The organism is Enterobacter cancerogenus, assembly GCF_019047785.1.
Classification (GTDB): Bacteria; Pseudomonadota; Gammaproteobacteria; order Enterobacterales; family Enterobacteriaceae; genus Enterobacter; species Enterobacter cancerogenus.
Genome location: NZ_CP077290.1, coordinates 115,343 through 173,013, shown reverse-complemented (window position 1 = coordinate 173,013; position 57,671 = coordinate 115,343). Strand labels below are relative to the sequence as shown.

46 protein-coding genes and 3 pseudogenes (2 of these 49 running past the window's edge) are annotated in these 57,671 nt (G+C 54.3%); 13 read left to right on the top strand and 36 right to left on the bottom strand.

Going from position 1 to position 57,671, the window contains the following annotated elements; translation table 11 throughout:
* The 15 genes and pseudogenes from I6L58_RS00840 to I6L58_RS00770 form a co-directional block, all read right to left on the bottom strand.
* On the bottom strand, positions 1–2,228 hold the 5' portion of the coding sequence (locus tag I6L58_RS00840; protein ID WP_176399444.1) for an ImcF-related family protein. Its footprint begins 1,225 nt before the window's first position; the window shows 2,228 of its 3,453 coding nt (coding positions 1–2,228); it begins with the start codon at positions 2,226–2,228; its stop codon lies off the left edge, out of view.
* The gene (locus I6L58_RS00835) at positions 2,225–3,355 is read right to left on the bottom strand and encodes a hypothetical protein (RefSeq protein WP_140418821.1); all 1,131 of its coding nucleotides are present in this window, start codon (positions 3,353–3,355) and stop codon (positions 2,225–2,227) included. The genes I6L58_RS00840 and I6L58_RS00835 overlap by 4 nt, the downstream gene beginning before the upstream one ends.
* Before the next feature lie 862 nt (positions 3,356–4,217).
* Positions 4,218–4,859 carry a DUF6708 domain-containing protein gene (locus I6L58_RS00830; RefSeq protein ID WP_176399445.1) on the bottom strand — a complete coding sequence of 214 codons (642 nt, stop codon included), beginning with the start codon at positions 4,857–4,859 and terminating at the stop codon, positions 4,218–4,220.
* Complete coding sequence (locus I6L58_RS00825) at positions 4,838–5,107, bottom strand: hypothetical protein (RefSeq protein ID WP_088209193.1); 270 nt, start codon at positions 5,105–5,107, stop codon at positions 4,838–4,840. Before I6L58_RS00825 ends, I6L58_RS00830 begins: the two co-directional genes overlap by 22 nt.
* An 11-nt stretch (positions 5,108–5,118) precedes the next feature.
* Positions 5,119–8,208: a T6SS effector BTH_I2691 family protein gene (locus tag I6L58_RS00820; RefSeq protein WP_088209194.1), complete on the bottom strand. Its 3,090-nt coding sequence runs from the start codon at positions 8,206–8,208 to the stop codon at positions 5,119–5,121.
* Positions 8,198–9,133 carry a hypothetical protein gene (locus I6L58_RS00815; protein WP_088209195.1) on the bottom strand — a complete coding sequence of 312 codons (936 nt, stop codon included), beginning with the start codon at positions 9,131–9,133 and terminating at the stop codon, positions 8,198–8,200. Before I6L58_RS00815 ends, I6L58_RS00820 begins: the two co-directional genes overlap by 11 nt.
* Positions 9,133–11,475: a type VI secretion system Vgr family protein gene (locus I6L58_RS00810; protein ID WP_088209196.1), complete on the bottom strand. Its 2,343-nt coding sequence runs from the start codon at positions 11,473–11,475 to the stop codon at positions 9,133–9,135. The genes I6L58_RS00815 and I6L58_RS00810 overlap by 1 nt, the downstream gene beginning before the upstream one ends.
* Positions 11,472–14,114, bottom strand: coding sequence for a type VI secretion system ATPase TssH (tssH, locus tag I6L58_RS00805; RefSeq protein ID WP_217060246.1), 2,643 nt, complete (start codon positions 14,112–14,114; stop codon positions 11,472–11,474). Before tssH ends, I6L58_RS00810 begins: the two co-directional genes overlap by 4 nt.
* Positions 14,115–14,274: 160 nt before the next feature.
* A complete protein-coding gene (gene hcp / locus I6L58_RS00800) occupies positions 14,275–14,766 on the bottom strand; it encodes a type VI secretion system effector Hcp (RefSeq protein ID WP_006178104.1) in 492 nt (163 codons plus the stop codon).
* A gap of 1 nt (position 14,767) precedes the next feature.
* Positions 14,768–16,480, bottom strand: coding sequence for an OmpA family protein (locus tag I6L58_RS00795; protein WP_088209523.1), 1,713 nt, complete (start codon positions 16,478–16,480; stop codon positions 14,768–14,770).
* A complete protein-coding gene (tssL, locus tag I6L58_RS00790) occupies positions 16,477–17,142 on the bottom strand; it encodes a type VI secretion system protein TssL, short form (RefSeq protein ID WP_088209524.1) in 666 nt (221 codons plus the stop codon). The genes I6L58_RS00795 and tssL overlap by 4 nt, the downstream gene beginning before the upstream one ends.
* The gene (tssK, locus tag I6L58_RS00785) at positions 17,139–18,476 is read right to left on the bottom strand and encodes a type VI secretion system baseplate subunit TssK (protein WP_088209525.1); all 1,338 of its coding nucleotides are present in this window, start codon (positions 18,474–18,476) and stop codon (positions 17,139–17,141) included. Before tssK ends, tssL begins: the two co-directional genes overlap by 4 nt.
* Before the next feature lie 13 nt (positions 18,477–18,489).
* Positions 18,490–20,026: pseudogene (gene tssC, locus I6L58_RS00780) on the bottom strand (type VI secretion system contractile sheath large subunit).
* Positions 20,027–20,068: 42 nt separating this feature from the next.
* Entirely contained in the window at positions 20,069–20,560 is a 492-nt protein-coding gene (tssB, locus tag I6L58_RS00775; RefSeq protein WP_088208393.1) for a type VI secretion system contractile sheath small subunit, read from the bottom strand.
* Positions 20,561–21,328: 768 nt separating this feature from the next.
* Positions 21,329–22,945, bottom strand: coding sequence for a peptide ABC transporter substrate-binding protein (locus tag I6L58_RS00770; protein WP_088208392.1), 1,617 nt, complete (start codon positions 22,943–22,945; stop codon positions 21,329–21,331).
* 183 nt (positions 22,946–23,128) lie between these two features.
* Between I6L58_RS00770 and mpaA the strand changes: the two genes are divergently transcribed.
* Entirely contained in the window at positions 23,129–23,842 is a 714-nt protein-coding gene (gene mpaA, locus I6L58_RS00765; RefSeq protein WP_140418806.1) for a murein tripeptide amidase MpaA, read from the top strand.
* Here the strand turns inward: mpaA and ycjG are convergent.
* Positions 23,833–24,798 carry an L-Ala-D/L-Glu epimerase gene (ycjG, locus tag I6L58_RS00760; RefSeq protein ID WP_042319902.1) on the bottom strand — a complete coding sequence of 322 codons (966 nt, stop codon included), beginning with the start codon at positions 24,796–24,798 and terminating at the stop codon, positions 23,833–23,835. The two genes, mpaA and ycjG, sit on opposite strands and share 10 nt — an antisense overlap.
* A 106-nt stretch (positions 24,799–24,904) precedes the next feature.
* Between ycjG and tpx the strand changes: the two genes are divergently transcribed.
* Positions 24,905–25,411 carry a thiol peroxidase gene (tpx, locus tag I6L58_RS00755; protein ID WP_006175578.1) on the top strand — a complete coding sequence of 169 codons (507 nt, stop codon included), beginning with the start codon at positions 24,905–24,907 and terminating at the stop codon, positions 25,409–25,411.
* Between the two features lie 34 nt (positions 25,412–25,445).
* On the opposite strand, the gene tyrR is transcribed toward tpx, so the two are convergent.
* From tyrR to I6L58_RS00740, 3 genes are all read right to left on the bottom strand, one after another.
* A complete protein-coding gene (tyrR, locus tag I6L58_RS00750; RefSeq protein WP_006175580.1) occupies positions 25,446–26,987 on the bottom strand; it encodes a transcriptional regulator TyrR in 1,542 nt (513 codons plus the stop codon).
* A gap of 112 nt (positions 26,988–27,099) precedes the next feature.
* On the bottom strand, positions 27,100–28,152 hold the full coding sequence (locus I6L58_RS00745) for a YcjF family protein (protein ID WP_088208390.1): 1,053 nt from the start codon (positions 28,150–28,152) through the stop codon (positions 27,100–27,102).
* Entirely contained in the window at positions 28,149–29,546 is a 1,398-nt protein-coding gene (locus I6L58_RS00740) for a YcjX family GTP-binding protein (RefSeq protein ID WP_088208389.1), read from the bottom strand. The genes I6L58_RS00745 and I6L58_RS00740 overlap by 4 nt, the downstream gene beginning before the upstream one ends.
* 154 nt (positions 29,547–29,700) lie before the next feature.
* Here I6L58_RS00740 and I6L58_RS00735 point away from each other — a divergent pair, with 154 nt between their 5' ends.
* Positions 29,701–30,711 carry a LacI family DNA-binding transcriptional regulator gene (locus I6L58_RS00735; protein ID WP_088208388.1) on the top strand — a complete coding sequence of 337 codons (1,011 nt, stop codon included), beginning with the start codon at positions 29,701–29,703 and terminating at the stop codon, positions 30,709–30,711.
* Between the two features lie 33 nt (positions 30,712–30,744).
* Here the strand turns inward: I6L58_RS00735 and I6L58_RS00730 are convergent, their stop codons facing one another.
* The 15 genes and pseudogenes from I6L58_RS00730 to pspA all read right to left on the bottom strand — a co-directional run bounded on the left by I6L58_RS00730 (position 30,745) and on the right by pspA (position 45,181).
* Positions 30,745–31,659 carry an OmpG family monomeric porin gene (locus I6L58_RS00730; RefSeq protein WP_006175591.1) on the bottom strand — a complete coding sequence of 305 codons (915 nt, stop codon included), beginning with the start codon at positions 31,657–31,659 and terminating at the stop codon, positions 30,745–30,747.
* Positions 31,660–31,724: 65 nt separating this feature from the next.
* A complete protein-coding gene (locus tag I6L58_RS00725; RefSeq protein ID WP_088208387.1) occupies positions 31,725–32,807 on the bottom strand; it encodes an ABC transporter ATP-binding protein in 1,083 nt (360 codons plus the stop codon).
* A 2-nt stretch (positions 32,808–32,809) separates the two neighbouring features.
* Positions 32,810–33,484 carry a beta-phosphoglucomutase gene (gene pgmB / locus I6L58_RS00720; protein ID WP_006175594.1) on the bottom strand — a complete coding sequence of 225 codons (675 nt, stop codon included), beginning with the start codon at positions 33,482–33,484 and terminating at the stop codon, positions 32,810–32,812.
* Positions 33,477–35,756 (bottom strand): glycoside hydrolase family 65 protein, encoded by a 2,280-nt coding sequence (locus I6L58_RS00715; RefSeq protein WP_088208386.1) that lies wholly within the window; start codon positions 35,754–35,756, stop codon positions 33,477–33,479. The genes pgmB and I6L58_RS00715 overlap by 8 nt, the downstream gene beginning before the upstream one ends.
* Positions 35,750–36,808, bottom strand: a complete 1,059-nt coding sequence (locus tag I6L58_RS00710; protein ID WP_088208413.1) for a Gfo/Idh/MocA family protein — start codon at positions 36,806–36,808, stop codon at positions 35,750–35,752. Before I6L58_RS00710 ends, I6L58_RS00715 begins: the two co-directional genes overlap by 7 nt.
* Positions 36,809–36,819: 11 nt before the next feature.
* Positions 36,820–37,608, bottom strand: a complete 789-nt coding sequence (locus I6L58_RS00705) for a sugar phosphate isomerase/epimerase family protein (protein WP_088208385.1) — start codon at positions 37,606–37,608, stop codon at positions 36,820–36,822.
* Between the two features lie 17 nt (positions 37,609–37,625).
* The gene (locus I6L58_RS00700) at positions 37,626–38,678 is read right to left on the bottom strand and encodes a zinc-dependent alcohol dehydrogenase (protein ID WP_088208384.1); all 1,053 of its coding nucleotides are present in this window, start codon (positions 38,676–38,678) and stop codon (positions 37,626–37,628) included.
* 28 nt (positions 38,679–38,706) lie between these two features.
* Positions 38,707–39,549 carry a carbohydrate ABC transporter permease gene (locus tag I6L58_RS00695; protein WP_006175599.1) on the bottom strand — a complete coding sequence of 281 codons (843 nt, stop codon included), beginning with the start codon at positions 39,547–39,549 and terminating at the stop codon, positions 38,707–38,709.
* Positions 39,536–40,417 (bottom strand): annotated as a pseudogene (locus I6L58_RS00690) (carbohydrate ABC transporter permease). The gene I6L58_RS00695 and the pseudogene I6L58_RS00690 overlap by 14 nt, the downstream one beginning before the upstream one ends.
* A gap of 22 nt (positions 40,418–40,439) precedes the next feature.
* Entirely contained in the window at positions 40,440–41,732 is a 1,293-nt protein-coding gene (locus tag I6L58_RS00685; RefSeq protein WP_006175601.1) for an ABC transporter substrate-binding protein, read from the bottom strand.
* 14 nt (positions 41,733–41,746) lie between these two features.
* Entirely contained in the window at positions 41,747–43,444 is a 1,698-nt protein-coding gene (locus I6L58_RS00680) for a sugar phosphorylase (protein ID WP_088208383.1), read from the bottom strand.
* Between the two features lie 197 nt (positions 43,445–43,641).
* The gene (pspD, locus tag I6L58_RS00675) at positions 43,642–43,863 is read right to left on the bottom strand and encodes a phage shock protein PspD (protein WP_058608687.1); all 222 of its coding nucleotides are present in this window, start codon (positions 43,861–43,863) and stop codon (positions 43,642–43,644) included.
* 12 nt (positions 43,864–43,875) lie between these two features.
* Positions 43,876–44,235, bottom strand: coding sequence for an envelope stress response membrane protein PspC (gene pspC, locus I6L58_RS00670; RefSeq protein WP_088208382.1), 360 nt, complete (start codon positions 44,233–44,235; stop codon positions 43,876–43,878).
* On the bottom strand, positions 44,235–44,459 hold the full coding sequence (gene pspB / locus I6L58_RS00665; RefSeq protein WP_006175623.1) for an envelope stress response membrane protein PspB: 225 nt from the start codon (positions 44,457–44,459) through the stop codon (positions 44,235–44,237). Before pspB ends, pspC begins: the two co-directional genes overlap by 1 nt.
* A 53-nt stretch (positions 44,460–44,512) precedes the next feature.
* On the bottom strand, positions 44,513–45,181 hold the full coding sequence (gene pspA, locus I6L58_RS00660; protein ID WP_088208381.1) for a phage shock protein PspA: 669 nt from the start codon (positions 45,179–45,181) through the stop codon (positions 44,513–44,515).
* Positions 45,182–45,347: 166 nt separating this feature from the next.
* On the opposite strand from pspA, the gene pspF reads away from it, so the two are divergent.
* From pspF to I6L58_RS00625, 7 genes are all read left to right on the top strand, one after another.
* Positions 45,348–46,325, top strand: a complete 978-nt coding sequence (gene pspF, locus I6L58_RS00655) for a phage shock protein operon transcriptional activator (RefSeq protein ID WP_088208380.1) — start codon at positions 45,348–45,350, stop codon at positions 46,323–46,325.
* Between the two features lie 88 nt (positions 46,326–46,413).
* Positions 46,414–48,054 carry an ABC transporter substrate-binding protein SapA gene (gene sapA / locus I6L58_RS00650; RefSeq protein ID WP_006175628.1) on the top strand — a complete coding sequence of 547 codons (1,641 nt, stop codon included), beginning with the start codon at positions 46,414–46,416 and terminating at the stop codon, positions 48,052–48,054.
* Entirely contained in the window at positions 48,051–49,016 is a 966-nt protein-coding gene (gene sapB / locus I6L58_RS00645) for a putrescine export ABC transporter permease SapB (RefSeq protein WP_058608683.1), read from the top strand. Before sapA ends, sapB begins: the two co-directional genes overlap by 4 nt.
* Positions 49,003–49,893 (top strand): putrescine export ABC transporter permease SapC, encoded by an 891-nt coding sequence (sapC, locus tag I6L58_RS00640; protein ID WP_058608682.1) that lies wholly within the window; start codon positions 49,003–49,005, stop codon positions 49,891–49,893. The genes sapB and sapC overlap by 14 nt, the downstream gene beginning before the upstream one ends.
* Positions 49,893–50,885 carry a peptide ABC transporter ATP-binding protein SapD gene (sapD, locus tag I6L58_RS00635; RefSeq protein WP_088208379.1) on the top strand — a complete coding sequence of 331 codons (993 nt, stop codon included), beginning with the start codon at positions 49,893–49,895 and terminating at the stop codon, positions 50,883–50,885. The genes sapC and sapD overlap by 1 nt, the downstream gene beginning before the upstream one ends.
* A 1-nt stretch (position 50,886) precedes the next feature.
* Positions 50,887–51,693, top strand: a complete 807-nt coding sequence (gene sapF / locus I6L58_RS00630) for a peptide ABC transporter ATP-binding protein SapF (protein ID WP_088208378.1) — start codon at positions 50,887–50,889, stop codon at positions 51,691–51,693.
* A 179-nt stretch (positions 51,694–51,872) separates the two neighbouring features.
* Positions 51,873–52,787 (top strand): ATP-grasp fold amidoligase family protein, encoded by a 915-nt coding sequence (locus I6L58_RS00625; protein WP_088208377.1) that lies wholly within the window; start codon positions 51,873–51,875, stop codon positions 52,785–52,787.
* Positions 52,788–52,801: 14 nt separating this feature from the next.
* Here the strand turns inward: I6L58_RS00625 and I6L58_RS00620 are convergent, their stop codons facing one another.
* Entirely contained in the window at positions 52,802–53,866 is a 1,065-nt protein-coding gene (locus tag I6L58_RS00620; protein ID WP_088208376.1) for an ATP-binding protein, read from the bottom strand.
* Positions 53,863–54,567, bottom strand: coding sequence for a response regulator (locus I6L58_RS00615; RefSeq protein ID WP_006175643.1), 705 nt, complete (start codon positions 54,565–54,567; stop codon positions 53,863–53,865). Before I6L58_RS00615 ends, I6L58_RS00620 begins: the two co-directional genes overlap by 4 nt.
* A gap of 266 nt (positions 54,568–54,833) precedes the next feature.
* Here I6L58_RS00615 and crrC point away from each other — a divergent pair, with 266 nt between their 5' ends.
* From crrC to I6L58_RS00605, 3 genes and pseudogenes are all read left to right on the top strand, one after another.
* Complete coding sequence (gene crrC / locus I6L58_RS00610; RefSeq protein ID WP_088208375.1) at positions 54,834–55,226, top strand: colistin resistant protein CrrC; 393 nt, start codon at positions 54,834–54,836, stop codon at positions 55,224–55,226.
* 230 nt (positions 55,227–55,456) lie between these two features.
* Positions 55,457–55,576 (top strand): annotated as a pseudogene (locus tag I6L58_RS23085) (ABC transporter six-transmembrane domain-containing protein); the annotation flags it as partial.
* Positions 55,577–55,580: 4 nt separating this feature from the next.
* A protein-coding gene (locus I6L58_RS00605; protein WP_088208373.1) for a multidrug efflux RND transporter permease subunit crosses the window boundary here: on the top strand, positions 55,581–57,671 show its 5' portion. It continues 1,005 nt past the right edge of the window; 2,091 of the gene's 3,096 nt are visible here — the first part of the coding sequence; it begins with the start codon at positions 55,581–55,583; its stop codon lies off the right edge, out of view.

Here is a 57,671-nt window from a genome sequence, read left to right as displayed (position 1 = left end):
TCTTTCTGCTGCCCGGTCTGCCCCTGGTACGCCAGCGTGTTCATCAGGGCAATCAGCGGTGACTGGCGCACATCGCCTGTCAGGGTCAACTGGTCGGTGACGTCGGCGATATTGTGTGCGGGATTCAACCGGATACTGTTGAGGAAGTTCAGCCATGCGCCAGCGAAATCGGTGAAGTAGCGGTCCGTCAGGCGCTGTTTCAGCGCCTCCGGCGACACAACGCCTGAGACCGTTTTGCGGTTATCGCTTAGTACCCAGTCAATTTCATCGCGCCGTGAGGCCACCGCTTTATCAATTGCATCCTGAACGCCCCCTTCCCACGCCTGACGGGTGAACATCCCCGGCACTACCTCCTGCGAGCTGAACAAGCGGGCGGCATCGGTCTGCGGTGTCATATCCTCAAGAGTCATGTCAGCATAGTTGCGCCGCACCTGCGTGAGCATATTCTCGTACAGGGTGCTTTCGGCGTTCCGCTGGCCAATTTGCTCCAGCAATACCTGACGCACCTGGGTCACCAGTTGTGTGTCCGGCGTGATTTTCCAGGACGGCTGAGACGGCAGGTTCTGCACGTAAAATGTCCACAAATCCGGTGCAATACTCTGCCACAACGCCGGAGAAACCGCGGTACGGGCAGGCCGGGTGCCTGTCATCACCTGGGTGTAAAAGGCCGCATCCGCTTTATCCGGAAGCGCCATCATCAGGTACGCTTTCAATTGGTCGTAACCCGTTTTCGCAAGTGCAGCCCGCTGCGGGCTGCGTGGCGGCAGGTTTGCCAGCACGGTCAGTTTTTGGGTCAGTGCCTGTACTGCCGCATCGCGGATCAGTCGGTTGTTCGCCTGCGTGTACCAGGGCATCAGGGCGGCTGAGAGCGGCGCATTGTGGTCAAGACCGAAACGCTGGTACCAGGGAGCACCGTGTGCCTCCTGGTTCTGCATCCGTCCGATATCATTACGCAGTAACTGTAACGCCATCAGTTGTTCATCATTAATAGCCGGATGCTGTACCAGCTGTTGCACCCGCTCAGTAGCGCTCACAATATGCTGGCGATTGACTATAAACGAGAGCAGGCTGCAAGCCCCCCACAGGGCAATCAGCGCCAGCAGGCTGATGCCGAGGGTACGCTGCCAGGGCATCCCAACCGGCACACCGCGCGCACGAATACAGTCATCCGTCACGCCCTGCCACACCGCCGGAGCGGACCAGCGGTGGGGATGAAGCCCCTCGCCAGTCACGTTCTCCGCCGTCAGCGACGGGCTGAACATCAGGCCGCGCAGGGGAATACGCTTCAGGTGCTCCGTCAGCCATGGGGTCAGCAGCGTGCGCCAGTGGGCAATGCCGTTTTCCTCAAGAGCGCGTCCGAAACGCAGCAGAAAATCGTGGGCCGGGTTAGCGCATATCTGCGCCATCCCCTGCTCTCGCAGGGACGGCAGAATAGCGCGGAGATGCCGTTCAGCCACCTCCGGCGTGGCCCGTGCCGGGAACAACGCCCCCAGCGCCTGAGTGGCACGCGTCTCCTGCGGCCAGTCGCTGTCATGCACCTGCCAGAGGTAGACCGGCGGCTGGTAGTGCAGCGCCTCCCCGACCTGTTCCAGCGTGCGGAGATGGTTATCCAGCGTACCGGCTGTTGTCTGTGTATCATTCAGAGCCAGCACAATGCCGTCGAGCGGACGGCTGCGGCGCAGTTTACGCAGGGCGGCAAGGCGCTCTGCGTCCGGTGCAGATAACAGGCTGCCGCCGTAAATCAGCACCGTTTGCCTACCCTCCAGCCACTGTTTCTCTGTCAGACCGGGAGCAATGGCGGCAATGTGCGTAGGTTCGCCGCAAACCAGCAACAGACTGACTTTCCTGCGCCAGAAGAGGTTATAGCGGCGACGGAGGTGAGCCACCAGTCCGGAAAACGTACTGTCAAAAAGGGGGGCTTCCGGCGATGTTTTTTCCTCACGAGGAACATCATCTCCCTTCATTTCCGCACGCACCTGCCGGAAGCTCTGCCGCCCGGCAAAACGAGCGCCATAGAATGTCAGAACGGCAAATAACAGGCTACCTGCCACAGCAACACACAACCCCGCCAGCCAGCGGATTTGACTTACGCTACCTGGCGTCAATCCCGCTTTTTCCGGATACTGCCAGACTACAAAGCAGGCCAGACCCATCGTTACAGCCAACAACAGCATTATCAGCCAGAATCTCATCTCTGCCTTTTTCACCGGCAATGGAAAATATCTCAATTATGGTTCTCCTTCCCTGACAGATAAGGTGTTATCACCGTACTCCACATGACTGTGCCGTTCTGTTCACCGCTAATAATCAACTGGTTTTCCTGCATCTTCACAGCCGCCTGTGTTGCAACAGCAATCGCCAGCCAGGGAGCTGCACACCCTGCCTGTCCCAGTGCAGTATCAATGTCATACTGCGCCGTATTCATGTCCACGCCCTGAAGCGGCGAAAGTCCATTCAGAGCGGCTATCGCCTTTTGCCCACTCACGGACAACCCGGCTCGCCATAAATGATGCACGTCCTCCGGCTGCACTGGCCCCCAGTCCATCGCTTGCGTAATGTTTTCCGCCAGCGTGTCCGGTACGCTCTGTTCCGGGCGGTGCAACAATGCAAACGGCGTGAGGGTGTTCTGCGTCAGTCGATTGCCCAGCAACAGCGCAGTCACCGCTTCCGCCGAGCCATCCGGGTTCTCCGGGGCAATCTGCAACGCAACCACCAGCAGCAACGTGTTTTCGCGGATACGGTTATCCAGCCAGCGATCAATCGCCGTCAGACCGTGGCCTTCGATATATTCTAACTGCTGCCGGATGCCGTTCTTTTGCCAGACATCACGCCACAAGTCCCGCACCCGCTGACTGGATACAGAAGTATCGGCCTCGAACAGCACGGTCACTGACTGCTCATCGGGATACTGACCGAGTGAAACAGCCAGCGCTGGCAGTAAATCCGCAAAAATCTGCGACAAAAACACATCAGGAGAAATATCGGTAGGGATGATGCGGCTGTGACGCGTATTACCACCTCCTTGCCAGGATGTCTGCGCACGCAGGGCGCTCTCATGCTGAAAAAATGCCTCTGCAGAGGGGAAGCGGAACCGCTCCTCCGGGCTGCTCAATGCGGTAATATACGTCCCGTAGAGGATTTGTAGCGTTCTGCGCCCACGGCGAACGGCCTGTAGAATGGCGTCTTCGCGGTGTTTATCCCACGCATTTGTCTGAATTTGCCCAAGCAGATAAACCATCTCCCGGCACCATGCTACGGCCAGCCACAACAGTACCGGGATACCAACAGAAACCAGCCACAATTCGACTGATTTGACGGGTAACCCTGAGAACCACGCCCAGAGTGCCCCGGTCACCAATATTCCGGCCAGACCTTTCAGCCAGCGCGATCGAACTGGTGGTTTTGGCCGTAGTGCAGGTTCAGGAATTAAATTTAATTTAACAGGCATGAGTACACACGCTTATTCATTATGTTTGATGCCACAGGAAATTAATGGCACGCTTTATCATAACAACCTTTAGCTATCATAATGGGTCTTCAATTACGCCCCTGTGTTAAAGTCCAAAAACAATCACGACAGTTATTTTGTTATAATCGACATATAAATCATTACTTTTACCCTTTCTTATTTTAAAAAAGACGACATTCGTTCCCAACAAAATATTTATCTAAAAGCACCAAACTGTCATTCACTACTAAAAAAGACACACTGACCTACTTAAAACCGACACTAAAAACAGATAAATAATCACCATACTCATTTAAAAGATCAAGGATTCGTTAGCGAATGATATTAATAGTGCAGGGAAAGCATAAAAAACATTCACTGACGGTCCCGATAATCATTTAAACCATTCCGATAATAAGTATGATGAAGGCAACTCGTTTCAATAGAGCATCAATATTACTAAACACAACATCCTCATTAACGCAATGAAGGGGCTGCTGTCGTCACCTGTTATTCTGACTGCCTCCTTACTGAGAACACTGTTACATATTGGAAAAATAACCTGAAGAAAAGAACCTCACAGGGTAATCGTTTTGATGCGGGGGGCCGTACGCGACTCCTGATCAATGTCCTCCGGCCAGCGGATGGTGTTAAACGGCGTCCAGTTCCGTGGGATATCCGTATATAACGGATAGTTGGTCATAATGAATAGCAAAAGATAATTTTAAAGGATCCTAAATCATACGATCAGTGAACAATAAATGTCGTTTCAACGGCATAAAACATGTGCGTTGGATAAGCTTTCCCTGACCGAAAGCCAATCCTGCCCGTTTGATTCCGGCGTGGTCCGGGACTCAATGTCCAGCGCTTTCGGCCAGTACATTTTCTTTTTACGGGGTCTCCCGTCGCCTGGCAGATCATAGAGCGGATCCATCACCACCGGCTGGTGCTGCATATACCGGCACCAGTGGCTCCATAGCTGACGCTGGTGCTCTATGTAAAATACCGCCCGGTTCAGAATGAAACGCTCAACAACCTCATGGGTTCCGGGTTTACATACTGCACCATACAGGCGAAACCCTTGATCGTAGCGATCGGACTCACGACTGATTTCACCGTGTACATCCGCCCAGTCATACACCCTGACGGTGGTCGGCCATTTCACCCACGGGTTCCAGGCTTTACGGTGATGTTCAAAAATATAAATCTTCTGGCGTTTGCGATTAAACCGGATAGGTTGATCCCGTGGAACAAACAAAGCCATCCTTAAATTCAACAAAATCATTGAAAATGAAAAAAGTAAAAATAAAAACAACATCAACAATATATTAAATTTAAACATCAAGGGGTATAAGTCCACCGCCCCCCATAAGACTATAACAGTTGGAATTATCGTTGCAATAACGCCCAACCATGCTCCCCCCACATAATATTTTCATAGCGAGGAATTTCCATCCAGGTATCATTAATCTCTGTGACCTGAATTAACTTTCCAGGCACGACTTGCTTTTCATTGTTCCCAGGCAAATCTTCTTCCCAGTTTTTTAGTCGGGGAGTGAGGAGCGGCTCGCGCGAAAAATAGTTATCTATTGCGGATTTGATCTCTTCTGCCGTAGCCTGTCGCAATACGTCTTTTGCTCGTTGCTTTTTTTTATTCATCCTTGCGCATCCTAATCAGTGACTTTCAGATTCAGGGTCATCAGACTTTGTGGATCGGTTTTATCCGGCCAGTAATCTACATTGAGTACCGCCTGGCTGTAGAGAGTGCTATTGACCCATGCCAGCCCTTCTAATACCAAGGCATTCGTATCCCAGCGTTGTGTCAAAGAATTATTCAACGGGAGGTTCGGATGGCGAGGATCCCGCAATATATGGGAACCATCATCTGTTGTTGCAGAAGCCGTATCTTTAATGTCTTTCAGACCATACTGACTTATCAGCAATAATTTAGTTCCGTCATCTCCTTGCGCCACAAGCTTAAGATTCCACGCTGATTCGCTGCTGTTACAGCCTGGTAACCTGACACGCATTTTAACGACATCCGCAGAACTATCCCATTCATCCATCAGATCCTGGTAGGCCACTTCAGCCGTCATGCCGCTGACAATGACCTTATACGCCATCAGTGCATCGTATAAATCTTCGAGGTTATGGATATCCCATACTGGATCCTTGTCGCCGCGCTTATCCGTCACGCCAAAACAGCCATCACTAAGCCACACTTCAAAGGGGCTTCTGGTGACATTTTCAGCCTGAATAACCATTGCAGCCCCAGCCACGATCAAAAGCGCAGCCAGCCCTGCTGGTCCAATTAGTGCAAACGAGCAAGCGTAAGCAGAATAGATGAAGAGACCACCACCAACGACGGTAACGACGCTGGCTTTCCAATACCAACCCGCTGCTTTAGACTCTCCAGCCTTTTTTGCTTCACGATATTTAACCCACATCCCAATCCCATCAATAATGGACGCCGCACCCGCAATCGCTCCCCCCAACCGTAACAGCGGGTGAACATACATCGGAACACCCTTCACGATAACATTCGGCGGCAGGTCCCACGGGTTTGCCCGCACCAGCATATGGACAAATCCACTGGTTTCTATCGCAGAACTCACCACCATGGCCATATTTGACGCTAACGTTAACTGCGCAATGTCACCATTAACTGCGGTTTTCACAGCTTTAATATTTTCTGCCAGCGCCGATACCTGCAGGAATAGCATTCCTCCTCCCAGCATCCCGCCCAGAGCATTACCACTGATTAATCGTCGGGATAACTGGACCTGCCCTTCAATCACATTATTAAGCTGGCTTTGAGACAGTTTTACAGGGGTGCGACTTACCGTGTTATCCAGAGAGACGTCTGCAATACGCAACTCAGACAACTCATTGAGTCTGCTTATATCGGTAAGCTTGCCGTTATTTAAAGAAGCAATAAAATCAGCAGGCGTGGCGTCTGCAACCATTGTCAGCGTCAGTTTTTGTCTCAACACTACCGGATCGTTGATTTGTGGAAGACTGTTAGCAGAGACTTTACGTAAGGCTCGCTTACCGTTTCGTAATTCACCACCGTATTCAATTGATTTTCCATGCATTGAAAGCTGGACACGTGCAATATCACGATGCAACTGCTGATATTCCCGGACAGTCATCGTCACATTGAATACCGTGACTTGCCTGCCTGTCATCAGATAGGTATTCCCCTGAACAATTCGGCTGTAGCCATCCAGTGCCGCCTGATCCAGTTTTGCGCTCAGGCGACTAAATGCGCCGCTCATTGCCAGCATGCGTTGGGCAACAGCCTTTTGTACGGCTTCTGAATCAATCCAGTCGCCCACCTCTTTCACACTCAACAATGCTTTCAGATTGGTGTAGCCACCGGTTCCTGCGTAAACCGCTTCCAGTAAAGATTTTTGATTACCTAACATTCCAATGAAGGCAGGGCTATTGGGATCTTTTAGCCATTTTAACCAAACCTTTTCCGTCGCCTCATCGGTACTTCCTCCCTGAATGCATGCAGCCATTGTCGATAACTGAGCAGCCCATCCGGCAGGACATGTCTCTGGAGAGTAATCGTCAGTGATGACCGACAGCCAGCTTTTTGCATCGTACCAGGCGTTAAGGTCTTTTCCGATAGCATCTATTCGCTTCTGGTAGTTTTGCAATGTCTGCTGATACTGCGCGGCGAATTCGGCACGTTTCGGTTCATGATAATATTCCTGCAAACGTGCACATCTTTCGGCATAGGTTTCCTTCGCGACCTGCTCTTTCGGAATGGTTCGCCCGGCCACAGGATATCCGCCTGGCATCGATTCATGCCGGGGTTTGCTGCTTTCATCAATCACTGTTTTCAACGAAGCCAGGTATTGTTCAATTGCATCAGAAATCATGTGCTTACAGCGTATTTCCGGCAATTCATTATAATCCTGACGCGCTTCCACAATTTGCAGTCGGCTGTTGTTCAACTCCTGCACCACGCCCACTTCATCGTCTAAGGCCAGCGCCGCTATCCGACATTGATACTGAACACCCATTTGAGCAACCCTGATCCCAAGGGCATTTGCACTTTCCAGTCGCGGATAAAAACCATGCGCTCCCCCGCTTCGTTTGCCGGTTATTTTTTCCGTGTTGCCAAACACCTCAGTGGCAAACTCTGCCACGCTGGCTTTCAGTGAGGCCAGGGATGGATCCATCACCAGCGCTTCAGGCACGCTGGTCGGATCTTCTTTAAGCGCAGCCAGTGATATTTTTGTAAAGCGACTGTCATGCCGCATCTCTGACTTATAGCCTGCGAGTACCTCTTCGCTCCACGGATCGCTGCTGAATGCCAGCCAGGCCTCGCTGTATTTTTTGTCATCAATATTAATAAAACCCGCATTGATACAGTGTCCCTGTTCCCGGCATGCCTTGCTTATGGGTTCAACCTTGTCTCCTTCCGGCATCGCTAGCGGATCAAACTGCCTTAAATCCCCTTCGGCAGTGACTTGATAGCCTTGCCAGACTCTTTTATCCAGCAATACGTATAGATACCCCATGCGCAGAGTGCGCAAAGCATATTTAAATTCACCTCCTGTCAGAGCAATATCCTGCTTCGGAACAGTTGGCTTCCAGCCCGAGTTAACCAGCGCTTTTGGTACCGCCGCCACACGCAGTGGAAAAATCGGTAGACCGGTTCGCTGGCAGGCTTTGCACCCTGACGGGGTTGATGCGGCCTGTTCACTGGCATCGGCATACTGGTCAATTTTCTCATCAAACGTCATGGCGATGCACTCCTTTATTTACGGCCTGCCCAGTTATGGCTTTATTCTTAATTTCCTGTTTTATCATCTCCGGCAGCGCCTGCAGACGTCGGGATAACCGTATGGAAGGATCGACGATGACCTGCTGTATCAGATCTTTTACTGCTGAATGATGTAAAAGATCCACACCGAGTCCCAGGCACCAGGCGGCTAAAAAATAGCTGTCCCTTGTGTCACTCAGGCCAGTTTCCACTGTTTTTCTCCACATCATCGCAGCCTGCATCGCCGCATCAGAAGGCATGACGGCGGTGACAGCGCCCCAGGCTTTCAGGATATGTCCGACAGCACACACATTTTGTTGCGTCCATTCAGCCCCCCAGTTCAGACGCCATTTCTCATCCGGTTTGTAACCAGTCTGGCAGTCAATTTCACCCGCCACAGTCATATAAAACCATTGATTTACGGGCCAGATACTCCCGGCCAGCCCATCTACAGGACTCATAGCCTTTAACAGTTCAAAACGTAGCGGTTCAAAAAACGGTAAAAACGCATGACTTAGCCTGTTGCACTGTTCTGCCAGTGAAACCGCAAGTTGTTCGGGCTTCTGTGAACTGACAAGCCAGCCACAAAGATAACGTTTATCCTGTAACGCCTCTCCGCGCGCATAACCTTCTGTGTCATCAAGCCACGGATAATGACTTTCTTCACCTGGTGAGGCCAAAAGAACCAGCAGAGGGCAATGCTCTGGTGAATATGCAAGATCGCGACGCAGAACAGGATAAATAGCGTGCTCTCCGGGACTCTGCTTTAATTTATGCAGATATAATGGATTAACACTGGATACTGTTTTCAATGGATCCAATAATAAATAGCGATACATATCAGGATATTGATTGAGTTTTTCTGTCAATGTACGGTGCGGATTAACTGCTATTGGGTCATCCATTATTTTGCCGCCTCTATGCAGGTTGCATCTTCTGGTAACTCAGGTGGTTGATACTGATAGGCCTGCGGCATCTGCCGATTAAAACTGGCACTTTTAACATTTACATCACCAGTCGTTTTTATTGTTACACCAGACTTTTCAATAATCAGCGCTGTTTTATCGCACACTAACGTGATTTTTTTATCCGAAGTAATGTAAACCTCGCCATCCTTACTCTGAACCTTCATATCTTTCAACGAGACCAATTCCATTGCATCGCCCTGGGCCTGTATTTCCACCTTGCCTCTGTTGGCGAATATCTTTATTCCCAGCGATTTGGCAAATAGACTGATAATTTCGCCAGCAGCTACGGTGAATTTTTTAAACACACTGAAATCGCTGTTTTCTGCAGAGGTCTGGATAAAATTATTACCTGTACTGATCTGGATACTTTCTGGTGAGACTTGGGCAATCCCTGCTGGAGCACTCAATAGTAAAGCGGCCTGCTGTAGCTCTTTAATTGATGATTCCATCAGGTTTTTTTGTGCTTCCACTTGTGCCAGTTCCGCCTTCGCTGTTTTCACTGCCTCACTCAACGACTGCGCCAGCCCCTGCGCCTGTTGAAGCGTTTCCAGCGCTGCTTTCATTTCAAGCTGTTGACCCTGCGCTTTTATCTGCGCATCCGCAGTGATAAAAACTCCCTTTCCACCACGGACTGCAATCCAGTCATCAGTTCGCAGCTCAGCTCCCTCGCCACGTTGCTGCTTTTCCTGGTCCACCAGATGACCAAGATTCACCTGGCTCTTGCCGCCGTACTCCGTGCTGACCTTGATATGTTCCTTCCCGCGCGTGTCGTCGAGGCGAATTTTGTTGTTCGCCGGCGTGCGCAGAACGTTGCGTTTGTAGTTCTGAATGGTCACGTGGTCCGGGTGCGCTGAGTCGTGCAGCACGCCCGCAATGTACGGGCGGTCCGGGTCACCCTGCTCAAAGGCTATCGCCACCTCTGTCCCGGCCAACAGCGGCAGGTGCAGGCCGTAGGTGTCCCCGGCGTACGGGCGGGACTGGCGCACCCACAGGCTTTCCTCGCCCGGCTGCCAGTGGTCGCGATCAAACAGCAGGTTGACCCTGTAGCGCCCGTCGCGGTCGATATGACCGTAGATATCATTCGTTTTCGTGCTGGTCACCCGGGCCGGGAGCGTACCCGCCATCATCGGTTTATCACCCGGCTCCGGACGGAAGCCGTAATCCTCTGAATACGGAATGGCGTGAAAGGTGACCTCAAAGCTGCGGTCGCGTCGCGCCCGGCTGTGCGTTTTCGTGATAACCACGCCCTGGCGGAAGATGTCCGTCACCTCTTCCCCGCCGGTCACCTTCAGCTCCCGGCCAGGGAACAGCGTTGCGCAGCTGGTCTCACCGCTCAGCTGCGTCTGGCGGTTCAGGTAGCGCTCATGGCGAATGCGGGCATAAAATGCCCCGCTCTCCGGCTCCGGATTACGCTGCCCGGCGCTGCCCGCCGTCAGGTAATTATCCGCCCAGTGGTACGCTTCACCGTAAGTCGTTTTATCGCCCCGCGTCACATCAGTGCTCTGGCTCATGTCCTCCGGCGCATTGCGGTAGTTGTAGTCGCGGGTAAAGACGCTTTTCTCCACCACCTGGTAATGTGTTTCCATCCCCCATACCGACTCCGTTCCGCTGTCATGCTGGCCGGAAGGCGGCACCGACGGCAGCGTCAGCCCCTGCTCGTAGTGGCGCTGGTCGTCGTAAAACTCCACCACGTCGATGTTCAGCCGCGTGTCCGCGGTAAAACGGAACCAGATACCCACCTCCGCCAGCAGGCGGGAAATAAAGGTCAGGTCATCCTCACCGAACTGCATCACCTGTTCACGCCGCGGGTACTCGTTTGCCAGCGAGAAAACAAAATCTTCCCCCCGCATGTCGTGGCGGGTGCGCAGGATATGCTCCACTATCTGCGGGACCGACATATCCTGGTAAATCCGGTTCTGGTGGCTGTGGGAGAGCAGCGCCAGACGTGGCTGCAGGGCCAGTGAATAGCGGGTTTCATCTTCAGACGTTGAGAGCCGTTCAAACGCCGTCACCACACCCTGGATCGTGCGTACCTGCTCCTGTACCTTTATCCCGAATCCCTGGTCCACAGGTGCCTGCAGGGTCAGCGACGCATCCTGCATCAGCATGTGCTGTGCCGTAATGGCTTTGTCACTGCAAGTGAACTCAATCACATACTTAAAGGGTTCGCTTAATGCCTCATGCCCTTCAAAACACAGGACATCCGGCAGCGATGTGCAGTCGCTCACCTTTAACAGGTGATGGCTGTGGCTGAAGAGCAGCGGTTTAGTCACGCTCATGCGTTTTCTCCTTCATCAAATGCCAGCACAATCCCTTCATCCTCATCCCAGCCGAGGGTAAGATGCTGCGGCTTCTGCCCCGCCGCCATGTGAGCCAGCAGCTGCTGGCTCAGCACCGGCAAAATCTGCTGGTTCAGCAGGCTGTCGATGTTACGCGCCCCGGTGTCCGGCAGCAGGCAGGCGTCCGTCAGCGCGTCCAGCAGGCCGTCGGCAATTGTGGTTTTCATGCCGTAGTGGCGCGCCAGGCGTTTGCTCACCTGGTTCAGCTTCATCCCGACGATGGTGCGCATGGCGGGTTGTGTCAGCGGGCGGTAAATCACCGTCTGGAAGCGCGCCAGCAGCGCGGGCTGGAAGTGGTCACGCAGGATGGGGCGCAGCAGTTCGTGCAGGTCCCCGTCGCTGGCCTCCGGCTGTTCCTCCAGCATCTGCATCAGGTGGTCGCTGCCGAGGTTCGAGGTCATCAGGATGACCGTGTTGCGAAAGTCGATTTCACGCCCCTCGCCGTCGCGCATGAAGCCCCGGTCAAACACCTGGTAGAACAGGTTCATCACATCCCGGTGCGCTTTCTCGACCTCATCAAGCAGCACCACGCTGTACGGGCGTTTCCTGACGGCTTCGGTAAGAATGCCGCCCTGGCCGTAGCCCACATAGCCCGGCGGGGAGCCCTTGAGCTGGCTGACGGTGTGCGGCTCCTGGTATTCGGAGAGGTTGATGGTTATCAGGGATTTCTCACCGCCGAACAGCTCATCGGCCAGCGCCAGCGCGGTCTCGGTCTTGCCGGTGCCGCTGGTCCCGGTCAGCAGGAACACGCCCTGCGGGCCGTTCTCCGGCGCAAGGCCGGTTTTGGCGGCGCGCAGGCGCCGGGCGATGGCGTTCAGCGCCGCGTCCTGGCCCACCACGCGCCGGGCCAGGTTATCCTCCAGGCTCAGCAGCTCCGTCTGCTCGTCCTTCATTAACGAGGAGAGCGGGACCCCGGTCCAGTCGGCAATCACCGTTGCCACCGTGCGGGCGTCCACGTCCAGGCCCAGCAGCGGGCTGCCCTGCTGCACACAGGTGAGCCGCTGCTGCAGGTCCGCGATGTCCGCGTGGCGGGAGAGGTCCTGGCGGCATTCCGAGAGCTGTTTTGTGAGGTTCAGCTCTTCCCCGTACCGGGCTTCCAGGGCACCGAGGTCGCGGGTGATGCGGCTCTCCTCCTGCTCAATCGCCGCCAGACGTTCGCCGGACAGGGTACTGCCCATGGCGGTATCTTCCAGCAGCGCCTGCTTCTCCATATCCAGCGCCGTGAGCTGCGCCTTCATCCGGGTCAGCGGCTCCGGGACGGTGTCGAGGCTCATGCGCACACGCGCCGAGGCGGTGTCGAGCAGGTCCACCGCCTTGTCCGGCAGCTGGCGGCCCGTGAGGTAGCGTCTTGAGAGGGTGACGGCGGCGCGAACCGCCTCATCCGTGATGTGCACCCCGTGGTGCTGCGCGTAGCGGGACTTCAGCCCCCTGAGCATCAGGCAGGCGGTGTCGTCGTCCGGCTCGTCGACCTTCACCATCTGGAAGCGGCGCTCCAGCGCGGCGTCGCGCTCGAAGTACTGCTTGTACTCGCTCCAGGTGGTGGCGGCGATGGTCCTGAGCTCCCCGCGTGCCAGCGCGGGCTTGAGCAGGTTGGCGGCATCCGCGCCGCCCGCCTGGTTGCCCGCCCCGATGATGGTGTGGGCCTCGTCGATGAAAAGGAGAACGGGCAGCGGGGACTGCTGCACCGCCTCAATGATGTTTTTCAGGCGCTGCTCAAACTCGCCCTTCACGCCCGCCCCCGCCTGCAGCAGGCCGAGGTCGAGGGTGCGCACGGCGACGGGTTTCAGGCTCTCCGGCACGTTGCCTCCGGCAATGCGCAGCGCCAGCCCCTCCACCAGGGCGGTCTTGCCGACACCCGGCTCGCCGACCAGAATCGGGTTGTTCTTGCGCCGGCGCGAGAGGATGTCCACCATCTGGCGGATTTCATTGTCGCGGCCGAACACCGGGTCGATTTTGCCGTCGCGGGCGCGGGCGGTGACGTCGAGGGTGAACCTGTCCAGGGCGTTCTGCAGCGCTGACGACAGTTCGCCTTCTTTCACTTCAGCACCAACCGGGCGGCCCACAAACTCAACCTCATCACTTTTGGTTAATTCCTCTTCCTGCTGCACCTCCTCCCGCTCATCGGACTGCGTATCCAGCAGCCCGCGCAGGCGCGCAAGCTGGCTCTGCCCGGTGGTGGTCAGCGGCCACAGGCCGTCGCAGCGCAGGAGCGACGGCTTTTCCACCACCGCCATCAGCAGGTGCTGGCTGCGGATATGCGTCTCCCCCGCCAGCGAGGCGTGCAGCCACGCGTTCTGCATCAGGGTCTGCAAACCGTCCGAGAGCTGCGGGCGGCTGCGCACCGAACGCGGAAGTGTCTCCAGGAATGCCAGCAGGTCCTGCCATATCGCCTCCATGTCCCACTCGTAGCGGCGGGCAATCACCGTGATGTCCCCCTCGCCCTGCTCCAGCAGCTTCAGCAGCCAGTGCTCGGGCAGGATTTCCGCATGCGCCCGGGTCTGACACAGGGAGGCGGCTCCTTCCATTGCACGGGCGCAGTAAGGGTTAAGACGACGTAGCAGGATGGCTGGATTTTCCATGAGATTCTCTCTTTGTCAGTTCCGGGCACGCTACCGCCCCTCGCTGTTGACTTACCAAAGCGCATCAGGTCAGGCAGGCAGATTGTGTGTTCTTTGCTGAACGTCCGCGGGGCAGGCGCTCAGCAAAAACGGCGGACAGGGGCCCCTGTCCGCAACGAAATTAAGCGGTAGTACGTTCGTTCCACGAATCGGAATGAATGATGTTGCCGTCTTTATAGGTCCAGGTGATTTTCTCGTAGCGCAGCTCAATCTGTTCCAGATGGTTGTGCTTCTCGAACGCCGGGTCCTTGATGTCGTGCATTTTTGGCGCAACCTTCACCAGCTTCACGTTTTCCAGTTTTGTGTTGAAGTACTCCACTTCCTGGCCCGCGTCGTTGATTTTGTACCACTTGAACTCAGCCGATTTCAGGGTCTGGCCGGTGGTCACCGCCTTGTACAGGTACGGGCTGGAAGAGTCGATTTCCTTGGTGAACAGGAACGGCGTGTGGATACGCGTGCCGGTCAGCTTGCCGGTGTTGTTGTCGGTCGGGATGTACAGGTTATGCTCCTGCGCCACCACTTCGATACTGCCCTCGCGGTCCTTAACGTCCACGGACCCTTTGATGTCCGCGCCGCCGTCGTCCTTGAGCCACAGATAAACAGGAATTGCCATGTTATTTCTCCATTTCATTTTTTAATGCACCATCATCCTGCGATGGCGCACGGGTGTTGCCCGGCAACTGGCAGGCGTTCGCCTGCGGCACCAGGCTGATTTCGACACGGCGGTTCAGCGCCCGGCCTTCCGGCGTGTCATTGGTTGCGACAGGCCGGCTTTCGCCGTAGCCCTGCACTGCAAAACAGCTCTCCGGCACGTCGCCGGTATCGCGCATCCAGTCGCGCACCGATTCCGCGCGTTTAAGGGAAAGCACCTGGTTGGACCTGTCATTACCGGTGCTGTCGGTATGGCCCGCCACCACAATCAGCCAGCCGGGTTTCGCCCTGATGCCCACCAGCGAGTTGACCAGCAGCTTCGTGGAACCAGGCTTCAGCGCCCACCTGCCGGTGTCGAACAGCGACATGCTGTCGAGGCGGACGATTTTGGGTATGGCTTTTTCGACCGGTTTTGGCGGCAGCGGAGGCGGGACGTATGAGCGAATGGCGTCAAGGATCGGCATGCGCAGACGCTCCCCCTGATACAGCCCGAGACTCATGTTCACCGGTTCGCCGTTACGTGACCAGTTATCCAACAGCGTTGCATCGTCACGTAAAACCCTGACAGCCGCTGCTTTCGGGCCATAGTTATCCATGGCAATGCGGTCATAATGGTCAATGTCAAAACTCAGCCGCTGTAACAGCTGGCGGTTATTCCAGCCGCTACTGCACAGCGCAATAACTGTCGCGAGAGTAAAGAGGCAGAATGCCCGTCGAAGAAAACGGCTGCGCGGCGTCACGCCACCGCCCTGTGGCAGCAACGGAAGGACAAAATCCGGCAGTACAGCAGCATCAGATGCGCTGGCAGCAGGCAACCAACCAGGAAGTCCGGTCAGGGTGGTTCTCCGGGCCAGCCAGGAATGCCAGAGGGATTCGGCAACTGCCGTCCCGCCGGATAATGCCGCCATTCGGTAGAGCACCATAGAAGGCTGCAGGCGCGGCATATCCGCTGGCTCTTCCGTTAAAACCGGCAGCACCGTTTCCGCCACAAAGCGCGCATGGGCGCTCATCCGCACCTGAGTCAAATGACGGGCGGCAGTGTTTCCCTGTAACAGCCATGCGCTGACGCTGACGGGCGTGTCATCGTCATGCCAGACCCGCATCGGTTCTTCCATTCGCACCGTCTGCCACAACGCCTCATCGACGGACATACCGGCAACTGTACTCATCAGCAACAGTGGAACGGTCCGCCCGCAATCGCGCCGCATCTGTGTCAGCTGCCAGCGCAGTTCATGCAGTCGGGCGGCCAGTTCCGTTTCATCCGTATGCTGAACGGGGCAGACACTGAACATGACCGCCAACTGAGCCCCCAGTTCCGGACGCTGCCAAAGCAGATGGCGTACCGTCTGTTGCAGCTCAGCGGTGGCGACCTTCAGCCAGCAGCCCTGCGCCGTGCGGTGTAGTCTGCTCTCCCCAGGCCATGCAGTCATATCTCCGCAGACCAGCACCACCGGCAGGCGATAAGGCGCTTCCGGCAGATCATTCAGCCAGCGAATATCCTCTGGAGAAACACCCCCGCGGCGTCCGGCGTAAATCAGGCCGGCAACCACGACGGTTAACACCAGCAGAATGAGGGCAGCATGTGCCGTTGAGGAGAGAGGCAGAAACAACAGACACAGCACTAACGCAAGCAGCCCGCCCCACAACCACAACAGGCGCAGATGGCGCACGCTCATTTCCCGGCTCCCGACAGCAACGCCTCAACCAGCGTATCCAGCCAGTGATTCAGCCCCAGCCACAGTCCGGCGACAATCATGGCCGATAGCCCGATGCACACTGGCCAGTGCCGCAGCCACTCACGCAGTCCGTAACCGCCGGAGACCGTAGCCAGCAGCGGCCGTTCCTGTGTGGTCTCAAACGACGGTACGCGCTCCGCAAGCGCCCGGATCAGCTGTTCCCGCGCCGGGTCATTCAGGGCATAACGCCCCTTAAAGCCCAGCATTAGCACCCGGTGAAAACAGGTCAGCACCGCCATATCCGGCACGGGTTCCCGCAGTACCTCACGCATCCGCTCATACAGCTCGTCTCCTGCGTCCATCGTACCGAAATATTTCGCCTGCAGGGGGCGGTCATACCAGACGATACAGGCGTCATCCTCCCCGTCCCGGCCCTTGGCGGTTTCATCCAGCAGGGCACACCAGGCATACAGAATATGCTGACGGCTGGCTTCACTGAGGCCAGCCTGCTCCAGGTGCGCCATCACACGGGTGATGTCGTCTACGCAGCGCTGCCAGAGCACCTCGCCGTCACCACTCGCCAGCGTTGCGCCATAGCGCAGTTCCGTTACCGTCAGCCACGTATCCGCCATCAGGTCGTCAATACAGATTTCCTGTTTCATGAGCGCAGCACCGCAAACAGTTCAAGTTCAGGTTCACCCAGCAACCCTGGCACGTAAAACACACAGCTTCCCTCCGCCAGCATGGCCTGAGCCGCCGGGTGAGTCATATCCAGGGTGAAATACTGGTTCTCAAGCCGCAGGGGAATGGCAGCCGGAACGTGGGTCATGGCGCGTAGAGGAATACCAGCCTGCGAGCCGTTTACCACCCGGTCCACCTCGTCCGGGCTGCCTGCCCGGCACTGCTGCGGAAACTGTTCCAGCAGTTGCGCCACCGGAAGCGGGGAGCGTACCGAGAGATAAAAATCGGCCTCCTCGCGCAGCCTCGGGTCAAGTAGACGGGCATGCCAGCGTTTGCGACGTTCATCCCTCTCCATCTCAATCGCTACGACTCTTGATGGCAGGCTCGCCTCCAGCAGTACGCCCAGCAGATCAAACAGCGGTGGGAAAACCTCGGTCAGCTGTCCGTGGCGGTATGCCGGAATATCGGCGATGGTATGGTCAAGCGAGAACGTCAGCAGACTGCCCGCCAGCCCAGCCAGGGCTTCATAAAGCCGTTCCGGGTGAGTCTGCGGGTGACGTACAAAGTGCCTCAGCACGGGTTCTGCGCTGTTGAGCGCATTCAGCAGCCAGAACAGGGAGACGTCAGCTACCGCAAAGTCTGCCATCCGCTCGTTGCTTTCCCGGCGCATCGCCATCAAGCGCGTCAGCCGGGAGCGTAACTGGCCCGTCAGTTGCGCCAACTGTTCCGTCAGCCACGGACTTGCCTGCACGTACAGTAATGGAGGAATAAAGGCTTCATCCTGCAACCACTTTCCCTGGCTGTCGCGCTTAAGACGGGCCACCGGTACGGTCTGGTAGTTGCCGTTGTCATCATTAAGCGCGCGAAGCGTTAGCTCTGGCTGCATGACCGCAATCTGGCGGCTGTCGTCACCGTACTGGTTACGCACCTCCCGCCAGGCCAAACGCCAGCGCACCGGACGCTCGGCCTGTTGCTCCGGTTGCAGACAGTTGCCGCCATTTTCATGCTCAAGAGGCAGGGCCAGGACCACCGTCAGGGTGTGGCTTTCCGGCAGAGTCATCACCGCTGGCAGTGAATCTGCGTTGTCCGTATCAATCAGCATCCCGTCTGCAAAACGCACACAAAGACGGCTGGCTTTCAGTTTTCCCTGTTTCAGCAACGCAGCATCAAATATTGCCTGCACAATCCCCCAAGGTTCTGCTGAACCCATACGGGCGACGCACTCAGTCTGCCAGGCCGCAGAAGCGGCCTGCTGTTGAAAATGCTGCGGGGAGACCATCTGGCCCCGCCCCCACAATGGTCGTACTGTTTTCATCCCTGCTACCGCCTTACGCTTTCGCTTTCGGCATCTGGCTGACCAGAGACAGGTTCACGTCCATCCCTTCCACCTGGAAGTGCGGCATCGCATACAGACGCACGCGGAAGAAGCCCGGGTTGTCCTCGATGTCTTCCACCACCACCTTCGCATCGCGCAGCGGATGGGATGCCTGCAGTTCGTCGCCCGGATCGGTCATTTCGGTCACCAGACCCCGCCCCCAGGTGTTTAACTCCAGCTCCAGCAGGCGGCGATCCTTGGTGGTGCCGATGTTTTCACGCTGGATCAGCTTCAGGTAGTGGGCAATGCGCGACAGCAGGAAGATGTACGGCAGACGCGCGTTGATGCGGCTGTTGGCGGTCGCATCGGCGGTGTCGTACAGCGCCGGTTTCTGGGCGGAGTTCGCCGAGAAGAAGCAGGCGTAATCGCGGTTCTTGTAGTAGGACAGCGGAATGAAACCCAGGTTGGCGAACTCGAACTCGCGGGTTTCCGGGATCATCACCTCTGACGGGATTTTCACCTGGTTACCGGTGCCGAGATCATACAGGTGGATAGGCAGATCTTTCACCGCGCCGCCCGCCTGCGGGCCACGAATTTGCACGCACCAGCCGTTGTTGATGAAGCTCTTCACCATATTGGAGGCGAAGGAGAAACGCCGCGCTGGTCCACAGGTATTTCTCGTGATCCGGGCCCTTCACCTGCTCAACGTAGTTGAAGCTGCGCACCGGCACGGTGTCCGGACCATACGGCAGGCGGCCCAGCACGCGCGGCATCACCAGCCCGATGTAGCGGGAATCGTCGGTGTCGCGGAAGGATTTCCACTTGATGTATTCGGCGCGGTCGAAGTAGTTGCCGATATCCTTAATCGCGGCCACCTCTTCCATGGAGTCTTTCAGGAAGAATGCCGGGCCGACGGAGCCGATAAACGGCATGTGTGCCGCGGCGGAGACTTTGGAGATGTTGCGCAGCAGCGCGATGTCCTGCGGGCTGGCGTCGAACTCGTAAGAGGAGATCACCGAACCGATCGGCTCGCCGCCCGGGGTGTCGTACTCGGCGGTGTAGGTGTGCCAGTACAGGCCGCTCTGGACCAGCTCCGGCGCATCCTCGAAGTCCTGACGCAGATCGTCTTTTGAGACGTCCAGGATTTCGGTTTTCACGTTCTGGCGATAATCCGTGTTGTCGACCAGTTGCTGCAGGCCGCGCCACAGGGATTCCACCTTCTGGAACGCTTCATGGTGCATTACCGCGTCCAGCTGGCGGCTGATCTGATAGTCCAGTTCAGCGATGTGATGGTCAATCAGCGTCTTGTCGAGCTTTTCAACCTGCTGACCCGATTTACGAATGCAGTCCATAAAGACCTGCATCGCCGCGGTCAGACGTTCACCCGCCGGGGCGTCAGACAGGGCGGCATCGTCCAGAAAGGCGTTGATATCCCCCAGGCTGGACGCCGGGGCCAGGTTGATTTTTTCAAACAGGGAGGCGTAAACGCCGTCTTTCTCAAGAACCGTGGTTTGCCCCTGTGCCGGGCTTGTTTCAGTATTAACAGACATCAGCATTCTCTCTTTTAATCCATTAAAAAGCGTGCACGCAGCTTATTTCGGGGCAAGCGCGCTCATTTCGTCGCGTAATTCCCGGGACAGCGCCGGGTCTTTAAGAATTTTCTCGAGTTCTTTTCTGAAAGTGGCGTTATCAAGAAGATTGGATTTGAGGTCGCGTAATAAATTACGCATGGCCAGCATGGCGCGAAGCTGAGGGATCTGGCGGGCAACCTGCTCTGGTTCGAAGTCTTTCATATCGGAGAAACGTAATTTGACGCTCTCTTCTGAACCGTCTCCTGCCAGCGTATTACGGACAGTCAGATTAACCTCTGGAGAAAATTCTGAGAGCACACTGTTGAAGTTATTCTTGTTGACGTTGATTTTTTCGCGTTCAGATAATGGACGGGACTCTTTGCCATTACTGAAATCACCAACGGTAAGGAGTTTAAGGGGCAGTTCGACTTTCTTTTGCGCGCCCCCGGTGTGTAAAGCCAACTTTAAATTAATGCGTGCCTTAGGCACTTCATTCTGGAACGTATCAGCCATAGCAGTCCCTTTCCTTAAGGAATGATTGTTAAACGAACGACGTTTCTTTATACAGCAATACTAGAACAAATAACCACACAAAAGCAACTTTACAGCCCAATGACCTTCATTAAGGAATTTCTTAAGAATTTACCACCGAAAGTTAAAAACAATGAGCACTATGCCTGCACTAAGCACCGAACATAAAAACTAAATTAAATAAAAAATACCCAATAAATAGCCAGGGATGATATAAGTAATAGGTATATGCTAAATAACACGTATTTTATTGAGTTAAATCAATGCAAAACTTGTAAGCCAAAAATCTCAAGGCACAAAAAGATTTAATAATCGCCATATTCTGATGTAAGTTGCAGTACTAAAACAGTCTGATAATGGACTTCATAAAAGGTAGATAAAAGCGTTTTATATTATTGACAGTAACCATTAAAAACATATCATCCTTGTCAATGCATGATGATAAATATTAATAGCTCCAGCATATAACTTAAATGAAAAACAATAACTACAATATATGAATAACGTTCGTTTCGAATACATTTATTATATCAATAAACCAGCATTAAAAATGAGGCCGCTCAATAATGATTCGGATTGGTCCTTGAAATAAAAATCTGAGACTGCATTCTACTGTATTGCAGCAATAGAAGTAAGCATATTGAGACCAATATCACCGTTCCGTTATGCACTACAAAGAAAAAACTGGCGCTGCAAGCGCCAGTTTTTATTGAACAGTGATACCCGCCGTCAGCAGGAAACCAGTACCGATTAGTGCTTCTCAATATACATCGTGCGGCTATACGCTACGTCTTCCGGGTTGTTAATCGGATACCCTTTAACCCACGGCTTAATCAGACGCCCATTGGTGTACTGATAGATAGGCGCGATAGGCGCTTTTTCTGCAAGAATTTTCTCAGCCATGTTGTAATCGACGTTACGGGCTTTGGCGGTGGTTTCCAGCGTCGCCTGGTTGATAATCTTATCGTACGCCGGATCGTTAAAGCGGGAGATATTCCCGCTATGGGTCGAGGTCAGCAGCGACAGGAAGGTCGATGGCTCGTTGTAATCTCCTACCCATGACGCACGGATCACATCAAAATTGCCGGTATTGCGGCTATCAATGTAGGTTTTCCACTCCTGATTCTGCAGTTTGACGTCAACGCCCAGGTTTTTCTTCCACATAGACGCTACCGCAATGGCAATCTTCTGATGGTTTTCGGAGGTATTATACAGCAGGGTTAACTTCAGCGGGCGCTGAGGACCGTAACCTGCGGCCTGCAGGAGGGTTTTTGCCTGGGCGTTCAGCTCCTGCTGCGTCATCTGCTCAAAAGGTGATTTCTCCGGAGTAAACCCTGCCGTCACGTCCGGCGTGAAATGCCAGGCGGGCTTCTCACCCGTGCCTAATACCTTCTCGGCCATAATGCGGCGATCGATCGTCATACTCAGTGCAAGACGCACGCGGGCATCCGCAGTGGGGCCTTTTTGCGTGTTAAAGGCATAGTAATAGGTGCCCAGCTGCGGCGGGGTGTAAACCTGTCCAGGAATATCTTTGAGCAGCTTCTGGTACATGTTTTTTGGGAAAGATTCGGTGATATCAATATCACCTGCCAGATAGCGTTTAGTTGCCGATGACTCCTGGTTAATGGGAATAAACGTCACTTTTTTCAGTACCGTTTTCGCATTGTCCCAGTAGTGGACATTCGGTACGACCACCAGTTTTTCATTCACGACGCGGTCTTTCAGCACATACGCGCCGTTACCGACCAGTTGACCTGGGCGCGTCCACGCCTTGCCGCTTTCGACATTGGCTTTCTGGACAGGGAAAAACGCAAAGTTTGCCGTCAGGTTACTGAACCACGGCAGCGGTTTATCGAGCTGAACGCGTAGGGTTTTGGCATCAACAGCCGTTACGCCAAGCGTATCAGGTGCCGCTTTACCGTCGATGATTGCCTGGGCGTTAGTAATGCCCGCCAGTGCAGCAAACCACGCAAATGGCGAAGTGGTTTTCGGGTCGACCAGACGCTGCCAGCTATAGACAAAGTCCTGCGCCGTTACCGGCGTTCCATCGGACCACTTAGCGTTGTCACGAAGCGTGAAGGTCCAGGCACGGTTATCATTGCTTTGCCAGTGCGTTGCCACGCCGGGCGTTAATTCCCCTTTCTCATTCTGATTAACCAGCCCTTCATACAGATCGCGGATCACCTGAATCTCCGGTAATCCCACCGCTTTCGCCGGATCCAGCGAAGCCGGTTCATCTTTAATATGTCGGACAAGTTCCTGTTTTTGCGCCAGCACAGTTCCCTGTGGCACATCAGCAGCATAAGAGAGTGAAGAGAGTCCGCACAGCCACAGCGCAGAACAAAGCAGCGAAACAGGATGCTTCATAAGATCCCCTTTAAGAAGTCAGCTAACAGCAGTTGCGTAATTATTTGTTTCGAAACAGAGAAATGCAAATACCTTAACCCGGAAAGTTGATATCTGGCAATTTTAAGCCGCACAGGAAACGCATTGATTTACCCCCGATTTTGCACAACACTGCCTGTAAAGACTTCTTCACCAGGATTTGCTATGGAACTGACAAGACCCCGAACAGAACGCGGCGCTTTCCCGCCAGGAACCGAGCATTATGGCCGCTCCTTTTTAGGCGCACCGCTGATCTGGTTCCCTGCTCCTGAGGCCGATCGCGATAGCGGTTTAATTATTGCCGGTACACACGGGGATGAGAACTCCTCCATCGTGACCTTATCCTGCGCGCTGCGCACCCTTGCTCCGGAACTGCGTCGCCATCACGTCATTTTGACCGTCAACCCGGACGGCTGTCAGCTTGGACTACGGGCAAATGCGAGAGGGATCGATTTAAATCGTAATTTCCCGGCGGCTAACTGGCGTGCCGGTGAGACGGTGTATCGCTGGAACAGTTCGGCCCGGGAGCGTGACGTTGTTTTACTGACGGGAGAAAAGCCCGGCTCTGAACCGGAAACCCAGGCGCTGTGCCAGCTTATCCATAAGATCCACCCCGCGTGGGTGGTCTCTTTTCACGATCCGCTGGCCTGCATTGAAGATCCCCGCCACACGGCGCTGGGTCAGTGGCTTGCTGACGCGTTTTCCCTGCCGCTGGTGACAAGCGTTGGCTACGAAACGCCGGGGTCCTTTGGCAGCTGGTGCGTCGATCTGGGGTTACACTGCATTACCGCAGAATTCCCCCCGATATCGTCCGATGAGGCAAGCGAGAAGTACCTCAAGGCGATGGTAGATCTTCTGCAGTGGCAATCTCAAAGGTGAAGCACCCCGGTGGAAAAGCTCAGCGCGGGTGAGACATCCACAGCCAGCCACGTTGGGCCATCGAGGTCGGCAAAGCGCACCTGATTTGCTAACGGTAACGCTGCGCCGATAGCCCTGGAGGTGCACAGCATGCAGCCAAGCATTAAGCCAAATCCTTCCTCTCTGGCCGCTTGCGCAAGGGCAAGCGCTTCGGTTAACCCGCCCGTTTTATCGAGCTTGATGTTCACCATCTCATACCGGCCTTTTAGCTGCGACAGGCTGTCACGGGTATGACAGCTTTCATCTGCACAGATCGGCAACGGATGAATGAAATTCTCCAGAGCCGCATCCTCATTCGCCGGTAAAGGTTGCTCCAGCATGGCGACGCCCAAATCGGCCAAGAGCTGGCAGCGTGCGGCCAGTCCTTCACTATGCCACGACTCGTTTGCATCAACGATCAGGGTTGCCTGCGGCACGGCCGCGCGAATGGCGACCATACGCTCACTCAATGACCGATCGTCGAGTTTCACCTTGAGCAGCCGCGCGCCGGTCTCATACAACGCTTTTGCGCTTGCGGCCATCTGTTCGGGTTCGCCAATCACGACGGTTTGCGCGGTAACGATCGACTCTGGCAACGTCACGCCCAGCATGGCGGACAAAGAGGACTGCTGCTGTGCTGCGTCAAGGCTCCAGAGCGCAGAGTCGATGGCGTTACGGGCTGCGCCGGCAGGTAAACGTTGCTGGAGCGCGTCGCGCGTCAACCCGGTTTGCAACTCGGGCACCAGGGTCATAATTTGCGCCATCACCGAGGCGAGGCTCTCCCCGTAACGCGGATAAGGCGTACATTCTCCCACGCCCTTCACGCCCTCTTCTTCTATCTCCACCACGACAACGCTGGCTTCGCTACGGCTGCCGCGGGAGATCACAAACGGGGTATGCAGTGGCCAGGCTTCTTCATAGACCTTAACACTTCTCATCATTGACTCCTTGCAGCCCGGTAAGGCGAAAAATTGGTTTGCCGTGTTATCTGCTGTTGGCATACACTAGCCACGACGTTAACTATTTGTAAACAGGAAGATATCTATGTCACAACTCGTCCATTTCCAGGGCAACCCGGTAGCTGTTGCAGGTTCCATTCCTCAGTCTGGTAGCAAAGCGCAGCCTTTTACTCTGGTAGCGAAAGACCTGTCCGACGTCACGCTGGCCCAGTTTGCCGGCAAACGTAAAGTCCTGAACATTTTCCCAAGCATTGATACCGGCGTATGCGCCGCGTCCGTGCGTAAATTCAACCAGCTGGCGACCGAAATGGACAACACCGTGGTGCTGTGCATTTCTGCTGACCTGCCGTTTGCCCAGTCTCGCTTCTGCGGAGCCGAAGGCCTGAGCAACGTTATCACCCTTTCCACCCTGCGCAGCCCGGAATTCCTTGAGCAATACGGCGTGGCTATCTCCGAAGGTGCGCTGAAAGGTCTGGCGGCGCGTGCTGTTCTGGTCATCGACGAAAACGACACCGTTGTATTCAGCGAGCTGGTAAACGAAATCACCACCGAGCCGGATTACACCGCCGCTCTCGACGTGCTGAAAGCGTAATAACAAAAAAGCCTCTTTGCAGAGGCTTTTTTATTTATTCTTCACCCTTCTTCTGGCTCAGACCATACTCACGCAGTTTGTTGGCAATCGCCGTGTGCGACACGCCCAGACGCTTAGCCAGCTTACGGGTACTCGGGTAGCTACGGTACAACTGCGTTAGCACCGAACGTTCGAAGCGGCTGGTAATATCATCCAGCGAACCTTCCATCGCCTCTTCGCCCACGGACACGGTTCCGGCATCGTAATCCGGTAACAGGATATCCTGCGCGCGCAATTCGTACCCTTCGAGCTGAGTCAACGCGCGATAAACGGCGTTTTTCAACTGACGGATATTGCCCGGCCAGCCGTAGCGCGTCAGCACTGTGCCTAAATCAGCGGACAGTTTCGGGCGCGGTACGCCCTGCTCGTCCGCAAAACGGGCCACGAACAGCTCGGTCAGCGGCATGATGTCCTGCGGGCAATCGCGCAGGGGTGGAATGTTCAGCGTCAGCACGTTCAGGCGATAATAGAGATCCTCGCGGAATACCCCTTTCTGCACCAGTTCGACCAGGTTTTTCTGGGTAGCGCAGATCACGCGTACATCCACATGTACCTCATGATCTTCCCCGACGCGGCGGAAGGTGCCATCGTTCAGGAAGCGCAGCAGCTTGGCCTGCATGCGTGGCGACATTTCGCCGATCTCATCCAGCAGCACCGAGCCACCGTTCGCCTGCTCGAAGAAGCCTTTTTTACCCTCCGGCGCGTGGCCGAACAGTTCGCTCTCTACCGCATCCTCCGGAATCGAAGCACAGTTCAGCGCCAGATACGGTTTAGCCGCACGCGGGCTGGACTGATGCACCGCGTGTGCCAGCAAATCTTTGCCGGTACCGGTATCCCCGGTGATCAGGAGCGGCGCAGTGAGGTTAGCGAGCTTGCGCGCCTGATCGACTACATGACGCATCTTCGGGCTGACCGCAACGATCTGGCTAAACGCACCCACATCCTGGCTGGAAAGATTTTGCAGCTGGCGGCCCATGCGAACGGTTGAACGGAGCATGATCACCGCACCGGTTAAGACGCGCGCGTCGTTTTCCCCTTTCAGGTACACCGGGGTGATCTCCATCAGGAAATTCTGCCCGTTAATCACGACATGTTCGCTGTGGGTGTTTTGCGGGTTGCTGTCCAGCCAGCGCTGGAAATTAAAGCCGGGGATCAGCTGGGTCGCGTGATGATTGCTAAGCTTCTCCTGACTCTGCGCGAAAAGCTGACAGCTGGCCTGGTTGACGCGTTCAACTTTGCTTTTCAAATCCAGCGACAGGAAAGGTTCAGGCATGGCCTCCAGCAATGCGCTGAGCGCGAGGTGCTCACGCTCTGAAGGCATCCAGGGGATGGTACGCACATCCGTAACGCCAGCGATACGGCGGATTTCCGCCATCAGGCTGCTGAAGGTATTAAATTCAATTTCGGCAAAGTTGAGGTAAATTCGCCCGACAGGGTCAATCTCAATGCCACGTAAATCAATGCTACGTAAAACAAGGAGATCGAGTAACTCGCGGGTCAGACCGAGACGGTCCTCACAAAAGACTTCCAGACGCATGGGAAATTCACCGTTTAAGCCATTAACACTAAAATGATATGTCAGATCACGGTGTTCGGGAAGGTGGCTGTCAACAAATATTGACAGCCAGCACGATTAGTGAACAAAAGCATTACGCCACGGGTTTTTTATTGAGCGTCTCTTTAAGCTGACCAATCAGTTCGCGGCGAAAATCCCCCAGCCGCGGCTTATCACCGTCGATCCACGGCAGCGGACGGCACACCTCCATCGCCTTAATGCCCAGACGCGCGGTCAGCAGACCTGCGCCGATGCCCTGCGCAGCGCGGGCCGACAGGCGCGCAGCCAGATCCTGCGACATCCAGTCCATGCCAACTTCACGCACCAGCTCGCTGGCACCGGCAAAGGCGATATTCAGGAGCACCAGTTTGAACAAACGCAGACGGCTGTAATAGCCAAGTTCAATCCCGTACAGGCTGGCAATACGGTTGATCAGGCGCAGGTTACGCCAGGCGATAAACGCCATATCCACCAGCGCCAGCGGGCTCACGGCAATCATCAGGGTCGACTCTGCCGCCGAGCGGCTGATCTCACGGCGCGCCTGTGCGTCCAGCACCGGCTGCACCATATGGGAGTAGAGCGTCACCACTTCCCGGTCATTCTGGGTTTCATGAATAGCGGCATACCAGCGTTGCAGCGCAGGATGGGACTGATCGATCCCTGCATGGCTTGCCAGTTTTTCGCAGAACGCCCGCCCTTTTCCCGTGCCGTGGCTGTGCAGCAAGTCTCGTGCCTCGTCGCGCTCGTGAGCACGCTGTCGCAGACGCCAGAGCCTGCGCCATTCGGTGACAACCGACCCCACGCCCGCGCCGACAATCAGCGCACCCGCCGCACAGCCACCGAGCGCCACCCAGTCCTGAGTTTGCCAGGCATGAGCCGCCCATTGCACACCCTGCCCGACCACGCTCACTCCAAACAGCGTCAGTCCGGCCATCACCATCCTGCGCCACAGGCTGCGTTTGGGCCGCAGCGCGGCGTCAATCACCGCTTCCGCCTGCCCGTCTTCGACCAGCGGCTCATCGACCCGGGCGGGAGCAAAATTCTCGGCCTGCGTGCCGCTGAAAGTGTGCGCAGACTTAAAGACCTCTGCCTGCTCCTGTTCCAGCTTGCCGGAAAAATCAATGCGCGGTTTCAACGGTTCCGTCATCGCAATTTGTCTCCTATCAAAAACTCAAGCGCGGCATCCAGGCGGATGTGCGGTAACGGCTGGTCAACGTTCATCATTTGCGGACGGAAAGCCTCGAACTGGAAACCCTGGCTCTGCCAGAAAGCCTGTCCCGGCAGGCGTGCAGGAACTTCACCAGGATAGACGGTAAGCGGTTCACCGTCACTCAGGCGATGCCCCCGCAGGGCCGGGATTTTCTCGCCGTTGACGTCAATCAATCCGCTCTGCGTCGCCTGAACCGAGGCCAGGCCAAGGCAATCCATACTGATGCCCTCAAACGCGGCGTTTTGCCACGCATCCTGCACCAACTGCTGGAGCAGTGACACCATATTGGCGTGCTGATCGACCGTCACATGGTCTGCTTTGGTTGCCGCAAACAGCAGCTTGTCGATAACCGGAGAAAACAGGCGGCGGAACAGCGTGCGCTGGCCGTAGTGAAAACTTTGCATCAGCTGCGTTAACGCGAGACGCATATCGTTGAACGCCTGCGGCCCACTATTAAGCGGCTGAAGGCAGTCCACCAGCACAATCTGGCGGTCGAAGCGTAAAAAGTGATTCTTATAGAACCCTTTGACTACTTTTTCACAGTAGTAGTTGTAACGCTCGCGGAGCATGCCGGCATAGGTATGTTTATCCGCTTGCGCCAGTTTTGACTCACCGATACCGTCAACGTCAGGCCACGGGAAAAACTGGAGCGCAGGTGCACCCGCCAGATCGCCCGGCAAAACAAAACGCCCGGGCTGGATAAAATGCAGCCCTTCCCGTTTACATTGATGCAGGTAGTCCGTCCACGCTTCGGCGATTAACGCCAGCCGATTCTCGTCGGCGGGGGCGAGCGGATCCAGACCTTCGCACAGCTGTCGCCATTTCGCCGACCATTCCGCACGTTGGCCTTGTAGCAGGCCGGTCATCTGACGAGACCAGCTGAGATAGTCCTGCGCCAGCATGGGTAAATCCAGCAGCCATTCACCGGGATAATCCACGATTTCCAGATACAACGTGGAAGTGTCCTTAAAATGCCGGATCAGGGATTCACTGGAGCGAAAGCGCAGCGCAAGGCGGATCTCACTAACCCCTCGCGTGGGCGTAGGCCAGGCCGGAGGCGTGCCGTACAGCTGGGCTAAACCTTCATCGTAGGTAAAACGCGGGATACCAAAGTCACGCTGCGGGACTCGTTTCACGCCCAGCAGACGATCTTCTCTTACCGCGCTCAACAGCGGTAACCGTGCACCTGCGTGCAAGTTGAGCAGCTGATTAACCATGGCGGTGATAAACGCCGTCTTACCGCTGCGGCTCAGCCCCGTGACGGCGATACGCAGATGGCGATCCACGCCACGGTTGACCAGAGAGTTAAGTTCATTTTTAAGTCGCTTCATCGCCGTCCTTCATTGCCTGGAAGCCTGTAATGACTTGCTTCAGAATACAATAAATTGGGGCAGATCGTTGATTATCAATTCATAATTATTGCTATTGCCGTTTTTTCTCCAGTAAGATGAACGTCATTGCTGTCAGTAGAAGTGAGTAAGGTGTATGTCACCCACCATCTATGATATTGCGCGGGTTGCTGGCGTTTCGAAATCAACCGTGTCACGAGTATTGAATAAACAAACCAATATCTCTCCTGAAGCGCTCGAAAAAGTGCAAAAGGCGATTGAAGCCTTAAATTATCAACCGAATAAACTTGCTCGCGCCCTGACCTCTTCTGGCTTTGATGCCATTATGGTCATTTCAACACGATCGACAAAAACTACGGCGGGCAATCCTTTTTTCTCCGACGTGCTTCATGCAATAACAGCGAAAGCGGAGCAGGAAGGCTTTGACGTTATATTGCAGACATCGAAAAACAGTGAAGATGATTTACTGAAATGCGAAAGCAAAATTAAGCAAAAAATGATTAAAGGGATCATCATGCTGAGTTCGCCAGCCAATGAATCCTATTTTTCAAGGCTGGATGCATACGGCGTGCCCGTTGTCGTTATTGGTAAAGTGGAAGGCGAATATAACAATATCTGCTCGGTCGACACTGATAACTTCCGTGATAGTTTCACACTCACCGAGACGTTTATTAAACAGGGGCATCGCAAAATAGCCTGTCTACACGCCCCGCTTGATTACCACGTTTCAATAGACCGTCTGGCGGGTTATAAGGCCAGCCTTGAACATAACAAAATAGACATTCATCCCGACTGGATGATCGATGGCGGTTATACCCACGAGAGCGCACTGGCGGCAGCGTGTCGCCTGCTCTCATCCGCGAATCCCCCGGATGCGGTGTTCGCCACTGACAGTATGAAGCTGCTAAGCCTGTACCGCGCCGCAGACGAGCTGAACCTGATGATCCCCGAGCAACTGGCCGTGGCGGGATACAGCGATCCGATGCTGTCCCTCATACTGACCCCGGCCCCAGGCGGTTTTGATATCCCCACGCAGAAGTTGGGCGAAGAGAGTTGCGACCTGCTGTTTAAACGTATTGCCGGTACACCTGCCCCGCAAAAAATCCTGGTGGATACCCACTTTTCGTTTACCGCGTCGCTACGCTAACACCAGGGGCACACGCCCCTGGTGACAGACCGGTCAGAACGCGTAATTCACGCCCACGCCCGCATAGTGGAAACGATCGCTGTCGCCTTCATCATGGTTTTCCCATTCGTAGGCATATTCCAGCGTCATGGAGAGACCATTATTGAAATCGTAGGCATACAACAGGCCCAGGCGGTTGAAATCGTGGCCTTCGCGCTCTGGATCGTCACGCCAGTCCCAGTTGGACCAGCGATCAAGACCAAGCCGGGTATAGGGCGTCAGCGTGGTCTGGCCTAATGAAACCGGCAGATAAGCGCGGATTTCCTGCGTGGAAAATTCGCCGTTATTACGTGAACTGTCCATATTGAAACCGCGCTCTAAATAGTAATTCACTTTCGCAGAGAATGTTTCGTTAAGGGTCCAGGTAAAGCCCGTTTCCGTTTCAACGCGGCTGTCAGCATAGCCGGTTTTTTCAAGATCGTTAGCAAACTGGTACAGGGATAACCAACCGCCAAAGCGCCAGTCATCGGTTAATTTAATATCCCAGTCCGGCTGAATTTTATAGCGCTGCATATTCGCGCTGCCGTCCTTCGCACCGTGCTCATCCTTAAAGTGATAGCCGTAGTTTCGGAAACCACCGGTGAGGCCAAAGGTAAAATCATCCGTTCCAATAAAGCGATAACGCAACTCAATTTCAGGGCGGTCAAAATAGGTTCCCCGGGTCATACTGCTGTAATCGACAGGCCCCTCCTGATACATGGCGAGAGATATTGTCCATGCATCCCATGTGGCATTAAACCATACGGAAGGTTCATATAATCCATCTTTATCGTCGCCCTGACCCTCGACGTTTTCGATTTCATACATGGCCCCAATATTAAAATCCCACTGCTTTGCTGTTTCTGTTGCCTGTGCGCAGCTAACCCCTGCGCATAAAACAAACGCAGCACTTTTTAGTAGAGTACTCATTAAAATATTCCTTTATAATTAACAACCAAAAAAACCGGAAATTTGCATTCCCGGCTGATACTTCTTTATCTAATAGCCTCTTCGGTTTCTGCATCGAAGAAATGGCACTTATTCATATCGAACTGAATGCCGATATTATCTCCGGCTGCATAATCATTGGCGGCACCCGCACGGACAACCAGTTCATGTCCGCCGACGGCGGCATAAAGCATAAACTCCGCCCCGGTGAGTTCAGCGACGCTGATCCTGGCGGTAATAGCCTCACCACTATGCTGTGGCGTAAGAATATCTTCCGGGCGGATACCAAAGACCATCGCTTTGCGCTGGTAACCTTTTGCGTTGAGGACGGCAAGCTTGTCTGCGGGGATCTCAAGACGCAGCGTTTCCGTGACAAAATACTGGCCGTCAATGGCCCCACGGATAAAGTTCATCGCAGGCGAGCCAATAAACCCGGCCACAAACATGTTTGCCGGTTCGTTATAAACCAGTTTCGGCGCCCCCACCTGCTGGATAATCCCGTCTTTCAGGATCACGATGCGGGTGGCCATGGTCATGGCTTCCGTCTGATCGTGGGTGACGTAAATCATGGTGGTGTTGAGCTTCTGGTGCAGCTTGCTGATTTCAGCACGCATCTGCACGCGAAGTTTGGCATCCAGGTTAGACAACGGTTCATCCATCAGGAACACGCCCGCCTCGCGTACAATCGCCCGGCCTAAGGCCACGCGCTGGCGCTGACCGCCGGACAGTGCGCCAGGCTTACGCTTAAGGTAGTCACGAAGGCCGAGGATTTGCGCGGCCCAGTTGACGCGTTCTTCAATGACCGAAGGCGCAATTTTCTGCATTTTCAGGCCAAACGCCATGTTGTCGTAGACCGTCATGTGCGGATAAAGCGCGTAGTTCTGGAAAACCATCGCGATATCGCGCGACTTGGCGGGCACGTCGTTCATGCACACGCCGTCAATCACCAGCTCGCCTGCGCTGATCTCCTCCAGACCGGCAATCATGCGAAGCGTTGTCGATTTACCACAGCCAGACGGACCGACGAAAACGATGAATTCCTTATCCTCGATCTCAAGGTTGAAATCTTTAACCACATGAACCTGGTTATCGTAGATTTTCTGGATGTGTTTTAAAGAGAGTTGAGCCATTGTTAGTTCCTTTTCGATACGGTCCGGGAAGTCCAGAAATCCTGCAGGCATTTCCAGGTCAATTCCTGCGTGCACTGAAGTTGTAGCCCGGCATGCGTCAGGCCTGAGCCAATGCCCACCGACAACATTCCCGCCGCGTTGATTGCCTCAACGCCAGCGGCAGCATCTTCAATACCGATAGCCTCTTCCGGGCGAACGTTCAGCCCCGCACAGGCCGCAAGAAAAATCTCCGGATCAGGTTTTGAGCGGGCGATGCGCGAGGCATCGGCACAAAAATCAAACGCCTCGTGAATGCCAAGCGCCTGCAAAATACGCGGCGCATTGAGAGAAACAGAGGCCAGGCCAGTCTTGACCTTCGCCGCACGTATGTCCGCCAGCACCTCCCCCATCCCCGGCAGCAGTGAGTCCTGCGTCAGTGACCCAAGCGATTGCACATAGAGATCGTTTTTTTTACCCGCGAGCATCAGACGCTGCCCATCGTCAAACGCCTCTGCTTTCCCGCCGTGTTGCAGGATCCGTTGAAGGGAATCCATGCGGCTGATGCCCTTCAACTGTTCGTTAAAATGCTCGTCGATGGTGATACCGACCTCCGCCGCCACGGCACGCCAGGCCAGGAAGTGCAGGTGTGCGGTGTCGGTAATGACGCCATCTAAATCAAATACAACGGCCTTAAGCATGGTTGCACCTCTCCGTGGTAGCGGTCCCAATGTCAGACACAATAAAATCCTGATAAGACCAGGACTGCACGCCTGATGCGGTCAGGGTTTTGCCCCACAGCGTAAAGGTAACGGGTGCGGAGGTTTCAAGGGTCAGGACGTCATTTGCAAAGGTGAAGAACATCCGTGCGTTGCGCCAGCGCAGCGGGAAGGCAAGTTTGCGCCAGTGTGACGGAAGCTGTGGGGCAAGATGCAGTTCCCCTTCCACAACGTTCAGTCCCGCAAAGCCCTGAATAGCGCCCAGCCAGATCGCGCCCGTCGCGGCGGCGTGAATGCCATCGTCGCTGCTGTGCGGATCATCGCCCAAATCAATGGCGATACCGTCGCGCCAGAAGGCATAGGCCCGCTCGATATCACCACAACGTGCGGCAACAATGCCATGAATGGCTTTGCTTAACGACGAGTCGTGGATCGTGCGCGGCTCATAGAAGCTCAGGTTGGCGGCACACTGCGCAGGCGTAAACCGCTCCGGCAACAGATAGTTGAGCATCACCACGTCCGCCTGCTTGAGGATTTGCATCTCGTTGACTTCCGCGCGCGAGTAGTCAAGCAGGATGGTTTGCTTGCCCGCTTTCGCTTTATAGCGGCTCAGGTCAATAGCAGGTTTTGTCAGGAACGTATCATCCTGCGGAATGACCCCGTCCGCGCCGGCCTCAGGCAGCCAAAGACGCGCAAGGAAACGATTCGCCTTGTCGATGAACTGAGGGTCTTGCCGTCCAAACTTCGTGGCAAACTTAAGCGCACTGTCGACATTATGCCAGGCCAGATAGTTGGTATAAGCGTTGTTATTAACGTGTTCCGTATACTCGTCAGGGCCGATCACATCGTGGATTTCCAGACGCCCGTTTACCTCCGTGGACCGTCCGATCCAGAACAGTGCGGTTTCCATCAGCAGCGTTAGCCCTTCATTGCGCATGAAGGTTTCATCCTGCGTGGCCTGCCAGTAAGCAACAACGGCCCAGGCGATATCCGCCACAATATGGTGCTCCGCCAGCGCGGAAGCGACTTTCTGGCGTACGCCGGTTCGGATATTAATCGCGGCAAATTCGGGCGTTTCTTCCTGCCCGCTTGCGGCGCTTTCCCACGGGAACAGCGCGCCGGGCCAGCCGTTTTGGCGAGCTTTCGCCCGTGCGCCGGAGAGATTTAACCAGCGATAACGCAGCAGGCTGCGAGCCGTCGCAGGACGGGTAAACAGATGGAAAGGCAACAGGAAGATTTCGGTATCCCAGAAAACGTGCCCTTTATAGCCCTCGCCGGTCAGCCCTTTTGCCGCAATGCTGCTGCGTTCATCATGGGCGGGGGTCATCGTCGTCAGATGCCAGACTGCATAATCCAGCGCCATTTGATCCTGCCAGGAGTCTGACTCCACCCCTACGCGACTGTCGCGCCAGACGTTTTCCCAGGCACATGTTGAGCTTTCGAGTAAAGCCTCGTAGCCTCGTGCCGCACAGACTTTTAGCTCTGCCAGGGCATGTCGGGCGAACGCGTCCTGCGAGAGCGCTTTTTCGCTTCGCCAGGTAACCCAGCAAATTTTCTCTAAGGTGACAGTGTCACCCGCCGCAACCTCAAACGCATGCTGGCACGTTACGCGACGATTTTTGGCCGCGAAACAGCTTTCGCTCTCGGATGAGAGCTGGCAAAAGGTCGACACCACTACATCGCTGGCGCGATCCTGCGTTTCATACACGCCCTGTATGAAATTCGGGTCAAAGACCCTGACGGAAACTTCGTCCAGATGCTGCCTGCCGCTGTTGGTTTGCGTGGCATCAATGCCGGTTTTCAATACGATTTTCGACGCTGAATCAACGGGGGTGATGGAGAGTTGCATCGCCACCAGCGACAGCTGATCTAAGGAGACAAAACGGCGACTTTCCAGACGATAGGTTTTGCCCGCAGGCGAACGCCAGAGCACGCTGCGTCGCAGCTCACCGTTTGCAAACGCAAGCTCACGCTGCCAGCTGAGGATCTCCCCTGACAGCAGCGTAAAATGCTCGCCATCAAGCTCAATCTCAATGCCGGTAATATCCGGAATATTAATGAGTTCGTTGGTTTCGTTACGCCCGGCCTTATGGTACAGCCCGGCAAGGAACATGCCGCGCGTTTGCTGGGTGTAATCTTCTTCGTGGGTGGCGCGGATCCCCATATAGCCATTACCACATGCCATAATGGAGGCATATTTATTCAGGCCGTGTGGGTTAAAGCCCGGATCGGTTAATACAGAGAGGTTCAGCATAACGTCACGCTTTCCCCTTTCTCAGCCGATTCGTACAGCGCCGCGACCAGCTGCTGGATCACCAGTCCCTGCTCAGCATCGGCAATCGCAACAGGCTCGCCCAAAACATGGCGAACAAAGGCATCCATGCTGCGTAAATGGCGCTGATCATCCGCCTCTTCCCGCTGCATCAGCGTCTTCAACCCGCCCGCTTCATCGTTGTAAATGTGTGCCGGGAACAGCGTTGCGCCGGCTTTTTCTCCGCAGAATGAGACATTCATGATCGACTGTTCGCGGATGTTCAGCGCAAAGGACGTATCCAGGCGCAGTATGCCGCCATTGCAAAACTCAACCGTCCCGAAAAGAGCATCTTCAACGGTGTACTGCGCAGGGTCCCACTCGCCAAACTGCCCGCTGTGTTTACAGGTGCCAAGCTTTTGAAAACTGTGCGCCGTCACGCGTTTGACTGCCGGGAAACCGAGTACATACATCGCGGCATCCAGCATATGAATACCGATATCAATCAGCGGTCCGCCGCCCTGGAGAGCTTTATTAGTAAAGACGCCCCAGCCCGGCACGCCGCAACGGCGCAACGCCTGCGCAGAGGTGAAATAGATTTCCCCTAAGGTGCCGTTTTGCACAGCCTCGCGCAGCAGCTGCGTATCGCGGGCAAAACGGTGGTGAAAATCATACGCCAGCACTTTTCCCGCTTTGCGCGCGGCGATGCGCATCAGATCGGCCTGCTCCGGGGTCATCGCAGGCGGTTTCTCGCACATCACATGACAACCTGCCTCCAGCGCCGCCATGACGTGTTCAAAATGAAAGCGATTAGGCGAGCAAACGCTCACCACGTCGGGATTAACCGCCCGCAGCATCTCTTGCACATCCTGCCATGCCGAAGGGATGGCATGACGTTCCGCAAACGCCTGTGCCTGCTCAAGGCGGCTGTCCATGACAGCCACCAGTTGAACATCACTGCGCGTTGCGTAATACGAGGCATGCACTTTGTCTGCAACCTGCCCGGCGCCAATAATGGCGACGCGCAGAGACGAAGGTGTAGAAGCACTCATCACGCTTATCATCCTTAGCAATCACGCAAATAAGTGAGCGAGTCCCGGTAAGCCTGTGCAGGATCGTCGGCACGTACGCGGCATTCGTAAACGACGTAGCCCTGATAATTGTCGGCGCGCAGCTGGTCAAACAGCGTAGCGAAGTCCAGGCTGCCGCTCCCCGGCTGATAGCGATGGTTGTCGGCAATGTGTACGTGACCCAGCAGGTCGCGGTTGGCGTGCAGAGCCTCCGTCAGCGAATCCTCTTCGATATTCATGTGATAGAAATCGCCGATGATCTGTACGTGTTTCAGGTCGTTCTCTTCGATATAGCGACGCGCGTCCGCCAGCGTGTTGATCATGTGATCCTGATAGCGGTTCAGCGGCTCCAGGTACACGGTCGTGCCGGTACGGGCGGCAACCTCATCCAGCCAGCGTAAAGAGTCACTGACCGCTTTGCGATCGCCCGCCAGGCTACGTGGCGAGGTCATCGGCGGCAGACGGAAGGTAAACATACCCCACGCGGCAGGCACGATAATGCCCTTACCGCCGACGTCTGCCAGGGCTTCCAGAATGCGTTCGATCTGCTTAAGGCCGTTCAGACGGCGCTCCTCGATGAAGTCGCCAATCCAGCCGTCGTATCCGCCGCAGGCGGTCGTGACCGGTAAGCCCGTGGCGCTGATGGCAGCTATAACTTCGTCAAGGTTGTCGACCAGCAGTTTGCCGTCGATTTCAAAGCCATCAAAACCCATCTCTTTGATGTATTTGAATTTCTCCATAATCGACGCCGGGAAAAAGGCCTGGTTCTGCGTTGCGATTTTCATTATTTGCTCTCCTTAGCTTAGAAAGTGACGCCCATTTTGATGCTCAGTTCCGGATGCTGATCGACATACTTCATATAGCTTTCAGCGCTGGTGGTGAACGTTACAACCGGGTCGATCAGGTCGTCACAGTCGAGATAGCCGTTCATCAGCAGTTCCCAGCATGTCTCTTCGATACGCTTGCGGTTCCAGCGCGGGTAGTCCGGGTTGGGTTCGCTGCAGGCGCGGGAGAAGACAATCTTCGCGTTGTTGAAATGGGCTTCGCGTCCCAGGTTGAAGCCCTCGGCAAACGGTTTTGCGAAAGCAACATAGGAGATGGTGCCGCCGTATGCGAGTCCGCGCAGCGCAGACTGCAGCGCATCAGCAAAACCACTGGTTTCGATGATCACGTCCGCACCCTGTTTTCCGGTCAGTTTTTTGATCTCCAGACCGACGTCCGTGCCGATAGGGTTCAGGCAGTGATCTGCCCCATGGCGGCGGGCAATTTCGCAACGATGCGCGATAGGATCGACACCGATAACCATCGATGCCCCGGCTTTTTTCGCCAGCTGAATCGCAATCTGACCAATCGCACCCAGGCCGACAACGACGACAAAATCGCCCACCCGCACGTTGGCATCGCGCACGCCGCTCATGGCGAACTGCGCCGGGTCATAGCAGACGGCATTTTTCCAGGATGCGCCCTGCGGCATTTTGCGCAGCTTGTAGTTATTCACGGCATTCACGACCACCGTTTCCTGCAGCGGGCCGTAGCAGCAGACGCTGTCACCCGTCTGGTATTCCGTGACGTCGGCACCGCATTCAATGATGTCACCTACGATCATGTTACCGAGCTGGAACTTGCCGAACTCGATCCCGCGTGCTGCACCCTCTTCACGCGGGGTAAACATCTGCCACTCCGCATTAAATTCTTCGTCAATAAACGGGCTCGCCGCTCTGAAATCCACTACCTCGGTACCGTGTTTCGGCGCACCAAAACGGGCGCGAATTTTGACTTCATGTGCCGCGACGGGACGATCTTCATATTCAACCAGCGCAGCCACACGAGGTGCTGTCGCAACTAACTTCTTCATGACTCACTCCTTGTTAAAATTGGCCGCTTCAGCCCTTTACGCCACCAGCGGTCAAACCACTTTTAATAAAACGTTCAGACAGCGCGTACATGATGACAACCGGCAGTGCGGTCACCAGCGATGCGGCCATCATGCGACCCCAGATGTAATCTGGCGTGCTAAACAGCGTGTTCAGACCCACCGGCAAGGTGAAGTTGCTGGCGCTGGACAGGAAAATGGATGCAAACAGATAGTCGTTCCAGGCCACCATGAAGCAGTAGACGAAGACCGACACCAGCCCGGATATCGCCAGCGGGACGGTAATGCGGAAGATGATTTGCAGGCGGTTAAGGCCGTCCATCATTGCCGCTTCTTCTATTTCGTCCGGAATGGTGTCGAAATAGCTGCGCAGCATGAACACCGCGGTAGGGAGCGTCTGGGTCACCATGGTGATAATGAGCGCCATTTCGGTGTCATAGATCCCAAGCGCGGTGATGATTTTAAACAGCGGCACCACCAGCAATATGCCGGAGAACATGTAGACGGTGTAAAAGCTCGCGTTGATCGTGGCACGTCCCTTAAAGCGCAGCTTGGAGAGTGCATACGCGCCCAGTGTGCCAAGAAACACAGCAATGACAGACGAGGTTAACGACACCACCATGCTGTTGCGGAAGTAGTCCACAAACGGGAAGATCAGCGGGTTAAAGATGTCGACGTAGTGCTGCAGCGTCCACGCCTGAGGGAAAATCGTCGGGTGCAACGAGATCGCCTCTTTTGCGCTTTTGAACGAGGTCATCAGCATCACAAAGAACGGGAACAGCGTGATAATCAGGAACACCGCCAGCCCCAGATAAAAACCGATACGGCCAAGTACGCGTTTATTTGTTGCCATTGAGGTTTACCCTTTTTCTGGTCAGCAGAATGACGGCAAAGATGATCACGAAAAGCACGACAGAGATAGCGGCTGCTTTGCCCAAATCGTTGAAGGCAAACGCAGTTTTGTAGAGATAGACGCCCAAAATATCGACCTTCGTCGTCAGCAGATAAACGTCAGCAAACATGTAGAACATCCAGATCGTGCGCAGCGTAATGACCGTTGCCAGCACCGGCATAATGGCGGGCAGCGTCACGATGCGAAAACGCTGCCAGGCATTTGCCCCGTCCATTTCCGCCGCTTCGTACAGCGACTTATCAATCGTTTGTAAAATGGCGAGGAACGAGATAAAGGCGTACGGGAAGTAGCGCCAGATAGCAAACAGCACCACCAGCACGAAGCTGCTGCCCGGATTGTCGAACCACAGCGGGGCCTGGTCATACAGATGCAGCAGATCCACGCCCAGTTAGTTCACAATGCCGTAGCCGTTGTTGAACATGTATTTCCAGGCAAACACCAGCGAGATTGATGGCGTGACGTAGGATAAAATCACCAGCGAGCGCGCCGTTTTTCTCAGGCGGAACTCACGGTTAAAGAAGATGGCAACGGCCAGCCCCAGTCCCGTACTGCCGATAACAACCAGCGCGGTATACCAGAACGTCATCCACAGCGAGTGCCAGAACGCCGCATCACTCAGAATGCGGATGTAGTTATCCAGGCCGACAAACACGGCGCTAATGCGCGGGTTCAGCGGCAAGCGTAAAAAGCTGATTTCAATGTTGGAAATCATAGGCCAGGCCACCAGGCCCCCCAGCAGTATCAGGCTGGGGGCCAACAGCAGCATGGCGAAAGGCATATCTGATCGACCAGAAAACAACGTCTTCATAATTCCCTTCCGCAGAGCGCTCCTATCGTTGTGAGATCAGATCGGCCAGTCGTTTCTGGCTGTTGCTTAACGTGGCAGGGATATCCTGCTTGCCGACCGTGACGTTATGCACCATCGAGCTGATAACGCCGGAACCCGTCACATCGCCCATACGGGTGAAGTTTTTGTCCCCTACCGCCCCAAACACCTGAACGTTCGGGAACTGGGCAATCAGTTCGTAAGGAAGCTGACCGAAGGCTTTGATCACGTCGTTGGATTTCCATGACTCGGTATCGACCACCAGCTTGTTTACCGGCAGCGCAGCGCCCGGCGACATCATCACCCAGTCGGAGGCGTTTTGAGCCTGCTCCATCCAGGTGACAAACTTCTCTGCCGCCCGGGTTTCGTTTTCGGTTTGGCCCGTGGTAATAGTGAGCGAGGTGATCATGCCGTACACCGCTGAAGATTTTTCAGTCGGCACGACAAAGCCCAGATTGGCCGGGTTGCCGTCTTTATAAACGGCCGGGAGGATGTAGGTGGAATAAACGGCCATCGGCGCAGAGCCGTTCATGAAGGCGTCTTTGATCTCCATAACGTCGTTAGAGCCTGGCATGGTGGTCGCCGCCAGCGCTTTATAAAACGTCAGCGCTTTTAGCATTTCTGGCGTGTCGATTTCAACATCACCCTTAGCATCAAAGACATTCGCACCGCCAGAAAGCGCGAACTGCGAAAACGCCTGCTCGGTCATCACGCTTTCAGCCGTGGGCAGCGCAATGCCGTAATGCTTTTTAGCCGGATCGTTGAGCGCCTGGCTGGCTTTCAGCAGCTGGTCCCAGTTGTGTGGCTCTTCAATGCCCGCCGCGGCAAGGGCATCTTTGTGATACCAGACGCCGGACAGCCAGGCGCTGACTGGCACGCCCGTCCATGCGGTGCCATCTTCGGTACGCACCACGCGCAGGATACCGTCGTAGAAGGTGTCTTCACCCACGGCTTTGATGGCCTCTGCGATAGCGTCACGGTCCAGCAACTGCTCTTTGTCCATGACTTTTGCGTAATCATGGCTAATCTCAATCACTTCCGGCAGTGCGCCGGTACGGGCCAGGGTAATGACCTTGGTGTTATACGCATCCTCTTCGACCGGGACCTGTTTCACCGTGATCGTTGGGTTTTCTTTCTCAAATTTTTCGATCAGTTTCGTGATCACCGCCTGACGCTCCTGCTCCACCGAGGAGTGCATAAACTCGATGGTGACGGCAGAGGTTTTATCGTCTTCACAGCCTGTTAACAGGGCGCACGAAACCAGTGCTGATAACAGCACAATTCTGGGCATTTTCATTTTAGGAGTCCTTTTTAGTGTTCTTTAATCCACATGACCTGCCATGGATTAAGCGTCAGAGCCGTCCCGCTTATCATTACACCGGCAATCAGTTCCTGACCGGATTCAATATTGGTAGTCAGGTGTTGAATACAATCACTGAAATTAAACAAACCCGTAATGCGCTCGCCATTTTCCGCAACGCGCACTATTTTTAAAACCTGCTCAGTTGGCTGAGTGAAATAAGCCTGGCTGTCAGGGTGGAACGCTTTTTGGGCGCGTCGTATAGCAATTAATGCGCTGAGGCGTTGATATATTTTATTGCGCAGGCTGTTATCGTCATTGAGTTCACTATCAACCTGCCCTTCACTATATTTCTTACGATTTATTGCGCGGTTATAACCCAGTTTCTCGACGCCTTCATAATCATTTCGGGAACCAAGAATACTTTGAATATATACGGCAGGTACACCCGGGAAACTCAACAGTACGGCATGGGCGAGAATAAAGCGTGAAATACGTTCGCTATCGCTGCTCGCTTTTGCACTTAATGCGTCAAGATAAGTGACGTTGATTTCATAAGGGCTTCGCGTGCCGTCAGGGTTATTTTTCCAGTTTACCAGCGCCCCCTCCTGCTGAAGTTTCTCGACCAGAGAGAGGATTTCAGGTTCAGGAAGAATGCCGCGTAACGGATTCAGACCAATTCCATCGTGGGAGGCCAGGAAGTTAAACCACGTGGTACGCGTGGACGGCAGATTCAGGGACGCTGCCCACTGGCAAAGCGCCCGCACATCCTGACAGTGAACGGCATGGAGCACCAGCGGCGGCAAGGAAAACTGGTAGACCATCTGCGCTTCATTTTCGCCGTTACCGAAGTAAGAAATATTATCTTTATGCGGAACGTTCGTCTCGGTGATAATCACCGTCCCCGGTGCGACATCATCGGCGATGGCGCGGAAAAGTTGGATCAGGCGGTGCGTTTTTTCGAGATGAATGCAGCTGGTGCCGGGGGTCTTCCACATAAACCCGACGGCATCGAGGCGAATATAGCTGGCTCCTTCGGCAAGGTAGTGAAGCAGAACCTCCACCATGGCGATTAATACTTCCGGCGAGGCGAAATTCAGGTCAATCTGATCATCGCTGAACGTCGTCCACAGGTGTCTGACGCTGCCATCGTGAAGGGTAAAGGGTGTCAGCAGCGGTAATGCGCGTGGGCGAGTCACGGCAGAGAGATCGGTTTTCGGATCAACAGAAATAAAGAAATCTTCAAACCCTGGTTTTTGTTGCAGATAATTTGCGAACCACTGGCTTTTGGCCGACATATGGTTGCACACGAAATCAAACATCAGGCTGGCCGAGCGTTTTAATTCGGCAACATTCTGCCACGTCCCGGTTTCAGGGGCGACCTGATGATAATCAATAACAGAAAAACCGTCGTCAGATGACCACGGATAAAAAGGTAAAAGATGGACGTGAGAAAAAGAGTCAGAGAGCCATTTATTATAAAAACGGGTAAAAGCCGATAATGCCCCCTCACCTGGTGCCATAAACTGATCGGCATAGGTAATCAGCACAACATCCTTTTCATCCCAGCTGGCTTTACGCTTTTCTGTAATGACATTTTTGGCGCTGGAGATTTTTTCCAGCAGCGTCGCATAATGCGCATCGGAGAATGATTTGGCATAAACAAAATCGATTAATTGCTTAATTTTATCGTTCACATTGATTTCCATGGTAGCGGTCCCACGAAGCGCAATCTACTCCCATGGAAAATATCTGTCAACGGACCTGGCGCCAGAAAAACACGATCGCCAGGCAGCTCAAATCATTATTGTGAGCTGCCGCAAAGATCGAGGAAAAGGAAGGACGATATCAGGGGTATCGCTAACCCTTTTCCATCAGGAGAACGGGTTAGCGAAGGAAGGAGGTATCAGGAAAAGAAGCGACGTGAAACGCGCTTTGCCAGTTTTTGCAGCAATGGCTCGAGCGCCACCGCCAGCAGCATTCTGACCGGTTTACGGGCAACAGATTTGATTGCCCAGCCAGCGACGCCTGCCGGGCCAACGCGTAACGCCGTCAGCAGGACCAGTTTACCTGCGATTTTCAGGCCGGGTTTTACCTTCTGACCGGCCTGTTGCCAGTGTTGATTCATATTATCTCTCTCTTAAAGCTGACGAAAACGGCTTCTCAGCGTAAAGGTATCGGACGTGACATAACGTTCCATTTCGCGCAGTCGTTTTTCACCTGTCGCAAGCTCGGTATCCACCGCGTTGAGAAGATCGCTGCTGGTGGGCGCGCCTTCGGCATCCAGCTCGCCGTCAGGCATCGGGTCGAGCACAAATGACAATACGATGTAAGCCACCAGGGTAATGAATGCCAGACCGAAGAAAATCGACAGCACCGTAACCACGCGTACCAGTTTCACCGGGACATCAAGATAATGTGCCAGCCCGGCACATACGCCGCGTACCATGCCCTGCTGAGGGATACGCCATAATTTTTTATTCAGGTTCAGTCCAGCCATTAACGGTCCCTCCAGTTCGGATGTTCCGCATCCAGGATGGCTTCCAGCGCCTGAATGCGTTCGCGCATCTTATTCGCCTGATCGGACAACTGCGCCAGCCGCTGCTGTTCACTTTGCGACAGCTCGCCGCGCGAAGAACGGTTGCTGTAATGCAGCCATAACCAGATCGGCAAAACGAACAGCACGAAAATGGTCAGTGGAATAGCCAGAAAAAGCGCGCTCATGTGTACTCCTTGTCTTACGATGCGTGGCGGCACACTCGGGTGCCGCACAATTATTATTGGTTATCTTGCTTCATTTTGGCTTTCAGCGCGGCCAGCTGCTCGCTGATTTCATCATCCGCTTTCAGGTCAGCGAACTGCTGATCAAGCGTTTTCTGCTTGCCGATGCTGTGGCTTTCCGCTTCCGCTTCCATATGGTCAATACGACGCTCAAAAGATTCGAAACGCGCCATGGCCTCATCCAGCTTACCGCTGTCCAGCTGACGGCGAACGTCGCGGGAAGAACTTGCCGCCTGATGGCGCAGTGCCAGCGCCTGCTGACGGGCACGGGTTTCGCTGAGTTTGTTCTCAAGCTCACCGATCTCTTTTTTCATGCGGGTGAGCGTGTCATCCACCAGCGTCACTTCATGCTCCAGCGTCGCCACCATATCGGTCAGCTTCTGCTTTTCGATCAGCGCGGCGCGGGCCAGATCGTCTTTCTCTTTGCGAAGCGCCAGCTCGGCTTTTTCCTGCCATTCATTCATCTGAGCGGTGGCCTGCTCGATACGACGCGTAAGCTGTTTTTTCTCAGCCAGCGCGCGAGCAGAGGTGGAACGCACTTCAACCAGCGTGTCTTCCATCTCCTGAATCATCAGACGCACCAGCTTTTGCGGGTCTTCCGCTTTCTCCAGCAGAGAGTTGATGTTAGCGTTCACGATGTCGGCAAAACGAGAAAAAATACCCATAATTCAATCCTCATAGTTCTGTTATCGGGCGATGCCCTGCTGATTAGCTAATACAATCCTCGTGCCAACTTTTTATCTTATTGATTTATATAGAAGAGGTTGATTTTTGCGCCGGTGCGTCCTACTCTCACCTGGTGAATATCGCTAATGAGTGGTTAATTTCATCATGACGGAATACAAAGATAATCTTCTTGGCGAAGCGAACAGCTTTCTTGAAGTGCTGGAGCAGGTGTCCCGGCTCGCGCCGCTCAATAAACCCGTGCTTATTATCGGCGAGCGTGGGACAGGTAAAGAGCTAATAGCCAATCGCCTGCATTTTTTGTCCGGTCGCTGGGATGGCCCATTCATTTCGCTTAACTGCGCCGCGCTGAACGAAAACCTGCTGGATACCGAACTCTTCGGTCATGAGGCGGGCGCTTTTACCGGCGCGCAAAAACGACACCCCGGCCGCTTTGAGCGCGCCGACGGCGGCACGCTGTTCCTGGACGAGCTGGCAACCGCGCCGATGCTGGTTCAGGAAAAGCTGCTACGCGTGATTGAATACGGCGAGCTTGAGCGCGTCGGGGGAAGCCAGCCCCTGCAGGTGAACGTCCGCCTGGTCTGCGCCACGAACGCCAACCTGCCAAAGATGGTAGAGGAAGATAAATTCCGCGCCGACCTGCTCGACAGGCTGGCCTTTGATGTCGTTCAGCTTCCCCCGCTGCGGGAGCGCCAGAGCGATATCATGCTGCTGGCGGATCAGTTTGCCATTCAGATGTGTCGGGAACTGGGTTTACCGCTCTTCCCCGGCTTTAGCGAACAGGCTACCGAAACGCTGCTCGGCTATCACTGGCCAGGGAACATCCGTGAACTCAAAAACGTCGTTGAACGTTCGGTTTATCGCCACGCCAGCGCCGACAGCGAACTGGATAACATCATTCTCGATCCGTTCCAGCGCGAGACGAAGCCGGTTGCCTCACCTGCTCCGCGATCAGATGCGCCGACTCTGCCCCTCGATTTACGTCAGTTTCAGCACCAACAGGAACAACAGCTTCTGGAACAGAGCCTGAAGCAGGCGAAATATAATCAAAAACGGGCGGCTGAACTGCTGGGTCTGACCTACCATCAATTAAGGGCATTGCTCAAAAAGCATCAAATGCGCTGACATTATCAGCACTTACCCGGAGACATTTTTACGAAGCAGGTGTAAGTGCGGTACACTTTGCAGATCGAACCTAAAAACCTCAAAAATTATGCGTCTGGTTTTAACGTCCCTGTTTGCACTCGGTCTGTTCAGCAATCTGGCTTTTGCTGCACCCGAGCGCGCGCCACTCCCTGATATTCGCGACAGCGGCTTTGTCTACTGCGTAAGCGGGCAAGTTGATACGTTTAACCCGCAAAAAGCGGGCAGCGGGCTGATTGTCGATACGCTTGCCGCGCAGCTGTACGATCGTCTGCTCGACGTTGACCCCTATACCTACCGGCTGGTGCCTGAGCTGGCCGAAAGCTGGGAAGTGCTGGACAACGGTGCAACCTACCGCTTCCGCCTGCGCGACGATGTCGCTTTCCAGCATACGCCGTGGTTTACGCCCACACGTAAGCTGAATGCCGATGACGTCGTCTTCACTTTCCAGCGCATCTTTAACCGTCATCATCCGTGGCATAACGTCAACGGGGGCAATTTCCCCTATTTTGACAGCCTGCAGTTTGCCGATACCGTTAAAAGCGTACGTAAGCTGGATAACCGGACGGTTGAGTTTAAGCTGACGCGCCCGGACGCCTCGTTCCTGTGGCACCTCGCCACCCATTATGCCTCGGTGATGTCAGCAGAATATGCAGACCAGCTGACCAAACGCGACCGTCAGGAACTGCTTGACCGTCAGCCCGTGGGTACCGGACCGTTTCAGATGGCGGAGTACCGCTCAGGCCAGTACATTCGCCTGCAGCGCCACGAACACTTCTGGCGTGGTAAGCCGATGATGCCGCAGGTGGTGGTCGATCTGGGGTCTGGCGGCACGGGTCGACTGTCTAAACTGCTGACCGGTGAGTGTGACGTGCTCGCGTGGCCAGCGGCCAGCCAGCTGACGATTTTGCGCGACGATCCGCGTCTGCGCCTGACCCTTCGCCCCGGCATGAATATCGCCTACCTGGCATTTAATACTGACAAGCCGCCGCTAAATAACCCGGCCATCCGTCACGCCCTGGCGCTGGCCATTAATAATCAGCGCCTGATGCAGTCGATCTATTACGGCACGGCAGAAACCGCCGCGTCCATTTTGCCGCGTGCCTCATGGGCCTACGATGGCGAAGCTAAAGTGACCGAATACAACCCGGCAAAAGCACGTGAACAGCTTAAAGCGCTCGGGGCGGAAAACCTGACGCTGCAACTGTGGGTGCCCACCAGCTCTCAGGCATGGAACCCAAGCCCGCTGAAAACTGCGGAGCTGCTACAGGCCGACATGGCGCAGGTGGGTGTCAAAGTGATCATCGTTCCGGTTGAGGGCCGTTTCCAGGAGGCGCGCCTGATGGACATGAACCATGATTTAACCCTGACAGGCTGGGCGACCGACAGTAACGATCCCGACAGCTTCTTCCGGCCGCTGCTCAGCTGTGCGGCGATCAATTCACAAACCAACTACGCCCACTGGTGTAACCGTGAATTTGATGCGGTGCTGCAAAAAGCGCTCTCCTCACAGCAGCTGGCGTCGCGCATCGATGCGTATGACGAGGCACAAAATATTCTGGCTCGTGAACTGCCCGTGCTGCCGCTCGCCTCTTCCCTGCGTCTGCAGGCCTACCGGTATGATATTAAAGGGCTGGTGTTGAGTCCGTTTGGTAACGCCTCGTTCGCCGGCGTGTCGCGCGAAAAAGAGCAGGAGGTGAAAAAACCATGATTATCTTTACCTTACGTCGGCTCCTTCTGCTGCTGGTTACGCTCTTTCTTCTGACCTTTGTTGGCTTCAGCCTGAGCTATTTTACGCCGCATGCGCCGCTTCAGGGATCATCGCTGTGGGATGCCTGGCTATTCTGGTTTAACGGCCTGCTGCACTGGGATTTTGGTGTTTCCAGCATCAACGGACAGCTGATTTCCGAACAGCTGAAAGAGGTCTTCCCGGCGACGATGGAGCTGTGCATCCTCGCCTTCGGTTTCGCCCTGATGGTCGGGATCCCGGTAGGGATGCTGGCCGGGATCTACCGCAACAAATGGCAGGACAAATTTATCAGCGCCCTCGCCCTGCTCGGCTTCTCTATCCCGGTCTTTTGGCTCGCGCTCCTGCTCACCCTGTTTTTCTCCCTGACGCTCGGCTGGCTGCCGGTTTCCGGGCGTTTTGACCTGCTCTATACGGTCAAAACGGTGAGCGGTTTTGCGATCGTCGATGCCTGGCTTTCTGATTCGATCTGGCGTCATGAGATGATCATGAGTGCCCTGCGTCATATGGTGCTGCCGGTCCTGACGCTGGCCGTTGCGCCAACCACCGAGGTGATCCGCCTGATGCGCATCAGCACCATTGAAGTGTTCGATCAAAACTATGTCAAAGCCGCCGCCACGCGCGGGCTTTCTCGCCTGACGATCCTGCGCCGTCACGTTCTTCACAACGCCCTGCCGCCGGTTATCCCCCGTCTGGGGCTGCAATTCTCAACCATGCTGACGCTGGCGATGATCACCGAGATGGTCTTTAGCTGGCCGGGCCTGGGGCGCTGGATGATTAACGCCATCCGTCAGCAGGACTATGCGGCGATCTCCGCAGGCGTGATGGTGATTGGCTCGCTGGTGATTATTGTTAACGTTCTTTCCGATATTTTGGGTGCCATGGCCAACCCGCTGAAGCATAAGGAATGGTATGCCTTACGATAGCGTATACAGTGAAAAGCGCACGCCCGGTGCGCTACGTACCGTGTGGCGTAAATTCTATGGTGACACCACGGCAATGATCGGCCTGTACGGTTGTGCAGGTCTGGTATTGGTGTGCGTATTAGGCTCGTGGTTTGCGCCTTATGGTATCGATCAGCAGTTCCTCGGCTATCAGTTGCTGCCGCCATCGTGGTCACGGTACGGTGAAGTCTCGTTCTTCCTTGGCACTGACGATCTCGGGCGCGACGTATTAAGCCGCCTGTTAAGCGGCGCGGCCCCAACGGTAGGCGGCGCATTTGTGGTGACCTTTGCGGCGACGATCTGCGGTCTGGCGCTGGGCATTTTTGCCGGTTCCACACGCGGACTGCGATCCGCGGTGCTGAACCATATTCTTGACACCCTGCTCTCCATTCCGTCGTTGCTGCTGGCGATTATCGTTGTGGCTTTTGCCGGCCCGCATCTCACGCATGCCATGTTTGCCGTCTGGCTGGCTATTCTGCCGCGCATGGTACGTTCGGTTTACAGCCTGGTGCATGACGAACTGGAGAAAGAGTATGTCGTTGCCGCACGTCTGGACGGCGCGACGACGCTCAACATTTTGTGGTTCGCCGTGCTGCCTAACATCGCGTCGGGCCTGGTCACAGAGATCACGCGCGCGCTGTCGATGGCGATTCTGGACATCGCAGCGCTGGGCTTTCTCGACCTCGGCGCGCAGTTACCCTCTCCGGAATGGGGAGCGATGCTCGGCGATGCGCTGGAGCTGATTTACGTTGCGCCCTGGACGGTCATGCTGCCGGGGGCGGCCATTATGATAAGCGTTCTGCTCGTCAACCTGCTGGGCGACGGGATCCGCCGGGCGATCATTGCGGGGGTGGAATAATGCCTTTACTTGATATCCGCAACCTCACCATCGAATTCAAGACCAGCGAAGGCTGGGTTAAAGCCGTCGACCGGGTCAGCATCACCCTGAGTGAAGGCGAGATCCGCGGGCTGGTGGGCGAATCGGGGTCCGGCAAGAGCCTGATCGCAAAAGCCATTTGCGGCGTGGCGAAGGACAACTGGCGCGTCACCGCTGACCGTATGCGCTTCGACGATATCGATCTGCAACGCCTCTCCCCTCGCGAGCGACGCAAGCTGGTGGGCCATAACGTTTCGATGATTTTTCAGGAGCCGCAATCCTGTCTCGATCCTTCCGAGCGCGTGGGCAAACAACTGATGCAGAATATCCCTGGCTGGACCTACAAAGGCCGGTGGTGGCAACGGGTTGGCTGGCGCAAACGCCGTGCCATTGAGCTGCTGCACCGCGTCGGGATAAAAGATCATAAAGATGCAATGCGCAGTTTCCCTTACGAACTGACCGACGGCGAGTGTCAGAAGGTGATGATTGCTATCGCCCTGGCAAATCAGCCGCGTCTGTTGATTGCTGATGAACCGACCAACGCGATGGAGCCGACCACGCAGGCGCAAATTTTCCGTCTGCTGACCCGGCTTAACCAGAACAACAACACCACGATTTTGCTGATCAGCCACGACCTGCAGATGCTCAGCAAGTGGGCGGATAAAATCGACGTGATGTACTGCGGGCAGACGGTAGAAACCGCGTTCAGCGAAGATCTGGTAACGACTCCGCACCATCCGTATACCCAGGCGCTGATCCGCGCGATACCGGATTTTGGCAGCGCCATGCCGCATAAAAGCCGCCTTAACACCCTGCCCGGCGCCATTCCTTTACTGGAATCCCTACCGATAGGTTGCCGTCTGGGGCCGCGTTGTCCCTATGCTCAGCGCAAATGCATTGAAACGCCAAGGCTCACCGGCGCCAAAAACCACCTTTACGCCTGTCATTTCCCACTGAACATGGAGAGAGAGTGAAATGGTCGAAACCTTGCTGGAAGTTCGCAACCTGAGTAAGACCTTTCGATACCGGACAGGGCTGTTCCACCGCCAGACGGTGGAGGCGGTTAAGCCGTTGAGTTTTACGCTGCGTGAAAAACAGACGCTGGCGATCATCGGTGAGAACGGTTCGGGGAAATCGACGCTGGCGAAAATGCTCGCCGGGATGATTGAGCCGACCGGCGGTGAAGTGCTGATTGACGATCACCCCCTGGCGTTTGGCGACTACTCTTTTCGCAGTCAGCGGATCCGCATGATATTCCAGGACCCGTCAACCTCGCTCAACCCGCGCCAGCGGATCTCGCAGATTCTGGATTTCCCGCTGCGCCTGAATACCGATCTGGAACCCGAAGCACGGCGCAAACGCATTGTTGAAACCTTACGGCTGGTGGGGCTGCTGCCTGACCACGTAAGCTATTACCCACACATGCTGGCGCCCGGCCAGAAACAGCGTCTCGGGCTTGCGCGCGCTTTAATTCTGCGCCCGAAAGTGATCATCGCCGACGAGGCGCTGGCCTCGCTGGATATGTCGATGCGTTCGCAGTTAATTAACCTGATGCTGGAATTGCAGGAAAAACAGGGTATCTCTTATATCTACGTCACCCAGCATCTCGGGATGATGAAGCATATCAGCGATCAGGTGCTGGTGATGCACCAGGGCGAGGTTGTCGAGCGCGGCAGTACGGCAGATGTTCTGGCCTCCCCGCTGCATGACCTGACAAAACGGCTGATCGCCGGGCATTTTGGTGAAGCACTGAAGGCAGATGCGTGGAGAAAAGACCGTTAAGGACGCGGATCCGTATTCCAGGTATCAGGTTAAATAGTATTGTTCTGCAAGATAAGGATTAAATAGTCGGTTTTGGCTATTTAATCCTTTTAACCGCGTCTACATCCCTGCTCCATATATAAACCAATTTAAATCAACAATTCTTCTCCAGAATAACAGGTCTTTGCTAAGGAGAAGAAATGAACAGCACTACTTATTTTTTAAAATACATCGAGTATTTAATCAGAAAAAGCCGTTCTTTTTTAATGACAGATCTGCATTTTCATACCGTGAGGCTCAGAAAAACATCAGAAAAAAAACCTGATATAAAATCACCTACTACGCTGAGTGAAAAAATATGCCATCGACTGGTTTATGACCATAATAATTTCTACACACTGCTTGCCGATAAACTCGCGGTTCGGGAATACGTAGCCGCGAGAACACAACGGGTAAAGACGGTGCCATTAATCGGGGTATACAGCAAATTTTCTCATATTGATTTCTCTAAACTGCCCAATAAATTTGTTCTTAAATGCAATCATGACAGTGGTAGCACAATAATATGTGACAACAGAGAGCGATTTAACTACAGGCAAGCGGGAAAGAAACTGAACCTCGCGTTGAAGAAAAATTTGTATTACACCACGCGAGAATGGCAGTACAAAAACATCAATCCTCTTATTCTGTGCGAACCCTATATCGATCTTTTCCATGAAGCGGACAGGAACACCACACCGGAAATGTTACGTATTCACTGTTTTCACGGCGTTGCACACTATGTTGAAGCTGATTTTACGGATGATAGCGGCAGAGATTTTATCAATGTCTACGACCGACACTGGAATTTACAACCTTTCCAGATGGAATATCCTAATACGCCGGTTGAACCAGGCGAACCGGGAATGTTCCGGCAGGCATTGCTTGCCGCTCAGGAGCTGGCTGATGGCATTGACTACTGCCGCATTGACCTCATGCTAAAAAGAGATGAAATTTACTTTAGTGAAATAACCTTGAGTCCGAAGCGTGGCAAACTGAAAATTACCCCACTGGAATGGGATACGAAACTAGGTGCTATATGGCATTTGCCACTATTGGCGGGCAGGCGAAACTAACCTCCCGCCTGCACTCAGGAATCGGGCCAGGTCAGTTTAAATATGGAGTGGTTTTGCTTTGATAAGGTATAAGTTACATCCCCACCATGGGCCAGCATAATGGCTTTTACCACCGATAAGCCTAAGCCACATCCTTCAGGATTCAGCGCTCTTGCGCCATTATCTCGCTGAAAAGGTTGAAATAAAAAATCATGGAACTCCTCCGGGATACCCGGTCCGTCATCCTGAATAAGAATATAATTGCCTTTATCAGACACGCCGTTTTTCACGATGAGTGTCCGCGAGGATGAATAATGTATTGCGTTGTCAAACAGAACGGCCAGACACTGGTTGAACCTTATCGGATCGAACAGACAACGCTGCTCCCTCAACGCTATCTGTAAGGTAAATTGATTACGTTTAAACTCGGGCATAAACGTATCAAGCGCGTCCTGTATTGTACTTTTGAGATCCGTTCTGGATTTAGACAAGGTGTAACCCGCCCCGCCATCGGAACTGACAACCCGAAGATCTTCAATCAGGCGGGTTAACCCTTCGGTCTGCCTGAGAAGATTATTAAAAAGTACCGGTTCCGGTTTAAAAACGCCGTCTACCAGCCCCTGAAGTCGCCCGCGTAAAATCGTGACCGGCGTTCTGAGTTCATGGGCAATGGCGGCATTCCAGGATTTCCGCTGTATATCCAGCGTCTGCAGTTTCTCCGCCATTTCATTGAAATCCGAGACAAGATGATTAACCTCGCCCAGACTTGAACTGGCACAATAAGCCCGGGCGTCCAGTTGGCCCTGCGAAATTTTTTTCAGGCTGGACGCGACCGCGTTAAGCGGGGTGAGTATTCGCGCGGAGAGTTTGATCGTTAAAAAAATCGCAAATGCCAGACTGATAATTGTAGCGGTCCCAATCCACACCCAGTCCCACAGGGTCATCTGCTCGTCTTCCCCCGCAGCAGCGCCGCCGGGGAGGTGATCCAGAATAAAGGAGTAAAAAAACCAGGAGCCCAGTATTGAAATGGCAATTATCGTAAACGTCAGCAATAACATATACGTTAAGATCTGACGACTCAGGACAGACTCTCTGTTCATTTTTTCTCCCCAAGCCGGTAACCCATGCCCCTGATGCTCTCAGGAACGCCATAAAGACCTGCGAGCTCAAGTTTTTTACGCAGCTTGCTCATATGGCTATCTACTGTTCTGTCGAGGGTATCGCCTTCCGGCAGACAGGCGTTGAGCAGCTCTTCGCGGGAGCAGACCTTTCGCGGATATCTGACCAGATAAGTAAGAAGCTTAAATTCCGTCGTCGTTAACACAGGGGAGACCACCTCAGGACCCACGGTGACCTCAACGTAGAAATCATCCGGATAAACCGTCAAAAAAGACGTCCTGAGAGGCGCGGCTCCCGCCTGCTGAATAGTGGGTTTGGTTCTGCGCAGCACCGCTTCAACCCGCGCGACGACTTCAGAAGGGTTAAAAGGCTTGATAACGTAATCATCCGCGCCAAGCCTCAGCCCCATGAGTTTATCTACATCCTGATCAAGGGCAGAAACCATAATAACGGGCACGGAACTTTCCTGACGAAGCGTCGTGAGGACGCTCCAGCCGTCGCATACGGGTAGATGAATGTCCAGCAGGATAAGATCCGGTTTATGAAGGCGATTGAGCGCTATCGCCTGCTCGCCCTGTCGGGCCCTCAACGTTTTCATCCCTGAACGCTCTAAGTAACTCATCAGTATTTCAGCAATTTCGTCTTCATCTTCAACAACAAGGATTAGAGTATTTTTGTTCATTTTATCTCCGCGGGTGAAATCCCTTTGAGCACGCTATCAGATATCTTTAGCACAATAAGACACAGCCTCCGGGAAAAAGTGCCGTGGTCATGAAAATTTCCAGCACTTATTTAAATGTCCGGCTACGCCTCCACACAACGTACATATTCCGTCAATAAAGACTCGACAATACCTGGTCAGAATAGCTATTCGGCCCCCCCCCATTTGTCCCCGAATGATGCATATTAACCCTGCCGTAATAAGGCTTTCTGAATCTGGATGAGACAATGAACATAGAATTTTCGAAATGTTTCTCTACTAAGAAAATTGGGATATATACTCTGTTCCTGCTCCTGTCGTGGGGATTACTTTTTACCTGGCTGGTGTTGATGCATAAAATGGATGAAAAAGTCGCCGCGACGCTACCCTCTTCTCCCATTATCTATGGCTGCATCGTTTTGTCAGTTGTCTCTTTGATAATACAAAATAGAGCAGGCGCATTCACTGAATTACTTGTCATCGCCTTCTGGCTAATGGTGATTTTTATTTATCTCATTTTTACGTTCAATGTGCTATTGAACGCCGCACCTGATTTCAACGATCTGGTGTTTTACTACGAGTGCTACTTAATTATCTTCTTTTGCGGTTCACCGTTGTACCTCATTATGAGGATGATTTGAACAACAACGTTGTTGCGCTCCATACTCTCTCCATAAAACTGCCATTTCCGCTAAACAGGCGAGTTGTAGACTCTCTGTCAATGCATATTGCTCAAAATACACTCACTTAAATAGCCTGATACCAGTTACCTACAATGATTAACCTTAATAACAAGTGTCGTTTCCCAGATACTGCCATTCTCGCGTGTAAGACGCTTAACGCCGCACTGTATGGACTGATGGTTCTCTCTATGTGGATGTTCGCGACAAATCTCGATGACGCACCGCAGCTTCTTAAGAAATTTTCGCAGCTCAGGGATATCGGTAAACGTGTATCAACCGATGACGAAATTCACGTAGCTGGACGTTAATTCAATGCCTCATTTTTTTATTGAACGCCCCGTATTCGCCTGGGTAGTGGCGCTTTTTATCGTCCTGACGGGTGTCCTGTCTATACCTCGGTTGCCGGTTGCGCAGTATCCGGCGGTGGCACCGCCTGGGATTATTATTTCTGTCACTTACCCGGGGGCCAGCCCCGATATCATGAATACGTCTGTGGTGTCGCTCATTGAGCGTGAAATATCGGGCGTAGACAATTTGCTCTATTTCGAATCATCCAGCGACACAACCGGTTCTGCATCTATTACCGTGACTTTCAAGCCCGGCACAGACATTAAGCTGGCGCAGATGGATCTTCAGAACCAGATCAAGATTGTTGAGCCACGTTTACCGCAGGCGGTCAGGCAAAATGGTATCAATGTCGAGGCAGCCAATTCCGGATTTTTAATGATGGTGGGGTTGAAATCCACAACCGGGAAATTTGAGGAAGCGGATTTAAGTGATTATTTCTCCCGCAATGTCAGTGACGAGCTGCGCCGTGTTCCGGGTGTAGGAAAAGTTCAGCTGTTTGGTGGCGAAAAAGCGCTGCGCATCTGGCTGGACCCAATGCAACTGCACAGCTACGGGCTTTCGGTGAGCGATGTCCTTACCGCTGTAGGCCAGCAAAATGCCCTTGTTTCGCCGGGTAAAACGGGAGACGAACCGGCATCTGCAGGGCAAGGCGTAACTTATCCCATCACTGTGAAAGGGCAACTCACTTCTGTAGAGGCTTTCAGAAACATTACCCTTAAATCAGAAACGTCTGGCGCAAGGCTGAAACTGTCCGACGTTGCGCGGATTGAGTCTGGCCTGCAAAGTTACGCTTTCGGTATCCGCGAAAATGGGGTGCCTGCAACGGCTGCGGCAATCCAGTTGTCGCCAGGCGCCAATGCGATGAGCACGGCGTCAGGCGTTCGTGCACGTATCGACGAACTTTCTCAGGTGTTGCCGGAAGGAATGGCGTTTACGGTTCCCTTCGATACCGCACCTTTTGTAAAGCTGTCCATCATGAAGGTAGTGCAAACATTTGTGGAAGCGATGGTCCTTGTCTTCCTCGTTATGCTGCTGTTTTTGCACAAAATACGTTGTACGCTTATCCCTGCGATTGTTGCCCCCGTCGCGCTGCTGGGCACCTTTACGGTGATGCTATTCAGTGGATACTCGATCAATATTCTGACCATGTTCGGCATGGTGCTGGCGATAGGGATTATCGTGGATGACGCCATTGTGGTCGTGGAGAACGTTGAACGGCTGATGGAAGAAAAAAAGCTTTCCCCGCGCGACGCTACCCGGGAGGCCATGCATGAAATTACCCCGGCAATTATAGGGATCACGCTGGTACTAACCGCCGTCTTTATACCTATGGGTTTTGCTGAAGGATCCGTCGGAATTATTTATCGGCAATTTTGTATTTCCATGGCGGTGTCCATATTGTTGTCGGCATTTCTTGCCCTCACGCTTACCCCCGCTCTTTGTGCGACGTTACTTAAGCCCCACAGCGCGCAAAAGCAAGGCGGTGGCAGGTTCGCGGTAAGGTTTAACGCCCGTTTTCATTCCCTTACAACGTGGTACGAATCTGGGCTGGGTGCGGTTCTGAGACGAACTGGCCGAATGCTGCTCCTGTATATTGCACTTTGTGCTGCGTTGTTTTTTGGATTGTCTTCATTGCCCTCATCCTTTCTGCCTGACGAAGATCAGGGCTATTTTATGTCTTCTATCCAACTTCCCTCTGATGCCACGATGCAGCGCACCCTGAAAGTGGTAAAAACGTTTGAACAGGAAATTGCGACCCGACCAGATATTGAAAGCAACATTATGATCCTGGGGTTTGGGTTCTCTGGATCAGGCCCGAATTCGGCCATGGCGTTCACCACGCTGAAGGACTGGAAAGAAAGGCTGGGTTCTACAGCACAGGATGAAGCCGTCCATATGCAGGCCAGCATGGAAGACGTCTCAGATGCCGTTACGATGAGCCTGCTCCCGCCTGCCATATCGGATATGGGCACCTCTTCGGGCTTCACCTGGTATCTGCAGGACAGAGCGGGTCTGGGCTACGAGGCTTTGAAGAAAGCGGCCGATGCACTGGTG

What these genes read in the sequence shown, in the direction of transcription:
- I6L58_RS00825 (WP_088209193.1), bottom strand. Translation starts at nt 5,107, where the DNA reads ATGAATAAAAAAAAGCAACGAGCAAAAGACGTATTGCGACAGGCTACG.
- I6L58_RS00820 (WP_088209194.1), bottom strand. Translation starts at nt 8,208, where the DNA reads ATGACGTTTGATGAGAAAATTGACCAGTATGCCGATGCCAGTGAACAG.
- I6L58_RS00815 (WP_088209195.1), bottom strand. Translation starts at nt 9,133, where the DNA reads ATGGATGACCCAATAGCAGTTAATCCGCACCGTACATTGACAGAAAAA.
- I6L58_RS00810 (WP_088209196.1), bottom strand. Translation starts at nt 11,475, where the DNA reads ATGAGCGTGACTAAACCGCTGCTCTTCAGCCACAGCCATCACCTGTTA.
- tssH (WP_217060246.1), bottom strand. Translation starts at nt 14,114, where the DNA reads ATGGAAAATCCAGCCATCCTGCTACGTCGTCTTAACCCTTACTGCGCC.
- hcp (WP_006178104.1), bottom strand. Translation starts at nt 14,766, where the DNA reads ATGGCAATTCCTGTTTATCTGTGGCTCAAGGACGACGGCGGCGCGGAC.
- I6L58_RS00795 (WP_088209523.1), bottom strand. Translation starts at nt 16,480, where the DNA reads ATGAGCGTGCGCCATCTGCGCCTGTTGTGGTTGTGGGGCGGGCTGCTT.
- tssL (WP_088209524.1), bottom strand. Translation starts at nt 17,142, where the DNA reads ATGAAACAGGAAATCTGTATTGACGACCTGATGGCGGATACGTGGCTG.
- tssK (WP_088209525.1), bottom strand. Translation starts at nt 18,476, where the DNA reads ATGAAAACAGTACGACCATTGTGGGGGCGGGGCCAGATGGTCTCCCCG.
- tssB (WP_088208393.1), bottom strand. Translation starts at nt 20,560, where the DNA reads ATGGCTGATACGTTCCAGAATGAAGTGCCTAAGGCACGCATTAATTTA.
- I6L58_RS00770 (WP_088208392.1), bottom strand. Translation starts at nt 22,945, where the DNA reads ATGAAGCATCCTGTTTCGCTGCTTTGTTCTGCGCTGTGGCTGTGCGGA.
- mpaA (WP_140418806.1), top strand. Translation starts at nt 23,129, where the DNA reads ATGGAACTGACAAGACCCCGAACAGAACGCGGCGCTTTCCCGCCAGGA.
- ycjG (WP_042319902.1), bottom strand. Translation starts at nt 24,798, where the DNA reads ATGAGAAGTGTTAAGGTCTATGAAGAAGCCTGGCCACTGCATACCCCG.
- tpx (WP_006175578.1), top strand. Translation starts at nt 24,905, where the DNA reads ATGTCACAACTCGTCCATTTCCAGGGCAACCCGGTAGCTGTTGCAGGT.
- tyrR (WP_006175580.1), bottom strand. Translation starts at nt 26,987, where the DNA reads ATGCGTCTGGAAGTCTTTTGTGAGGACCGTCTCGGTCTGACCCGCGAG.
- I6L58_RS00745 (WP_088208390.1), bottom strand. Translation starts at nt 28,152, where the DNA reads ATGACGGAACCGTTGAAACCGCGCATTGATTTTTCCGGCAAGCTGGAA.
- I6L58_RS00740 (WP_088208389.1), bottom strand. Translation starts at nt 29,546, where the DNA reads ATGAAGCGACTTAAAAATGAACTTAACTCTCTGGTCAACCGTGGCGTG.
- I6L58_RS00735 (WP_088208388.1), top strand. Translation starts at nt 29,701, where the DNA reads ATGTCACCCACCATCTATGATATTGCGCGGGTTGCTGGCGTTTCGAAA.
- I6L58_RS00730 (WP_006175591.1), bottom strand. Translation starts at nt 31,659, where the DNA reads ATGAGTACTCTACTAAAAAGTGCTGCGTTTGTTTTATGCGCAGGGGTT.
- I6L58_RS00725 (WP_088208387.1), bottom strand. Translation starts at nt 32,807, where the DNA reads ATGGCTCAACTCTCTTTAAAACACATCCAGAAAATCTACGATAACCAG.
- pgmB (WP_006175594.1), bottom strand. Translation starts at nt 33,484, where the DNA reads ATGCTTAAGGCCGTTGTATTTGATTTAGATGGCGTCATTACCGACACC.
- I6L58_RS00715 (WP_088208386.1), bottom strand. Translation starts at nt 35,756, where the DNA reads ATGCTGAACCTCTCTGTATTAACCGATCCGGGCTTTAACCCACACGGC.
- I6L58_RS00705 (WP_088208385.1), bottom strand. Translation starts at nt 37,608, where the DNA reads ATGAAAATCGCAACGCAGAACCAGGCCTTTTTCCCGGCGTCGATTATG.
- I6L58_RS00700 (WP_088208384.1), bottom strand. Translation starts at nt 38,678, where the DNA reads ATGAAGAAGTTAGTTGCGACAGCACCTCGTGTGGCTGCGCTGGTTGAA.
- I6L58_RS00695 (WP_006175599.1), bottom strand. Translation starts at nt 39,549, where the DNA reads ATGGCAACAAATAAACGCGTACTTGGCCGTATCGGTTTTTATCTGGGG.
- I6L58_RS00685 (WP_006175601.1), bottom strand. Translation starts at nt 41,732, where the DNA reads ATGAAAATGCCCAGAATTGTGCTGTTATCAGCACTGGTTTCGTGCGCC.
- I6L58_RS00680 (WP_088208383.1), bottom strand. Translation starts at nt 43,444, where the DNA reads ATGGAAATCAATGTGAACGATAAAATTAAGCAATTAATCGATTTTGTT.
- pspD (WP_058608687.1), bottom strand. Translation starts at nt 43,863, where the DNA reads ATGAATCAACACTGGCAACAGGCCGGTCAGAAGGTAAAACCCGGCCTG.
- pspC (WP_088208382.1), bottom strand. Translation starts at nt 44,235, where the DNA reads ATGGCTGGACTGAACCTGAATAAAAAATTATGGCGTATCCCTCAGCAG.
- pspB (WP_006175623.1), bottom strand. Translation starts at nt 44,459, where the DNA reads ATGAGCGCGCTTTTTCTGGCTATTCCACTGACCATTTTCGTGCTGTTC.
- pspA (WP_088208381.1), bottom strand. Translation starts at nt 45,181, where the DNA reads ATGGGTATTTTTTCTCGTTTTGCCGACATCGTGAACGCTAACATCAAC.
- pspF (WP_088208380.1), top strand. Translation starts at nt 45,348, where the DNA reads ATGACGGAATACAAAGATAATCTTCTTGGCGAAGCGAACAGCTTTCTT.
- sapA (WP_006175628.1), top strand. Translation starts at nt 46,414, where the DNA reads ATGCGTCTGGTTTTAACGTCCCTGTTTGCACTCGGTCTGTTCAGCAAT.
- sapB (WP_058608683.1), top strand. Translation starts at nt 48,051, where the DNA reads ATGATTATCTTTACCTTACGTCGGCTCCTTCTGCTGCTGGTTACGCTC.
- sapC (WP_058608682.1), top strand. Translation starts at nt 49,003, where the DNA reads ATGCCTTACGATAGCGTATACAGTGAAAAGCGCACGCCCGGTGCGCTA.
- sapD (WP_088208379.1), top strand. Translation starts at nt 49,893, where the DNA reads ATGCCTTTACTTGATATCCGCAACCTCACCATCGAATTCAAGACCAGC.
- sapF (WP_088208378.1), top strand. Translation starts at nt 50,887, where the DNA reads ATGGTCGAAACCTTGCTGGAAGTTCGCAACCTGAGTAAGACCTTTCGA.
- I6L58_RS00625 (WP_088208377.1), top strand. Translation starts at nt 51,873, where the DNA reads ATGAACAGCACTACTTATTTTTTAAAATACATCGAGTATTTAATCAGA.
- I6L58_RS00620 (WP_088208376.1), bottom strand. Translation starts at nt 53,866, where the DNA reads ATGAACAGAGAGTCTGTCCTGAGTCGTCAGATCTTAACGTATATGTTA.
- I6L58_RS00615 (WP_006175643.1), bottom strand. Translation starts at nt 54,567, where the DNA reads ATGAACAAAAATACTCTAATCCTTGTTGTTGAAGATGAAGACGAAATT.
- crrC (WP_088208375.1), top strand. Translation starts at nt 54,834, where the DNA reads ATGAACATAGAATTTTCGAAATGTTTCTCTACTAAGAAAATTGGGATA.